The organism is Streptomyces sp. HNM0645 (genome assembly GCF_030056615.1).
GTDB lineage: Bacteria > Actinomycetota > Actinomycetes > Streptomycetales > Streptomycetaceae > Streptomyces > Streptomyces marianii.
In genome coordinates this window covers 1-57,671 of sequence record NZ_JASHLT010000039.1, presented here as the reverse complement: position 1 = coordinate 57,671, position 57,671 = coordinate 1, and the positions used below count along the sequence as shown (strand labels likewise).

Annotated in this window: 44 protein-coding genes and 4 pseudogenes (1 of these 48 running past the window's edge); 22 read left to right on the top strand and 26 right to left on the bottom strand. The window is 71.4% G+C overall.

What is annotated here, in order from left to right:
• A pseudogene (locus QMZ92_RS36485) lies at window positions 1-371 on the top strand (transposase); it begins 228 nt to the left of the window's first position.
• Here QMZ92_RS36485 and QMZ92_RS24865 read toward each other — a convergent pair.
• The 4 genes from QMZ92_RS24865 to QMZ92_RS24850 form a co-directional block, all read right to left on the bottom strand.
• The gene (locus tag QMZ92_RS24865) at window positions 300-464 is read right to left on the bottom strand and encodes a hypothetical protein (RefSeq protein ID WP_283299691.1); all 165 of its coding nucleotides are present in this window, start codon (window positions 462-464) and stop codon (window positions 300-302) included. The pseudogene QMZ92_RS36485 and the gene QMZ92_RS24865 overlap by 72 nt on opposite strands.
• A gap of 16 nt (window positions 465-480) precedes the next feature.
• A complete protein-coding gene (locus QMZ92_RS24860; protein ID WP_283299690.1) occupies window positions 481-1,227 on the bottom strand; it encodes an SDR family oxidoreductase in 747 nt (248 codons plus the stop codon).
• Window positions 1,228-1,295: 68 nt separating this feature from the next.
• Window positions 1,296-2,366 (bottom strand): aldo/keto reductase, encoded by a 1,071-nt coding sequence (locus QMZ92_RS24855; RefSeq protein ID WP_283299689.1) that lies wholly within the window; start codon window positions 2,364-2,366, stop codon window positions 1,296-1,298.
• Window positions 2,367-2,445: 79 nt separating this feature from the next.
• Window positions 2,446-3,000 carry an SDR family oxidoreductase gene (locus QMZ92_RS24850; protein ID WP_283299688.1) on the bottom strand — a complete coding sequence of 185 codons (555 nt, stop codon included), beginning with the start codon at window positions 2,998-3,000 and terminating at the stop codon, window positions 2,446-2,448.
• Window positions 3,001-3,129: 129 nt separating this feature from the next.
• Between QMZ92_RS24850 and QMZ92_RS24845 the strand changes: the two genes are divergently transcribed.
• Complete coding sequence (locus QMZ92_RS24845; RefSeq protein WP_283299687.1) at window positions 3,130-3,696, top strand: TetR/AcrR family transcriptional regulator; 567 nt, start codon at window positions 3,130-3,132, stop codon at window positions 3,694-3,696.
• A pseudogene (locus tag QMZ92_RS36100) lies at window positions 3,696-4,034 on the top strand (integrase core domain-containing protein); the annotation flags it as partial. The gene QMZ92_RS24845 and the pseudogene QMZ92_RS36100, both read left to right, overlap by 1 nt.
• Here the strand turns inward: QMZ92_RS36100 and QMZ92_RS36480 are convergent.
• The 3 genes and pseudogenes from QMZ92_RS36480 to QMZ92_RS24825 form a co-directional block, all read right to left on the bottom strand.
• The gene (locus tag QMZ92_RS36480; protein ID WP_502962129.1) at window positions 3,989-5,200 is read right to left on the bottom strand and encodes a muconolactone Delta-isomerase family protein; all 1,212 of its coding nucleotides are present in this window, start codon (window positions 5,198-5,200) and stop codon (window positions 3,989-3,991) included. The pseudogene QMZ92_RS36100 and the gene QMZ92_RS36480 sit on opposite strands and share 46 nt — an antisense overlap.
• Window positions 5,186-5,532, bottom strand: a pseudogene (locus QMZ92_RS24830) (helix-turn-helix domain-containing protein); the annotation flags it as partial. The pseudogene QMZ92_RS24830 and the gene QMZ92_RS36480, both read right to left, overlap by 15 nt.
• 150 nt (window positions 5,533-5,682) lie before the next feature.
• Complete coding sequence (locus QMZ92_RS24825) at window positions 5,683-9,513, bottom strand: GH92 family glycosyl hydrolase (RefSeq protein WP_283299684.1); 3,831 nt, start codon at window positions 9,511-9,513, stop codon at window positions 5,683-5,685.
• A 472-nt stretch (window positions 9,514-9,985) separates the two neighbouring features.
• Between QMZ92_RS24825 and ngcE the strand changes: the two genes are divergently transcribed.
• From ngcE to QMZ92_RS24780, 9 genes are all read left to right on the top strand, one after another.
• On the top strand, window positions 9,986-11,437 hold the full coding sequence (gene ngcE / locus QMZ92_RS24820) for an N-acetylglucosamine/diacetylchitobiose ABC transporter substrate-binding protein (protein ID WP_283299683.1): 1,452 nt from the start codon (window positions 9,986-9,988) through the stop codon (window positions 11,435-11,437).
• A gap of 85 nt (window positions 11,438-11,522) precedes the next feature.
• Window positions 11,523-12,446 (top strand): carbohydrate ABC transporter permease, encoded by a 924-nt coding sequence (locus QMZ92_RS24815; RefSeq protein ID WP_283299682.1) that lies wholly within the window; start codon window positions 11,523-11,525, stop codon window positions 12,444-12,446.
• 1 nt (window position 12,447) lies between these two features.
• Window positions 12,448-13,377 (top strand): carbohydrate ABC transporter permease, encoded by a 930-nt coding sequence (locus QMZ92_RS24810; protein ID WP_283299681.1) that lies wholly within the window; start codon window positions 12,448-12,450, stop codon window positions 13,375-13,377.
• A gap of 293 nt (window positions 13,378-13,670) precedes the next feature.
• On the top strand, window positions 13,671-14,870 hold the full coding sequence (locus QMZ92_RS24805) for an ROK family transcriptional regulator (protein WP_283299680.1): 1,200 nt from the start codon (window positions 13,671-13,673) through the stop codon (window positions 14,868-14,870).
• A 120-nt stretch (window positions 14,871-14,990) separates the two neighbouring features.
• Window positions 14,991-16,103: a substrate-binding domain-containing protein gene (locus QMZ92_RS24800; RefSeq protein WP_283299679.1), complete on the top strand. Its 1,113-nt coding sequence runs from the start codon at window positions 14,991-14,993 to the stop codon at window positions 16,101-16,103.
• 168 nt (window positions 16,104-16,271) lie between these two features.
• Window positions 16,272-17,060 carry an ATP-binding cassette domain-containing protein gene (locus tag QMZ92_RS24795; protein WP_283299678.1) on the top strand — a complete coding sequence of 263 codons (789 nt, stop codon included), beginning with the start codon at window positions 16,272-16,274 and terminating at the stop codon, window positions 17,058-17,060.
• Window positions 17,057-18,352, top strand: a complete 1,296-nt coding sequence (locus QMZ92_RS24790; RefSeq protein WP_283299677.1) for a sugar ABC transporter permease — start codon at window positions 17,057-17,059, stop codon at window positions 18,350-18,352. The genes QMZ92_RS24795 and QMZ92_RS24790 overlap by 4 nt, the downstream gene beginning before the upstream one ends.
• A 243-nt stretch (window positions 18,353-18,595) precedes the next feature.
• The gene (dxs, locus tag QMZ92_RS24785; RefSeq protein WP_283299710.1) at window positions 18,596-20,563 is read left to right on the top strand and encodes a 1-deoxy-D-xylulose-5-phosphate synthase; all 1,968 of its coding nucleotides are present in this window, start codon (window positions 18,596-18,598) and stop codon (window positions 20,561-20,563) included.
• Between the two features lie 170 nt (window positions 20,564-20,733).
• Window positions 20,734-22,245: an amino acid permease gene (locus tag QMZ92_RS24780; RefSeq protein WP_283299676.1), complete on the top strand. Its 1,512-nt coding sequence runs from the start codon at window positions 20,734-20,736 to the stop codon at window positions 22,243-22,245.
• Window positions 22,246-23,105: 860 nt separating this feature from the next.
• On the opposite strand, the gene QMZ92_RS24775 is transcribed toward QMZ92_RS24780, so the two are convergent.
• Entirely contained in the window at window positions 23,106-23,477 is a 372-nt protein-coding gene (locus QMZ92_RS24775; protein ID WP_283299675.1) for a PIN domain-containing protein, read from the bottom strand.
• Window positions 23,478-23,649: 172 nt separating this feature from the next.
• On the opposite strand from QMZ92_RS24775, the gene QMZ92_RS24770 reads away from it, so the two are divergent.
• Window positions 23,650-24,759: a DUF8189 domain-containing protein gene (locus QMZ92_RS24770; RefSeq protein ID WP_283299709.1), complete on the top strand. Its 1,110-nt coding sequence runs from the start codon at window positions 23,650-23,652 to the stop codon at window positions 24,757-24,759.
• 138 nt (window positions 24,760-24,897) lie between these two features.
• On the opposite strand, the gene QMZ92_RS24765 is transcribed toward QMZ92_RS24770, so the two are convergent.
• The 5 genes from QMZ92_RS24765 to QMZ92_RS24745 form a co-directional block, all read right to left on the bottom strand.
• Window positions 24,898-27,027, bottom strand: coding sequence for a 3-hydroxyacyl-CoA dehydrogenase NAD-binding domain-containing protein (locus QMZ92_RS24765; protein WP_283299674.1), 2,130 nt, complete (start codon window positions 27,025-27,027; stop codon window positions 24,898-24,900).
• A 73-nt stretch (window positions 27,028-27,100) separates the two neighbouring features.
• A complete protein-coding gene (locus QMZ92_RS24760) occupies window positions 27,101-28,351 on the bottom strand; it encodes a thiolase family protein (protein WP_283299673.1) in 1,251 nt (416 codons plus the stop codon).
• Between the two features lie 601 nt (window positions 28,352-28,952).
• Window positions 28,953-30,236 carry an HRDC domain-containing protein gene (locus QMZ92_RS24755; protein ID WP_283299672.1) on the bottom strand — a complete coding sequence of 428 codons (1,284 nt, stop codon included), beginning with the start codon at window positions 30,234-30,236 and terminating at the stop codon, window positions 28,953-28,955.
• Between the two features lie 80 nt (window positions 30,237-30,316).
• Window positions 30,317-30,979 (bottom strand): helix-turn-helix transcriptional regulator, encoded by a 663-nt coding sequence (locus QMZ92_RS24750; RefSeq protein WP_093651875.1) that lies wholly within the window; start codon window positions 30,977-30,979, stop codon window positions 30,317-30,319.
• Window positions 30,980-31,431: 452 nt separating this feature from the next.
• On the bottom strand, window positions 31,432-32,100 hold the full coding sequence (locus QMZ92_RS24745; RefSeq protein ID WP_283299671.1) for a DUF3000 domain-containing protein: 669 nt from the start codon (window positions 32,098-32,100) through the stop codon (window positions 31,432-31,434).
• Window positions 32,101-32,190: 90 nt separating this feature from the next.
• Between QMZ92_RS24745 and hemE the strand changes: the two genes are divergently transcribed.
• Complete coding sequence (hemE, locus tag QMZ92_RS24740) at window positions 32,191-33,303, top strand: uroporphyrinogen decarboxylase (protein ID WP_502962126.1); 1,113 nt, start codon at window positions 32,191-32,193, stop codon at window positions 33,301-33,303.
• 73 nt (window positions 33,304-33,376) lie between these two features.
• Here hemE and QMZ92_RS24735 read toward each other — a convergent pair whose 3' ends face one another.
• Window positions 33,377-34,747, bottom strand: a complete 1,371-nt coding sequence (locus QMZ92_RS24735; RefSeq protein ID WP_283299669.1) for an FAD-dependent oxidoreductase — start codon at window positions 34,745-34,747, stop codon at window positions 33,377-33,379.
• 28 nt (window positions 34,748-34,775) lie between these two features.
• Window positions 34,776-35,711, bottom strand: coding sequence for a DUF4349 domain-containing protein (locus QMZ92_RS24730; RefSeq protein ID WP_283299667.1), 936 nt, complete (start codon window positions 35,709-35,711; stop codon window positions 34,776-34,778).
• Between the two features lie 269 nt (window positions 35,712-35,980).
• Between QMZ92_RS24730 and hemG the strand changes: the two genes are divergently transcribed.
• Both hemG and hemQ read left to right on the top strand, forming a co-directional pair.
• On the top strand, window positions 35,981-37,426 hold the full coding sequence (gene hemG, locus QMZ92_RS24725; protein WP_283299666.1) for a protoporphyrinogen oxidase: 1,446 nt from the start codon (window positions 35,981-35,983) through the stop codon (window positions 37,424-37,426).
• A gap of 4 nt (window positions 37,427-37,430) precedes the next feature.
• Window positions 37,431-38,150: a hydrogen peroxide-dependent heme synthase gene (gene hemQ / locus QMZ92_RS24720; protein WP_138052550.1), complete on the top strand. Its 720-nt coding sequence runs from the start codon at window positions 37,431-37,433 to the stop codon at window positions 38,148-38,150.
• 64 nt (window positions 38,151-38,214) lie between these two features.
• Here hemQ and QMZ92_RS24715 read toward each other — a convergent pair whose 3' ends face one another.
• The 5 genes from QMZ92_RS24715 to QMZ92_RS24695 all read right to left on the bottom strand — a co-directional run bounded on the left by QMZ92_RS24715 (window position 38,215) and on the right by QMZ92_RS24695 (window position 44,525).
• Window positions 38,215-39,810: an alpha/beta hydrolase gene (locus QMZ92_RS24715; protein WP_283299665.1), complete on the bottom strand. Its 1,596-nt coding sequence runs from the start codon at window positions 39,808-39,810 to the stop codon at window positions 38,215-38,217.
• A 393-nt stretch (window positions 39,811-40,203) separates the two neighbouring features.
• A complete protein-coding gene (locus QMZ92_RS24710) occupies window positions 40,204-41,256 on the bottom strand; it encodes a TIGR04222 domain-containing membrane protein (protein ID WP_283299664.1) in 1,053 nt (350 codons plus the stop codon).
• 6 nt (window positions 41,257-41,262) lie between these two features.
• Entirely contained in the window at window positions 41,263-42,753 is a 1,491-nt protein-coding gene (locus tag QMZ92_RS24705; RefSeq protein WP_283299663.1) for an MbnB/TglH/ChrH family RiPP precursor modification enzyme, read from the bottom strand.
• Window positions 42,754-42,900: 147 nt separating this feature from the next.
• On the bottom strand, window positions 42,901-43,680 hold the full coding sequence (locus tag QMZ92_RS24700; RefSeq protein WP_283299707.1) for a DUF4142 domain-containing protein: 780 nt from the start codon (window positions 43,678-43,680) through the stop codon (window positions 42,901-42,903).
• A 110-nt stretch (window positions 43,681-43,790) separates the two neighbouring features.
• Window positions 43,791-44,525 carry a peptidyl-tRNA hydrolase gene (locus QMZ92_RS24695; protein WP_349307760.1) on the bottom strand — a complete coding sequence of 245 codons (735 nt, stop codon included), beginning with the start codon at window positions 44,523-44,525 and terminating at the stop codon, window positions 43,791-43,793.
• A gap of 283 nt (window positions 44,526-44,808) precedes the next feature.
• On the opposite strand from QMZ92_RS24695, the gene QMZ92_RS24690 reads away from it, so the two are divergent.
• Complete coding sequence (locus tag QMZ92_RS24690) at window positions 44,809-45,921, top strand: S1 family peptidase (protein WP_502962125.1); 1,113 nt, start codon at window positions 44,809-44,811, stop codon at window positions 45,919-45,921.
• A 193-nt stretch (window positions 45,922-46,114) separates the two neighbouring features.
• On the opposite strand, the gene QMZ92_RS24685 is transcribed toward QMZ92_RS24690, so the two are convergent.
• The 4 genes from QMZ92_RS24685 to zapE all read right to left on the bottom strand — a co-directional run bounded on the left by QMZ92_RS24685 (window position 46,115) and on the right by zapE (window position 50,655).
• Window positions 46,115-47,062, bottom strand: coding sequence for a PPK2 family polyphosphate kinase (locus QMZ92_RS24685; protein ID WP_283299661.1), 948 nt, complete (start codon window positions 47,060-47,062; stop codon window positions 46,115-46,117).
• 401 nt (window positions 47,063-47,463) lie between these two features.
• Window positions 47,464-48,900: an alkaline phosphatase PhoX gene (locus tag QMZ92_RS24680; protein ID WP_283299660.1), complete on the bottom strand. Its 1,437-nt coding sequence runs from the start codon at window positions 48,898-48,900 to the stop codon at window positions 47,464-47,466.
• A gap of 212 nt (window positions 48,901-49,112) precedes the next feature.
• Window positions 49,113-49,538: an OsmC family protein gene (locus QMZ92_RS24675; protein WP_093651891.1), complete on the bottom strand. Its 426-nt coding sequence runs from the start codon at window positions 49,536-49,538 to the stop codon at window positions 49,113-49,115.
• 61 nt (window positions 49,539-49,599) lie between these two features.
• Complete coding sequence (zapE, locus tag QMZ92_RS24670; RefSeq protein ID WP_283299705.1) at window positions 49,600-50,655, bottom strand: cell division protein ZapE; 1,056 nt, start codon at window positions 50,653-50,655, stop codon at window positions 49,600-49,602.
• A 490-nt stretch (window positions 50,656-51,145) separates the two neighbouring features.
• On the opposite strand from zapE, the gene QMZ92_RS24665 reads away from it, so the two are divergent.
• From QMZ92_RS24665 to msrB, 4 genes are all read left to right on the top strand, one after another.
• Window positions 51,146-51,925 (top strand): pyrimidine reductase family protein, encoded by a 780-nt coding sequence (locus tag QMZ92_RS24665; RefSeq protein ID WP_283299659.1) that lies wholly within the window; start codon window positions 51,146-51,148, stop codon window positions 51,923-51,925.
• 102 nt (window positions 51,926-52,027) lie between these two features.
• Window positions 52,028-52,498 (top strand): indole-3-glycerol phosphate synthase, encoded by a 471-nt coding sequence (locus QMZ92_RS24660; protein ID WP_283299658.1) that lies wholly within the window; start codon window positions 52,028-52,030, stop codon window positions 52,496-52,498.
• A gap of 42 nt (window positions 52,499-52,540) precedes the next feature.
• Window positions 52,541-53,935 (top strand): UDP-N-acetylmuramate--L-alanine ligase, encoded by a 1,395-nt coding sequence (gene murC, locus QMZ92_RS24655; RefSeq protein ID WP_283299657.1) that lies wholly within the window; start codon window positions 52,541-52,543, stop codon window positions 53,933-53,935.
• A gap of 36 nt (window positions 53,936-53,971) precedes the next feature.
• Window positions 53,972-54,379 (top strand): peptide-methionine (R)-S-oxide reductase MsrB, encoded by a 408-nt coding sequence (msrB, locus tag QMZ92_RS24650; protein ID WP_283299656.1) that lies wholly within the window; start codon window positions 53,972-53,974, stop codon window positions 54,377-54,379.
• Window positions 54,380-54,439: 60 nt separating this feature from the next.
• Here the strand turns inward: msrB and QMZ92_RS24645 are convergent, their stop codons facing one another.
• Window positions 54,440-54,760, bottom strand: a complete 321-nt coding sequence (locus QMZ92_RS24645) for an outer membrane protein assembly factor BamB family protein (RefSeq protein WP_283299655.1) — start codon at window positions 54,758-54,760, stop codon at window positions 54,440-54,442.
• Window positions 54,761-55,143: 383 nt separating this feature from the next.
• Between QMZ92_RS24645 and QMZ92_RS24640 the strand changes: the two are divergent.
• A pseudogene (locus tag QMZ92_RS24640) lies at window positions 55,144-57,381 on the top strand (RHS repeat domain-containing protein); the annotation flags it as partial.
• 31 nt (window positions 57,382-57,412) lie between these two features.
• Here QMZ92_RS24640 and QMZ92_RS24635 read toward each other — a convergent pair.
• Window positions 57,413-57,671 (bottom strand): integrase core domain-containing protein (locus QMZ92_RS24635; protein ID WP_283299654.1); only part of this gene is annotated, 259 nt, incomplete at its 5' end.

Below are 57,671 nucleotides of genomic sequence, written 5' to 3'. Positions count from 1 at the left end.
GGCAACGTCATGTCGGCCGTCGCCTCTCGAGGGGTGCTGTGGTTCACCGTCTTCCGCGGCGAGTTCACCTCACAGGTGTTCTGCGCGTTCCTCGACCGCCTCGCCCGGCACGCCGGCCATAAGGTTCACGTGATCGCCGACCGGCACCGGTCCACCGCAGCAAAGCCGTCCCGGCCTGGCTTGCCGAAAGCGCCGAGCGCGTCGAACTGCACCCGATGCCCGGATACAGCCCCGAACCGAATCCCGACGAGCTGTTGAACGCTGATCTAAAGCACCACGCCCACGCAGCCCGAGCCACCTCACCCGACGGTCTCGCGCACGACACCCGCCGCTTCCTGCGCCGACGCCAGAAACAGCCCCACATCGTCTGAAGCTACTTCGCCGCCCGCCACGTTCGCTGCACGATCCAGTAGGAAACCCGACAGTTCCGGCTCAATAAGAACGCAGCGATCGGTCCGCTCCATCAAATCCTCCTCATTCTCAGAGCTGGGTTTCGCCGCCGTCCACGGCCAGCTCGATGCCCGTGGTGTAGGTGGCATCGAAAGCGAGGAATGCGGCAGCCTTGGCGAACTCCTCGACGGTGCCGTAACGCCCCATGGGATTGCTTGCGATCCGCTCCTCCCTGAACTCGGATATGGCCTCTTTGGGTAAATTCATCGTTTCCAGAATTCCCGAGTCGATGGGGCCCGGGCTGATCGCGTTGACGCGAATCCCTCGTGGGAGCAGCTCGCGGGAGAAAGTGCGGGCCATCGAGCGCAGTGCCGCCTTGCCGGCCGCGTAGACGCTCATGTCCACCTTGCCGATGACGTTCGCGATCGAGGTGGTGAGGACGACGCCGGCGTTCGTGCTCAGCAACGGGGCAAGCCTCTGCAGAGTGAAGAAGGCGCCCTTGACGTTGATCGCGAAGAGCTCATCATACATTTCCTCGGTCGTCGACCTGAGTGGTGTGAGGGGTGAAATGCCGGCGTTGACGAACAGGGCTTCGACCGAACCGAGCTCGGTCTTCACGCGGTCGGCAAGCGTGTCCAGGTCGGACAGTGAGGCCACATCGCCTCGGAAAGTGACGGCATTTGCACCGAGCCGCTTGCCCGCTGCGTCGAGCTTGTCCTGAGAGCGGCCGGTAATTACTACGCGGGCTCCGCCGTGTACTAGAAGTTCCGCGAGCGCGAGTCCCATGCCGCTACTGCCACCCGTGATCACCACATTCTTGTCGCGGTACTGAGTCATGCCGAGTTGCTCCGTTTGATTGTCGAAAGGGTGGTGGTAAAGCCGGATTCTGCTTTTCCTGAGGTGAATCAGCGGCGGATTTCGATCTTCATGTCGCCTGTGGTGATCGTGCGAATGTGGTCACTGGCGAGCAGGCCGTGCGGGTTGCCGAGGTCGATGGCGCTGACCTCATTGAGGCGGGCCAGCTGGGAAGAAGCGAGGTCGACCTGCAGAGCGCCCAGATTGTCCTCCAGCTGCGTGACGGTGCGGGCGCCGATGATCGGCGCCGTCACATTCGGGGAGTGCAGAGCCCAGGCCAGTGCGACCTGGGCGGGTGTGCAGCCTAGGTCCGAGGCCACCTCCCGTACCACATCGGCGATGGCTAGGTTACGGTCGGTTACCCATCCCAGGGCGGCGTTGAGGCTCCTGCGATTGCTGGTGCTTTCCCCGGTGACCGGACCTGCCGGGTTCTGGTCCTCCCGGCTGTATTTACCGGTGAGCACCCCACCTCCCAGCGGTGAGAAGGAGACCACGGCCAGTCCCATCTCGCGTGCCATCGGGATCAGGTCACGCTCCGCGGTACGCTCGATCAGGCTGTACTCGATCTCCAGCGCGACCAGCGGCGACCAGCCGCGCAGATCGGCGATAGCCTGCATGCGCGACACCTGCCAGGCCGGGGCGCTGGAGATCGCCACGTACAGCACCTTGCCCTGCCTCACCAGGTCGTCGAGGCCGCGCAGGATCTCCTCCACCGGCGTCCTGAAGTCCCAGACGTTCAGATAGAGCAGATCGATGTAGTCCGTGTCCAACTGTCGCAGACTGGCTTCTACAGACGTCAACATGCTCTTGCGGTGCGTACCCCCGGAATTGGGGTCGCCGGGCTGGCGCAGCGTCGAGTACTTCGTCGCCAGCACCAGACTCTCGCGGTTACCGCGGGCGAACTCGCCCAGCAACTGCTCGGAGCTGCCGTTGGTGTAAGTACTGGCGGTGTCGAAGAAGTTGCCGCCGAGCTCTGTGTAGCGGTCGAAGAGCTTGCGCGCCTCCTCGCGGTCGGCGCCCCAACCCCATTCCGTGCCGAAAGTTGCCGCACCCAGCGCCAGCGGCGAGACTCGCAGCCCGGAACGGCCCAGCAGCCGGTAGGTGTCGAGAGTAAGTGACATCAGACTTCTCCTAATAGTCGTGGTGCGTGGCGTCGGGGACCGGTGGCAGACATGCGTCCGTGTTTCAGACGCCGAGCCCCTACCCGCCGGCCACGGAGGCGCCCTGACCGCTGACGTAGCCGGCGACGTCCGACGCGTGGAAGGCGACGACCTCCGCGACATCCTGGCTTGATCCGAAGCGCTCGAACGCGACCTTCGTGCGCATGACCTCCCGACCGCTCCGAGGCAATCCCACCTTGTCGAGGAGAGGGGGCTCGGTCGCTCCGGGGCTCACGGCATTGACGCGGATCCTGCGCGGGGCCAGTTCCGGGGCAAGTGAGGGCAGCATCGCCAACAGGACGCCGCGCGTCGCCACCCCCAGCGTGGCGCCGGGGCTACCACGTCGGGCTCCGACCGACAGAGCCGAAACGTTCGGCCACCGTTGCCACGAGATCGTCGGTGCCGGCCAGGACGCGCGCGTCGGATTCGATGCGAGTACGTCGCCGGGAAGCTCGGCCCGTGCTCGCGCGAGGGAGTCGGGGTTCTGCCCGGCGACGGCGACGGCGACGGCGACGCGGTAGCCACGGGCGTGCAGTAGTTCAGCAGTCGCTCTGCCGATTCCGGTCGTACCGCCCGTGATGAGCGCTGCGGGCACGGCGAGCCTTTCGTTTGGCGGACAGGTCGCGACAATCGGGGAGCTCCCCGTTTTCGCTCACTGTACAGTAACGGAGACGTCCCCGATTCGTCCGAGGCATCTCACCCACCACTCTGGATCGCGAAGTTCATGACACCTCCACGAAGCCCCCTGCGCATCGATGCCCAACGCAACCGCCAGCACCTGATCGCCACCGCCACTGAGGCTTTCGCCTCCGGACAGGCGATCTCGCTGGACGCAATCGCCAAACGCGCAGGCGTGGGGAACGCGACCCTGTACCGACATTTCCCCACCCGCGAGGATCTGATCGAAGAGGTCTACCGCGACCAGATCCGCCCGCTGCGCGATGACGCGCTCTTCCTCCTGGAAACCGAGCGGCCCGCACAGGCTCTGCACGCCTGGATGCGACGCTTCGCCGAATGGGCGGGCGAGCGGCGAAGTGTCTGCGATGCTCTAGTCGCCATGAGCGCTTCCGGACGCTTCGGCACCGGACCGGTCTGCGACCAGATTCAGCAAGTCCTGGGGATGATGCTCAAAGCCGGCGCCGAAGCGGGGGAACTGCGCAGCGACATCGATCCGGTCGACGTCGGCAGCATCCTCGCCGGTGTACTTTCCGTGGCTGGCGCTCCCGAGCAGCGCACTCAACTGGACCGCATGCTGAAAGTCGTCATTGACGGGCTCACGTATCGGTCCTGATGGCAGGGCGATTGCAAAGTTCGTTGATCGTGCCTTGGTGCAGGCCGGTTGAGTCCGAGGACGGCCAGTGGTCGCTCGTAGGGGCGGAGGGCTGTCATGCGGAGCCGGACGTTCCAGCGGACCTGCCGCAAGTTGGGCATCCCCCCCCGCCCATGGGCAGAGTTGGATCTTGTTTCGACAATGCCGTGAGCGAGGCGTTCAACAGCGTGCTCAAGGTCGAGTGCGTCCACCGGCACACCTTCCCCACCCGCACCGAGGCCCGGACCAGGATCGCCACCTGGATCACCGACTTCTACGGCACCAGGCGGCTGCACGGCGTATGCGGGTTCAAGAGCCCGATCGACCACGAACGGGACTGCCGAGCCACCCTCACCGAGGGACTGGCCGCATGGATCGTCTCCACGCTGCGAGGGGATTGACACTCCGCGGAGGGGAAGTCTCTGCGTGAAGCGGCTTCGTCAGCTTGGAGGGCTCGCGCCGCGAGTCCAACAAATCGTTCATGCTCGATAGGGAGAGGGCTTTCTCGGCACAGTGCGAACGCCTGCTCGACGGGGCCGCTCGGGTGTGGATCCAGGTGAGTGACTGGCGTCATGAGCCACGGAGCCATGGGGAGATCCTCGAGCGCCCGGTCGAGCGTCTCCCGGTCGGTCGCCTGCCACACCCCGAGGGCTGGGAGCCCGTCCGGGCGGAGCCAGAGACGGCGCAGCAGGCCCGCCGACGCAGCGTTGCCGGCAGCCACTGCCTCCTGCTGCCACTTGTCTGCGAGCTGATCCGGAGCCAGGCCGCTGGTGTCGCCCAGGACGAACTCGACGAAGTGCTCGCGCCAGCCGTCGCGGCGCGGCACTGACCGCAGCGGCGACGCTCGCCGACATCGCGAGGCCGGGGGTGACGCCGAGGTGCTGGCCGGAGGTGAGCAGCGCCGAGGCGATCTCCGGTTGTCGTGGTCCACTCCATAGACCGCGGCCTGGTCCGGGCGATGACGCCGGTCCCGAAGCCGAGGGCGATCACCAGCATCGCCGGTGCCATCCCGGTCCAGTAGTCCGTCCCGGTCGCGATCAGGGAGGACCAGACCGGCGGGCTCGCGCTGTGGCACTGGGTGAGCGTGAACGCGAGAGGAGCGTGACCGCACCCCGTGCCGCCTCTGCCGAGTACCGCTCCCACGGCCCCCGGCCGTCCGGTGTGGCGCTCCGCGTCCACGCCGTGCACTGGCCCGAGAGCCTGTCCGGCGCAGGATGGCGACGAGCCGGTCGACTTGCGCCCGTGACAGAGGAGGCGCGCCCTGGGCCTTGGCGGCTCCCGCCTTCCGGAGGTCCTCGAGTACGACCGGAGAGGCCGGGTGGCGCGGCCATCGTGTTCGCGAGGCGCTCTGATTGTCGGCGGGCTCTACGCTCACGGTCGTGCGTGCCAAGCGTCGAACTGACCGTGGTACATCGCTGCTGTTCTCGGCTGCGTCGGCGGCTGCAGCTGATGAACCCAACAGTTGCCTCCTTCCGACGAGGTCCATCTGCCACAGGTACATCGGCGCCTCACGCTGCCACCGGCGGTACTTGCGCGGATGCTGCTGTTCCTGGGCGCGGACCAGGCCATTGCGGGACAGCACCCGGTGGACCGTGGCCCGCGACGGCGCCGACTCCAACCCGCGGCCGACAGCTCGTGGGAGATCCGGCGGGCACCCCACCGGGGATACCGACGGCGCAGCTCGCAGATCTAGGCCTCAACCTCGGCGGACAGGCGCGTGGGACTGTTCCGCGGCCGGCGGGAGCGATCCAGCAGACCGGGCATGCCCTCCTGCTCGAACCGCCGCCGCCAGCTGTGCAGGGTCTGGCCGGCAGGGCCGCCGACTGCCGGATCGGCTAGGCCGGTACGGCAGCGGCACGAACGGCAGCTCCGATGCGCGGGCAGGGCTCCGCTCTGCCACGGCGACGAGGAGCGCCGAGGCCACAGCCCCCTGGGGGACCGCGGCCTCGGACGGGGGCGGAGAACCGGTCAGGAGATCAGTTCGACCTCCGCGAGCACCGGCTGCGCCGCACCCGCGGCGGGGACCAGCCGGTACTGCCGGTACGTGCCGGGTCGCGCGACCGTGAAGACCCGGGTCTGCCGGTCCCACGCGAACGACTCACCGGACCGCCTGTCCAGATCGGTCCAGGCCGTCCCGTCCCGGGAACCCTGCAGCACCCAGCCGGCCGGGGCCCTGCCGCGGGCCGCTGAGGTGAGCGTGTACTGCACGGCCCGCGTGCCCTCCGCGACCGGCAGGTCCACGGCCGCCTCCAGCGCCGCCTCCGTACCGGAGGTGTCGTCGAAGAGCGCGCCCGTGCCGCTGGTCGCGTCGCGGCGGGGCGAGGGCACCTCGTCGTCCCCGGTGACCGAGACGGGCGCGGCGCCCCTGCCCGTGCCCCAGCGCGACGGCTTCGGCCCCATGGCGAACTCCAGCGTGCCGCCCCGCGCCAGCAGCGCGTGCGGGAGAGCGGTGGAGCGCCAGCGCTTCCCGTTCACCTTCAGGCCCTGGACGTAGATGTTGCGGGCGCTGTTCCGGGGCGCCTTCACCACGAGCTCGCGGCCGTTCTCCAGGTGGACCGTCGCCTTGGTGAAGAGCGGCGAGCCGACCGCGTACTCCCCGCTGCCCATCACCAGCGGATAGAAGCCGAGCGCGGAGAACAGGAACCAGGCCGACTGCTCGCCGTTGTCCTCGTCGCCGTGGTAGCCCTGCCCGATCTCGCTCCCGGTGTAGAGGCGCGACAGGACCTCGCGCACCTTCTCCTGCGTCTTCCACGGCTGCGAGGCCGCGTTGTACATGTAGGTGACGTGGTGGGCGACCTGGTTGGAGTGCCCGTACATGCCCATCCGCACGTCACGGGCCTCGGTCATCTCGTGGATGACGCTGCCGTACGAGCCGACGAACTCCGGTGACGCCGTCTCCGGGGTGGCGAAGTAGGTGTCCAGCTTCTTCCCGAGGGCCGGCCGGCCGCCGTAGAGATTCGCCAGACCGCGGCTGTCCTGCGGCGCGGTGAACGCATAACCCCAGCCGTTGGTCTCGGTGTAGTCGTGGCCCCAGACCCGGGGGTCGTACTCCTCCGACGGAACCCGCCAGTCACCCTTGAGATCGCGCCCCTGGAAGAATCCCGCCTTCTTGTCGAACAGCGTCACGTAGTTCCGGGCCCGGTTCAGGAAGTACGCGGACTCGTCCCTGTAGCGCGCCTTCTTCGTCTTCGCCCAGAGGGCGTCGGCCATCTTCGACAGGCCGTAGTCGTTGAGGTAGCCCTCCAGCGACCACGACAGGCCCTCGTGCGTCTCGGTGGAGGCGTAGCCGAGGAACGGCGAGGTCTCCATGCCCTTGCGTCCCACGCCCCGGTGCGGCGGGGTGACCGTCGCGTTCTTCAGCGCCGCCTCGTAGGCCTTCTCCGCGTCGAAGCCGCGGACCCCCTTCACATAGGCGTCGGCGAAGGCGACGTCGGAGGAGGTGCCGGTCATCAGATCGGCGTAGCCGGGCGAGGACCAGCGGGAGATCCAGCCGCCGTCCCGGTACTGCTGGACGAATCCGTCGACCAGTTCGCCCGCCTTCTCCGGGGTGAGGAAGGAGTAGGCCGGCCAGGTCGTCCGGTAGGTGTCCCAGAAGCCGTTGTTGACGTACACCCGGCCGTCGACGATCTTCGCGCCCGTGTGGGTCGGGGTGTCCGGGCCGGTCTGCGGCGAGAAGGGGCTGGCGTACCTGTCCTTGCCGTCGACCTTCTCGAACCCGGAGTTCGGGTAGAGGTACAGCCGGTAGAGCGAGGAGTAGAGGGTCACGAGCTGGTCGTGGGTGGCGCCCTCGACCTCGACCCGGCCGAGCAGGTCGTCCCAGGCGTCCTGCGCACGGTCCTTGACGCGGCCGAAGGACGCGGACGCGGGGATCTCCTGCGCGAGGTTCCTCCTGGCCTGGTCGACGCTGATCAGCGAGGTGGCGATCCGCAGGGTGACCGTGCGGTCCTCGCCGGCGTCGAACCGGAGGTGGCCCTTGACGCCCTGGGACCCGGACGAGGTGACGGGCGCGTCGAAGACGCCGTACACGAACAGCCGGGTGGCGCCCGTGGACAGTCCGCTCTTCACGTCGGAGTAGCCGGTGAAGGAGCGGGTCTGCGGATCGAGCGTCAGCCCGGCCTGCTCCGTGACGTTGTCGAAGACGACCGACGCGTGGTCGCCGGGGTAGGTGAACCGCATCATCGCCGCGTGGTCCGTGGGGGTGATCTCCGCCTTCAGCCCGTTCTCGAACGTCACGCCGTAGTAGTGCGGGCGGGCGGTCTCCTTCTCGTGGCGGAAGGGCAGGGCGCGGGCGGCACGGCCCGTGTCCGGAGTGCCCTCGGCGACGGACGGCATCAGCTGGAAGGTCTGCCGGTCGCCCATCCACGGGCTCGGCTCATGGCTGGCGCTGAACGCCTGCACCGTGGGCAGGTTGTCGGCGTTGTTGGCGCGCGCGTACTCGTACAGCCAGCTCAGCGAGCCGGCGTTGGTCACCGGCGTCCAGAAGTTGAAGCCGTGCGGGACGGCCGTCGCCGGGAAGGTGTTGCCGCGCGAGAACGAGCCGCTGGAGTTGGTGCCGCGCACGGTCGACGCATAGTCGGACAGGTGGGCGAGCCGCTTCTCCGGCGGCTTCGGGGCGATGCGTACGTCGTCGATCCACCCCTGGAACTTCGCGGGGCCCTTGGGCGCGTCGTACGCCACGAGGATCCGGTCCACGGTCTTGCCCGCGGCCACCGAGCCGATCCGGGACGCGACCTGGTTCCACTGGTTGACGTAGAGCCGCTTCGCCGCGCCCTGGCCCTGCGGCGTCAACAGGCCGCCGTGCGAGTCCACCGCCCGGAGGTCGCTCAGATAGGTGCCGTCGGTGAACGCCAGGTCGACCGCCACGCTGGTGGCCGGGTAGTTGAGGTCGGTCTCGGCCATCGAGGGGAAGATCCGGTACGACAGTTCGGTGTCGCGCCGCACGGCCGTGTCGACGTCGAAGACCCTGTTGTACGAGTAGGCGCGGCCGTCCGGCTTGTGCGTGCCCGCGTACCGCAGGGCGCGCTTGCCGGTGAAGCCGGCGTTGGCCTTCGCCGTCGGGGAACCGGCGGGACCGCGGTCGACGTGGCTGCGCATGTCCTCCGGCACCGGGCTGCCGGTGTCGCCGTCGGAGAACTGCACGTCGGCGAGCTGGACGATGCCCGAGGCCCCGTTGTTGCGGGTGATCTCCAGGCGGTAGTGCGCGTAGGAGCCGGCCTTCCCCGGGTCGATGCCGTACGTCTTCGTCTGGAAGCGCTTCTCGAACGTCTGGCCCTCGCGGGTGTCCAGGACAGTCCAGTCCTCGCCGTTCTCCGAGCCCTTGAGCGTCCAGTCCTTGGGGTCGCGCTCGTCGAAGTCGTTGGCCGAGGTCAGCGCATAGGTGACGACCTTGACGGGGCTGTCCGTGTCGAACTCGACCCAGCCGGTCGGTTCGAACGTGAGCCATTTGGTGGACGGCTGGAGGTCGACCAGGTTCTCCTTGGTCTCACCGGCGCCGGCGTTCTCGCCGCTGGCGCGCAGTTCGACGACCTTGTCGGTGACATTGCCCGGTATGCCCGAGGCGAAGCCGCCGTCGACCCCGTCGGACCGCTTCGCGCCGTCCGGTCTCGTGTCCACGGTGTTGCGCCAGTCGGGCTGGGCCTCGTCCGCCTCGAACGAGCTGGAGAACTCCGACGCGGGGGCCGGGGGACGGGCGGGCAGGGCGACGGCCGCCGACTGCGCCGTCACCACCAGCAGGGAAGCGGCCGCCACCAGGGCGGCCGAGCGGGCGTGGGGGTGCCTGGGGCTGGATCTTGGCCGCATGTCGAAGCCGTTCCTCCCGCCGAAGCGATGGACAACGTTGTCAGGAGCGATGCGCAGGCACTAGTAGGGGGTAAGTGCCGCATGGTGTCAAGGGTGTTGACGGTGCGACGGGTTGGGTTTCGGCCGGTTCGGCGAGTTTCCCGCGGCGGATTCCCCGCGCCCGCCGCTACCGTGTGCGGGAGGTCTCAACTCGGGAAAGACTGCCGCGCAAACTTGCTTTCGATCTTGATCCGTCGGCGGGAAGTGGACTATACCTGTCGGCGTCCGCCTCGCCGGAAGACACGGCGAAGGGCCGGGGGGAACGGGCAGGCGAAGTATCGTCTGCGGCCCGGGCAGAAGTCCGTTCCCACTGCCACGGTATTACCCCTGCACGACCAGCTTCAGCAATTGACCGCGGTGGCGGGGCCCTTCATCCCAGGAAGGCGGGCGACCGGTTCACCGCCTGAGTCCTGGAGAAGGCGAGGACTTGAGCATGGGATCCACCTCCGGCCACTCGAACGGCGGTCTCGGCCGCCGTGACCTGATCAAGCGGTCCGCGGCGCTCGGCCTGGTCACCATTCCCACGATGAGCTTCCTTTCCGCCTGTGCGAGCGGCGACGGCGGAGCCGGCGGCTCCAAGGTCGAGAAGGGGAAGGTCACCAAGGCCAACCCGCTCGGCGTCAACGAGACCGCGGCCCTCGAAGTCGTCATCTTCGACGGGGGTTTCGGACAGCAGTACGCGATCGACGCGGAGAAGAAGTACAACGCGGCCTTCCCCGAGGCCCCCAAGGTCAAGCACAAGGCCACCCAGAAGATCCAGTCCGAGCTCCAGCCCCGCTTCAACGGCGGCACCCCGCCGGACCTCATCGACAACTCCGGCGCCGAGCAGATGGACATGGGCGTCCTCGTCGGCAAGAAGCAGCTCGCCGACCTCACCCCGCTGCTGGACGCGCCCTCCGTCGACGACCCGAACAAGAAGGTCCGGGACACCCTGCGCCCCGGCATCGTCGAGATGGGTCAGTTCGACGGCGCACCCGTGTGGATCCTCTACTACGCCTACACGGTCTACGGCGTCTGGTACTCGCAGACCGCGCTCGACCGGCTCGACGCGCAGTACCCCGAGACCTGGGACGAGATGCTCGCCCTGTGCGAGAAGGCGAAGAAGCAGGGCATCGCGGGCTGGACGTACGCCGGCAAGCACCCCTACTACCTCCCCTTCTCGCTCTACCCGTTCATCGCCAAGATCGGCGGCCGGGAGGTCCTGGACTCCATCGACAACCTGGAGCCGAACGCCTGGAAGCACCCGGCCGTCAAGGCCGCGTTCGAGGCGTACTACGAGCTCTACAAGAAGGGCTACATCCTCAAGGGCACCCCGGGCCTGGACCACATCCAGTCGCAGACCGCCTGGACCAAGGGCAAGGCGCTGTTCATCCCCAACGGTTCCTGGGTGGAGAACGAGGCGGCCAGCACCATGCCGAAGGACTTCGACCTGGCCGTCTCCGCTCCGTCCGGCCTGGACGCCTCGGACAAGATGCCCTTCGGCACCCTCTGGGCCTCCGGCGGCGAGCCGTTCATCGTCCCGGCGAAGGCGAAGAACGTCGAGGGAGGCATGGAGCAGCTGCGCATCATGCTCGGCGAGGAGTCCTCGAAGAACTTCACCAAGCAGGTCAAGTCGCTGACCGCGTTCAACGGCGGAACCGACGGCATCGAGCTGACGCCGGGTCTGAAGTCGGGCGTCGCCGCGCTGGAGAAGGCCGGCGAGAACGTCGTCAACCCGCGTCTGCAGGACTGGTACGTCAAGCTCCAGAAGGAGCAGATCGGCGTGGCCGGTCTGGGCGAGATGATGGCCGGACGGCTCACCCCGGCCGAGGCCATCAGCAGGATCCAGGGCTTCGCCGACAAGGCCGCCCAGGACTCGTCCGTCAAGAAGTACAAGCACCAGTGAGCGGCCTGTGCTCCCGAGGGCGGTGCGCCCCCGGGAGCACACAGCACCAGCGGCGGCACACTCCGGAAGATCGGGGTCGGTAACCATGCAGCACGGCAAGTACCGGTTCATCGTGGGGTTCCTGGCGGCGCCCCTGGCGCTGTACACGCTCTTCGTGCTCTGGCCGTTCGTCCAGTCCATCTACTACTCGTTCACGGACTGGACCGGTCTGAGCCCGGACTTTTCCATGGTCGGCTTCGACAACTACGCACGGCTGTGGGACGACGACGTCTTCTGGAAGTCGCTCCGGCACAGCCTGCTGTTCGCGCTGCTGCTGCCGGTGGTGACGATCGGCCTCGCCCTGTTCTTCGCCTTCATGATCAACGTCGGCGGACGGCACCGGAGGGGCGCTGCGGTCTCCGGGGTGCGGGGGTCGTCGTTCTACAAGATCGCCTACTTCTTCCCGCAGGTGCTGTCGATCGCGATCGTCGCCCTGCTCTTCCAGTTCGCGTACAACCCGGAGAGCGGAGCGATCAATTCCGCGCTCAAGGCGATCGGGCTCGGCGACGTCCAGCCGCTCTGGCTCGGTGACCCGGACCTCGCCCTGTGGTGTGTGATGGCGGTCCTCGTCTGGTCCACGGTCGGTTTCTTCGTCGTCCTCTTCTCCGCGGGCATGGCGTCGATCCCGAAGGACTTCTACGAGGCGGCGCTGCTGGACGGTGCGAGCAGGATCACCACCTTCTTCCGGATCACGCTGCCGCTGCTGTGGGACACCATCCAGTCGGGCTGGGTCTACATGGGCATCCTCGCGCTCGGCGCCGAGTCCTTCGCGGTGGTGCAGATCATGACGACGGGGCCCGGCGGTCCCGACTACTCGACCACGGTGATGGTGCTGTACGTGTACCAGTCGGCGTTCCGCGACGGTGCGGCGGCCTACGCGACCACGATCGGCGTCGCCCTGCTGGTCGTCACGCTGGCCTTCGCGGCCGTCGTGATGAAGCTGGGCCGGCGCGAGCGCCTGGAGTACTGAGATGAAGACGACCGAGACCTCTCCCGCCGGCACCGCGGAGCACCTGCCGCACGTGGTGAAGACCGATCTGCCCGGCGCGAAAAGACCGAGGACGGGGAAGCGCGGCGACGGCAGGGTCCTCAACGTCTTCTCGCACGGCATGCTGGTCCTCTGGGCCTTCATGGTCGTCATGCCGCTGCTGTGGGCGGTGATGACGTCCTTCAAGGACGACAACGCGATCTTCAGCTCGCCGTGGTCGCTGCCGGATCGGCTCCACTTCGAGAACTGGTCCCGCGCCTGGGGCCAGGCGCACATGAGCGACTACTTCCTGAACACCGTCCTGGTGGTCGCCGGCTCCCTCGCGGGCACGCTTCTGCTGGGCTCGATGGCGGCGTACGTCCTCGCCCGGTTCGACTTCCCGGGCAACCGCTTCATCTACTTCCTGTTCATCGGGGGAATGAGCTTCCCGATCATGCTCGCGCTGGTCCCGCTGTTCTACGTCATGAACAACATTCAGCTCCTGAACACGATCCACGGCCTGATCCTGGTCTACATCGCCTACTCGCTGCCGTTCACCGTGTTCTTCCTGACCGCTTTCTTCCGTACGCTGCCGACCTCGGTGGCGGAGGCGGCGCTGATCGACGGGGCCTCGCACACCCGGACGTTCTTCCAGGTCATGCTGCCGATGGCCAAGCCCGGTCTGATCAGCGTCGGGATCTTCAACTTCCTGGGCCAGTGGAACCAGTACATGCTGCCGACGGTGCTGAACACCGAGCAGGAGAACAAGGTGCTGTCCCAGGGCCTGGTGCAGCTGGCCGTCAGCCAGGGGTACAAGGGGGACTGGTCGGGCCTGTTCGCGGGCCTGGTGATGGCGATGCTGCCGGTGCTGGCCGCGTACGTCGTCTTCCAGCGCCAGGTCGTCGCGGGCCTCACGGCGGGTGCCCTGAAGTAGCGCCCGCCCCGCCGCCGCGTCCCCCGCTCGGCGCCCGCCCCGCTCCCGTACCGCCCCGCCCCGCTCCGCTCCCGTACCGCCCCGCCCCGCCCCGCTCCCGTACCGCCCCGCCCCGCCCCGCTCCCGTACCGCTCCGCCACCGCCCCCGTACCGCCCGCCGGCAGCCACCGGCGGGCGGTACTCGTGCGTTGCGGGTGTGGACCGGGCTTTCGCTCAGGTCTTGACGGGGAGCGGCTCGAAAGGCTCCCCTTAGAGTTCACATGTTGGAGTGAAGAGCAGGAGTGTGTGAGTCGATGGAGACTCCGGGGTCGCAGACATCTCTGCATCGGGCCAATCTCGAGCGGGTCGTACGTGCCGTGCGGCTGGCCGGGTCGCTCACCCAGGCCGAGATCGCCAGGAGCACGGGCCTGTCCGCCGCGACCGTCTCCAACATCGTCCGCGAGCTGAAGGACGGCGGGACCGTCGAGGTCACCCCCACCTCCGCGGGCGGCCGCCGGGCCCGCAGCGTCTCGCTCAGCGGGGACGCCGGCATAGTCGTCGGCGTCGACTTCGGCCATACGCACCTGCGCGTCGCCATCGGCAACCTGGCCCACCAGGTCCTCGCCGAGGAGTCCGAGCCGCTCGACGTGGACGCCTCCTCCGCCGAGGGTTTCGACCGTGCGGAACAGCTGGTCAAACGGCTTGTCGCGGCCACCGGGATCGGCCAGGACAAGATCGTCGGTGTGGGTCTGGGCGTGCCCGGGCCGATCGACGTGGAGACCGGCACGCTGGGCTCCACCGCGATCCTGCCGGGCTGGAGCGGCATCAATCCCAGCGAGGAGCTCTCCGGCCGGCTGGGCGTGCCCGTGTACGTCGACAACGACGCCAACCTCGGCGCCCTGGGCGAACTGGTCTGGGGCAGCGGCCGCGGGGTCAGGGACCTGGCCTACATCAAGGTCGCCAGCGGTGTCGGCGCCGGACTCGTCATAGAGGGCCAGATCTACCGGGGCCCCGGCGGTACCGCGGGGGAGATCGGGCACATCACACTGGACGAGTCGGGACCCGTCTGCCGCTGCGGCAACCGGGGCTGCCTCGAGACCTTCGCGGCGGCCCGCTACGTGCTGCCGCTGCTCCGGCCGAGCCACGGCCCGGACCTGACCATGGAACGGGTCGTGCAGCTGGCGCGGGAGGGCGATCCGGGCTGCCGCCGGGTCGTCGCCGACGTCGGCCGGCACATCGGAAGCGGCGTGGCCAACCTGTGCAACCTGCTGAACCCCAGCAGGGTGGTCCTCGGAGGCGGTCTGGCGGAGGCCGGGGAGCTGGTCCTCGCGCCGATCCGCGAGTCCGTCTCCCGGTACGCCATCCCCAGCGCCGCCCGCCGGCTCTCCGTCCTTCCCGGGGCACTGGGAAGCCGCGCCGAGGTGCTGGGGGCGCTGGCCCTCGTACTCAGCGAAATGGGTGATTCGACACTTCTGGACAGCTCGGTACCGGCCGGGACGCCTGCCTTCACTTAGATAACGAATGGCACCGTTGTCATCTCGTTAAGGATTTACTCCTTGACGCTGGCGTTGCGGCCGAGTTGACTTCCAGCCACCTCGGCCGCAAGGACGCGGCCTCGTCAGGGAGGTTTCTGAATGAACACGCAGATGCGTCGCGTCGCCGTGGCAGTGAGCGCCGCCGCGATGGCCGTGTCCCTCGCCGCCTGCGGCAGCGCCAAGGAGTCCGGCGAGAACGGCGCCAAGACCGGTGCCGCCAAGGGTGACGCCCTCACCATCGGTCTCCTGCTCCCGGAGAACCAGACCGCGCGCTACGAGAAGTTCGACAAGCCGCTCATCGAGAAGAAGATCAGCGAGCTGACGAACGGCAAGGCGAAGGTCGTCTACGCCAACGCCAAGCAGGACGCGACGCTGCAGACGCAGCAGGTCGACACGATGATCACCAACAAGGTCGACGCGCTGATCGTGGACGCGGTGGACTCCAAGGCCATCGCGGGCGGCGTGAAGAAGGCGAAGGAGGCCGGTATCCCGGTCGTCGCCTTCGACCGCCTCGCCGAGGGCCCCATCGACGCCTACACCTCCTTCGACAACGAGGAGGTCGGCAAGGTCCAGGGTGAGGCCCTCCTCAAGGCGCTGGGCGACAAGGCCAAGAGCGGCCAGATCGTCATGATGAACGGCTCCATCACCGACCCGAACGCCGCCCTCTTCAAGAAGGGCGCCCACAGCGTCCTCGACGGCAAGGTGAACGTCGGCAAGGAGTACGACACCAAGGAGTGGAAGCCGGAGAACGCCAACGCCAACATGGAGGCGGCGATCTCGGCCCTCGGCAAGGACAAGATCGTCGGCGTCTACTCCGCGAACGACGGCATGGCGGGCGGCATCATCACCGCCCTGAAGGCCGGCGGCTTCGACGAGCTCCCGCCGGTCACCGGCCAGGACGCCGAGCTCGCCGGTGTGCAGCGCATCGTCTCGGGCGAGCAGTTCATGAGCGTCTACAAGCCGTACGCCCCGGAGGCCGCTGCGGCTGCCGAGATGGCCGTCGCGCTCGCCAAGGGCCAGAGCCTGGACGCGATCGCCACGTCCAAGGTCGACAGCCCGACCGCCAAGGGCGTCCCGTCGGTGCTCGTCCCGGTCATCTCGCTGACCAAGGACAACATCAAGGAATCGGTCATCGCGGACGGCGTCTACACCGCCGCCGAGATCTGCACCCCGAAGTTCAAGGCCGCCTGCGACGCGATCGGCCTGAAGTAGGCACCACGTCCCCCGAGGGACGCTCCCTGAAGCCTGGCCGGTGCCCCGCCCCCTTCCAGCCCCCGCTATCGGGTCGGGGCACCGGACAGAAACGCTTCTCCCCGCTTCTGCTCAACCTCCGCGCCATCCCTCCCGGCGCGGCATCCCGCCGGTCAGGCGGCGAAGGAGATGGTTCACGTGTCCGCTACGCCCGTGCTGGCGTTGCGCGGGGTCTCCAAGCGGTTCGGTGCCGTTCAGGCGCTCACCGACGTAGAGCTTGAGGTCCACGCCGGTGAGGTCGTCGCCCTGGTGGGCGACAACGGCGCCGGAAAGTCCACGCTGGTCAAGACGATCGCCGGCGTGCACCCCATCGATGAGGGCGTCATCGAGTGGGAAGGCAGGGCCGTGTCGATCGGCAAGCCGCACGACGCCCAGAACCTGGGCATCGCGACCGTCTATCAGGACCTCGCGCTGTGCGACAACATCGACGTCGTCGGCAACCTGTACCTCGGCCGGGAACTCCGCAAGCGCGGCGTCCTCGACGAGGTCGAGATGGAGCGCCGCTCGCGCGAGCTGCTGAGCACGCTCTCCATCCGCATCCCCAGCGTCCGCATCCCGATCGCCTCGCTCTCGGGCGGTCAGCGGCAGACCGTGGCCATCGCCCGTTCGATGCTCGGCGCGCCCAAGCTCGTCATCCTCGACGAGCCCACCGCGGCGCTCGGCGTCGAGCAGACCGCGCAGGTGCTCGACCTGGTGGAGCGGCTGCGGGAACGCGGCCACGCGGTCATCCTCATCAGCCACAACATGGCCGATGTGAAGGCCGTCGCCGACAGGGTGGCGGTGCTCCGGCTCGGCCGGAACAACGGCGTCTTCGACGTCAAGTCCACCTCGCAGGAAGAGATCATCTCCGCCATCACCGGCGCCACGGACAACGCCGTGACCCGTCGTGCGGCGCGCACCTCGGAGGCGCAGAAGTGAGCATCGACAAGACTCCGGCCCCCGCGGGCGGCCGCCACCGGGTGGTCAACCCGGATGCCGCGCACGACGCGGTGACCGCGGTCGACCCCCGCCTCCTCGTGCGCGAGCAGGGCTTCGGCGGCTACATCGCGGAGTTCAAGCGCAAGCTGCACGCCGGCGACCTGGGCTCCATCCCGGTCGTCATCGGCCTGATCCTGATCTGCGCGATCTTCCAGAGCCTGAACTCGCAGTTCCTCTCCGCGCAGAACCTCAGCAACATCGCGGTCACGATGGTCGCCACCGGCATGATGGCCGTGGGCATCATCTTCGTGCTGCTGCTCGGGGAGATCGACCTGTCCGTCGGCGCGGTCAGCGGCGTTTCGGGCGCGATCGTGGCCGTCCTCAGCGTCACGAACGGGATGAACGAGTGGCTGGCCCTGGTGGTCGCGATCGCCGGTGGAGCGGTCATCGGAGCCCTCCACGGCTTCTTCTTCGCCCGGATCGGCGCGCCCGCCTTCGCCGTCACCCTGGCGGGCCTGCTGTTCTGGCAGGGCTTCATGCTCCAGCTCCTCGGCTCCCAGGGCACGATCAACCTGGACGGCGACGGCGTCGTCGCCAAGCTGACCACGTACTACTTCTCCGACGTGGCGGCGGCCTACGGTCTCGCCGGGCTGGCCGTGGCTCTGTTCTTCCTCTCCGCGTTCCTCGACAGCCGCCGCCGTGACGCGGCCGGCATCCCGTCCCGGCCGCTCGGCGACATCGTGTTCCGTACGGTCCTGCTCGCCGTCGTGTCCTTCGGCGCCGCGTACATGCTCAACCAGTACAAGGGCCTGCCCCTGGCGCTGGTGCTGTTCCTCGTGGTCCTGGTGATCACCGACTTCGTCCTGCGGCGCACCGCCTACGGCCGGAAGATCTTCGCGCTCGGCGGCAGCGTCGAGGCGTCCCGCCGCGCGGGCATCAACGTCACCGCGGTCCGGATCTCGGTCTTCGCCATCGCCGGCACCTTCGCGGCCGTCGGCGGCCTGTTCTGGGCCTCCAAGATCGCCGCCGCCAACCAGAGCGCCGGCGCCGGTGAGCTGCTGATGAACGTCATCGCGGCGGCCGTCATCGGTGGCACCAGCCTCTTCGGCGGCCGCGGCCGCACCTGGAACGCGCTGCTCGGCGTCATGGTGATCGTCTCCATCCAGTACGGTCTCGCGCTGGAGGGCATCGCCACCCCGATCCAGTTCATGATCACCGGTGGTGTGCTCCTCGCCACCGTCGTGATCGACTCGGTCACGCGCAAGACGCAGAAGACCGCCGGCCGCGCGTAGCGGCCACCGCCAGCAGTGCCCGGCGCCGGAACCGGCGCCGGGCACTGCTGCGTGTTCTCCCGGGGAGCCCGCGGGCGTCCCCCGGGGCCTCCGTGTCCTCCGATGGCGTGACGCGGAACGCACCGCCCGATGACAGCGGCCGGGAGCGGAAGATTAGACTCGGCAGATCGGCAAGCTCGACCAGCTCGAACGCAAGGAGGCACGGTGACGCAGCCGCGCGTAGCGCGTCGTTCAAGGGTGGCGGTGGGCGACGGGTGGGAGCTGCTTACCCGTATCAGAGGACCGCGCGACCTGGACCGGCTCAGCCCGGAGCAGCTCGACCTGCTGGCCGCAGAGATCCGCACCTTTCTCGTGGACGCCGTCTCCAAGACCGGCGGCCATCTCGGTCCCAACCTCGGCGTGGTCGAGCTGACCATCGCCCTGCACCGCGTCTTCGACTCACCGAACGACAAGGTCCTCTTCGACACCGGGCACCAGAGCTATGTCCACAAGCTGCTGACCGGGCGCCAGGACTTCTCCCGGCTCCGCGCCAAGGGGGGCCTGTCCGGCTACCCTTCGCGCGCCGAGTCCGAGCACGACGTGATCGAGAACTCGCACGCCTCGACGGTCCTCGGCTGGGCGGACGGCCTCGCCAAGGCCAACGAGGTGCTGAAGAAGGACGACCACGTCGTCGCGGTCATCGGTGACGGGGCCCTCACCGGCGGGATGGCCTGGGAGGCGCTGAACAACATCGCGGACGCCAAGGACCGCCCGCTCGTCATCGTCGTCAACGACAACGAGCGCTCCTACGCCCCGACGATCGGCGGCCTCGCCAACCACCTGGCCACCCTGCGCACCACCGACGGCTACGAGCGTTTCCTCGCACGCGGCAAGGACATCCTGGAGCGCACGCCCGTCGTCGGCAGGCCGCTCTACGAGACCCTGCACGGCGCCAAGAAGGGCCTGAAGGACTTCATCGCCCCGCAGGGCATGTTCGAGGACCTCGGCCTGAAGTACGTCGGCCCCATCGACGGCCACGACATCGAGGCCCTGGAGTCCGCGCTGACCCGCGCCAAGCGGTTCGGCGGCCCGGTCATCGTGCACTGCCTCACCGAGAAGGGCCGCGGCTACCAGCACGCGGAGCAGGACGAGGCCGACCGCTTCCACGGCATCGGCCCGATCCACCCCGACACCGGCCTGCCGGTGAAGGCCTCGGCGGCCAGCTGGACGTCCGTCTTCGGCGACGAGATGGTCAAGCTCGGCCGGGAGCGCGAGGACGTCGTCGCCATCACCGCGGCGATGCTCCAGCCCGTCGGCCTGAAGAAGTTCGCCGAGACCTTCCCGGAGCGCGTGTTCGACGTCGGTATCGCCGAGCAGCACGCGGCGACCTCCGCCGCCGGTCTGGCCACCGGCGGGCTCCACCCGGTCTTCGCCGTCTACGCCACCTTCCTCAACCGCGCCTTCGACCAGGTGCTGATGGACGTGGCCCTGCACGGGTGCGGGGTCACGTTCGTCCTGGACCGGGCCGGCGTCACCGGCGACGACGGCGCCTCCCACAACGGCATGTGGGACATGTCGATCCTCCAGGTCGTCCCGACCCTGCGGATGGCCGCCCCGCGGGACGCCGAGCAGCTGCGCGCCCAGCTCCGCGAGGCCGTCGAGGTCGAGGACGCGCCGACCGTGGTCCGTTACTCCAAGGGCGTGGTCGGCCCCGCAGTCCCGGCCGTCGGCCGCGTCGGCGGCATGGACGTCCTGCGCGAGCCGGGTACCGTCCCCGATGGCCCTTCGGGCATGGGAGGTACCCCCAGGCCCGACGTCCTCCTCGTCTCCGTCGGCGCCCTGGCGCCGATGTGCCTGGAGATCGCCGACCTCCTCGACAAGCAGGGCATCTCCACCACCGTCGTCGACCCCCGCTGGGTCAAGCCGGTCGACGAGGCCCTCGCCCCGCTCGCCGAGCGGCACCGGGTCGTCGTCACCGTCGAGGACAACGGCCGTGTCGGCGGTGTCGGCGCCGCCGTGTCCCAGGCACTGCGCGACGCCGGAGTGGACCTGCCGCTGCGCGACTTCGGCATCCCGCCGCGCTTCCTGGACCACGCCTCCCGCAAGGAGGTCATGGCGGAGATCGGGCTGACCGCTCCGGACATCGCCCGCCAGGTCACCGGTCTCGTCGCCAGGCTGGACGGCCGACTCGACGACGAGCCCAGCAGGACCGCCGAGCCGGCGCGGGACTGAGCGGGCGCGCCGCCCGGCGCGCACCCGGTGGACGGAGACGGATTGGGCCGGTCGGAGTACCGTGAGCGGTTTCCGGCCGGTCCTTTCGTGTGAAACGGACTCCGTGGGCGGGCGAGGTCCCGCACTCCTCTCGATCATGGCCATACGGCCATGGGTACGGAGGTACGCCGGTGAGCACACAGCAGCAGCCCCCGAGGAGCACCGGGGCGTTCCGGACCAAGACGGTCGAGCAGTCGATCCGGGACACGGAGGAGCCGGAGCACGCGCTCAAGAAGTCGCTCTCCGCCTGGGACCTCACCGTCTTCGGCGTCGGTGTCATCATCGGCACGGGCATCTTCGTCCTGACGGGTATCGCCGCCAGGGAGAACGCCGGGCCCGCGACCGCTCTGTCCTTCGTCGCCGCGGGCGTCGTCTGCGCCCTCGCCGCGCTCTGCTACGCCGAGTTCGCGTCCACCGTTCCGGTGGCAGGCTCGGCCTACACCTTCTCGTACGCCTCGATCGGCGAACTGCCCGCCTGGATCATCGGCTGGGACCTGGTCCTGGAGTTCGCCCTCGGTACGGCGGTGGTGGCGGTCGGCTGGTCCGGGTACGCGCGCGCCCTCCTGGAGACCAACCTCGGCTGGCAGATGCCCGCCGCGCTCTCCGGGCCCGACGCGGGAGGCCACTTCGACCTGCTGGCCTTCCTGCTGATCCTGGTGCTGACCGCGGTCCTCGTCATCGGCATGAAGCTGTCCGCCCGGATCACCGCGATCGTCGTCGCGATCAAGGTCACCGTGGTGCTCCTGGTCATCGTCGCCGGCGCCTTCTTCATCAAGGCGGACAACTACGTGCCGTTCATCCCCCCGGCCCAGCCACAGGAGACGGGCGGCGGCCTCGCGGCGCCGCTGGTGCAGGCGCTGTTCGGATACGAGCCCACCAACTTCGGCGTCATGGGCATCTTCACCGCGGCCGCCATCGTCTTCTTCGCCTTCATCGGCTTCGACGTCGTCGCCACCGCCGCCGAGGAGACCAGGAACCCCCAGCGGGACATGCCGCGCGGAATCCTGGGCTCCCTCCTCATCTGCACCCTGCTGTACGTGGCCGTGACCATCGTCGTCACCGGTATGCAGCACTACACGGAGATGTCGGCGACGGCCCCGCTCGCCGACGCCTTCAAGGCGGTCGACCAGCCCTTCTTCGCCGGCGCCATCAGCCTCGGCGCGGTCGTGGGGCTCATCACCGTCTGCATGATCCTGCTGCTGGGCCAGACCCGGGTGTTCTTCGCGATGAGCCGCGACGGACTGCTGCCGCGCTTCTTCTCCGTCACCCACCCGAAGTTCCGCACGCCCCACCGGGCGACCATCGTGCTCGGCGTGGTGATCGCGATCATCGCGGGTTTCACCAGCCTCGAGGCGCTCGCCGCCCTGGTGAACATCGGCACGCTCTTCGCCTTCGTCATCGTGGCCCTCGGCGTCATCATCCTCCGCAACACCCGGCCGGACCTGCACCGCGCGTTCCGGACCCCCTGGGTCCCGGTCCTGCCCGTCGTGTCGATCGCGGCGTCGCTCTGGCTGATGCTGAACCTCCCGGCGGAGACCTGGCTCCGGTTCGCCGTGTGGATGGCGATCGGCGTGGTCGTCTACTACCTGTACGGCCGCTCCCACAGCCGCCTCGGCAAGGTGGGCAAGAACGCCGAGTACTAGCCATGGCCAGTGGCGCGTCAGGCGACGTTCGCCCCGGCACGGCGACTCGCGGCGTTGCCGAACCAACCGGGCAGGCCCACCACGAGGGCGGTCCGGCGCCTTGCGGTTCTTCCCCCCGGCCCGGAGGACCGGGGGAGACCCCATGCACCGGGCGCCGCTCCTTGACGCGCAGACCTTGCCCGACGCGGCACCAGCCGACGTGGCACCAGTCGGCGCGCACCGGTCGGAGCACCCGCCGGTACCGGACGGCGTGCGCACCCGGTGCCGGGCCACCACCACACGCACATGGCACTCCTTGTCTCCCGTCATAGCCGGGGATGAGGGGCCAACAGTGCGTGCGCGTGCTCGTCGAGCGACCGCCGTCACCGCGTTACGCCCCCGGCGGGCGCGGTCCGTCCCGCGCCCGCGGACCCGCCCGCCCCGGCCCTCCCCGGGGCGCCGCCGGACGGCTACTGGCGGCGGCTGCTCCCGGCCCTCGCCGTCCTGGCATCGGTGACCCGGCTGCCCTCGTTCCGGCACCCCCGGTGGAACCCGGACGAGGGCTGCCTCGCCGTCCAGGCACGGATACCGGCCGACGGCGGCGCGCTGTACGACACCGTGGTCGACCGCAAACCGCCCCTGCTCCCGTGGCTGTACGAGGCCTGCCTCGCCGTCTTCGGCGACGAGTCGCTCCGTCCCCTCGAGGTCCTCGCCGTCGTTGCCCAGCCGGTCACCGCCGCCCTCCTGGCCGCCGCCGCGCGCGAGCGCTGGGGCGACCGGGCGGGTCGCACGGCCGGCGTGCTGTACCTCCTGGTCCCGGTCGGCCTCAACTCCGAGGACGCCCAGACGGCCACGTGGCGACGAGGGGCGAGCGGGCGGGGTCAGCCGCGGCGGACCGTGCGCGGCCCCACGACCCGTGCGCCCAGTGCCTCGACCCGGTCCCGCAGTCCCCGGTCGGCCGTGACCACGACGGCGGGACGGCCGGCGTTCTCCCGGACCAGTTCCACGACGCGGTCGTCCCCGCTGCCGGGCGCGGCCTCGACCCGTACGCCGGGGACGGGCCCGACGCCCCTCGCACGGCCCTCGACGACCAGGACCACCTCGACCGGACCGGGGTGCCCGGGGATGCCCTCCTCGGCGAGCGGGACCAGTCCGTCGCGCAGCCGCTCGGCCGCGCCCCGGCGGTCGCGCCACCAGCCGTCCGGTACCGAACCGACCACGTTCGCGCCATCGACGATCAGGAGAGGGACCATGGCGGAAGCGTGTCACAGGACCGGTCCGCGGGCGGGCGAACCGGTGTGCCGCCGGGTGTTATCGTCACGTGAATCAAGAGCTTGCACGGCGCTCGGGGAAGGTGGGCAACGGGCCATGTCATTGCGGTCTGCGCGGCGGTCGAAGCGTCGGACGGGCACCCCGCCCGACAGCGTGGGCGCCGAAGGCCGGCAGCGCCGGGCGGCCCGGGCGACGGCCTCGCTGCCCGCCGACCCCGCGCTCCCGTCGACCGCCGGCTGGCTGCTGCGCGGCAAGGACGGACGGCTCTCCGCGTACACGCCGGCCGCCGACGGCGTCCTGCGCTGGACGGAGAAGCGGCCCGGCGGGCCCGAGTGGACCGGCCCCGAGCTGTTCCCTGCCCCCGGCATCCTGCCGTACCTGGCGATCGCCCAGGGCTCGGACGGCTATGTGCAGTTGGTCGCGCTGCGGCGCACCCCGCTCCCCGGCGGCGAGTTCGCCACGGACGTCGTGCAGGCCATCCAGTACCAGTCCGGGCGCCCCCTGCGGGACTGGTACGCGCTCGGCACCCCGTACGCCCAGGACCGCGCCCTCGCGGCCACCACAGGGCTCCCCGCGGCCGTCGTGGACTCGGAGGGCTCCCTCCACGTCTTCGTGCGCAACGCGGGCGGCGGTGTCTGCGGCCGGGCGCAGGTGCCGAACGGCAAGTGGAACAAGTGGGCCGACCTCAAGGGCAGCGGCACGCTCGGCCTGCCCGCCGCGACGGTCACCGACCACGGGCTGATGGAGGTCCTCGCTCCGACGGAGGACGCCGTGCTGCGGTGGAACCAGGAGACCCAGGGCGTGAAGTTCCAGCGCGCCGACGACATCGCGTTCTCCGCCGCCAACGGCTCCGTCAGCTCCGAGCGCACCGGCCGCGAGCGGCTGACGCACTTCTGGCGCGACGCGGCCACGGGCGCCGTCCACGCCTGGCGCGAGGGCATGGCCGCGCCCGCGGCCCTCGGCGGCGAGGGCGGCACCGGACCGGTCGCCGTGCTCCGTACCCCCGTCGACGGGCAGGACTGCACGATCCTCGCCCAGCGCGGCGCCGACGGCCGCCCGGCTCTCGCCGCGTACCCGACGGAGGAGGAGTCCTCCGGCCTCAACTGGACGCCCACGGGCGACCCTTGTGCCGGCGCCCCGGCCCTCGCCATCGACGGCACCGGCCGTGTCGTCCTCGCCGCCCTCGGCGCCGACGGCTCCCTGCGCGTGACCCGGCAGAAGTCGGAGTCAGGTCTGGCGATGGAGGCGTGGACGCGGGCGTGAGGCCCGCGCCCCGGCCGGGGCGCACCGGGGACGGACGCACGAGAACGGGCCGTACGGGATCCCTCCCGTACGGCCCGTTCCTGTCGGCCCGCATGACCGCCGCACCGTCACCGGTGCGGCGGCCACCCGGTCACCCGGTCACGCGGGGACGCTCGCCACGCCCTGCGCCAGGAACCGCTTGCCGTTGACGCGCTCGCTGACGCCCTCGCGGTCCAGGTACGGCGTGATGCCGCCCAGGTGGAAGGGCCAGCCGGCGCCCGTGATCAGGCACAGGTCGATGTCCTGCGCCTCGGCGACGACACCCTCCTCCAGCATCAGCCCGATCTCCTGCGCCACCGCGTCGAGGACACGGGCGCGGACCTGCTCCTCCGTCAGGACGCTGTCGCCCTGCTTCAGCAGCGCGGCGACCTCCGGGTCCAACTCCGGCTTGCCGCTGTCGTACACGTAGAAGCCGCGCTTGCCGGCCTCGACGACCGCCTTCAGGTTCGGGGAGACGGTGAAGCGCTCCGGGAAGGCGCGGTTCAGCGTCTCGGACACGTGCAGACCGATCGCCGGGCCGACCAGCTCCAGCAGCACCAGCGGGGACATCGGCAGACCGAGCGGCTCGATCGCCTTCTCGGCGGTCGCGACCGGGGTGCCCTCGTCGATGACGTTCTGGATCTCGCCCATGAAGCGGGTCAGGATGCGGTTCACGACGAACGCCGGGGCGTCCTTGGTGAGCACCGCGGTCTTCTTCAGCTTCTTGGCGACGGCGAAGGCCGTGGCCAGGGAGGCGTCGTCGGTCCGCTCACCGCGGACGATCTCCAGCAGCGGCAGGATCGCGACCGGGTTGAAGAAGTGGAAGCCGACCACGCGCTCCGGGTTCCGGAGCTTCGAGGCCATCTCCGACACCGACAGCGAGGAGGTGTTGGTGGCGAGGATCGCGTGCGCCGGGGCGACGGCCTCGACCTCCGCGAACACCTTCTGCTTGACCGTCATCTCCTCGAACACGGCCTCGATGACGAAGTCCGCGTCCGCGAAGCCCTCGGCCTTGTCCAGGACGCCGGTCACCAGCGCCTTGAGGCGGTTGGCCTTGTCCTGGTTGATGCGGCCCTTGCCCAGCAGCTTCTCGATCTCGGCGTGGACATAGCCCACACCCTTGTCGACGCGCTCCTGGTCGATGTCGGTGAGGACCACCGGCACCTCCAGGCGGCGCAGGAACAGGAGCGCCAGCTGGGAGGCCATCAGACCGGCGCCGACGACACCGACCTTGGTGACCGGGCGGGCCAGCGACTTGTCCGGGGCGCCAGCGGGGCGCTTGCCGCGCTTCTGCACCAGGTTGAAGGCGTAGATGCCGGAACGCAGTTCGCCGCCCATGATGAGGTCCGCCAGTGCGGTGTCCTCGGCGTCGAAGCCCTTCTGCAGGTCGCCGTCCTTGGCGGCCTCGATGATGTCGAGGGCACGGTAGGCGGCCGGGGCGGCGCCGTGCACCTTGGAGTCGGCGATGAACCGGCCCTTGGCGACGGCCTGGTCCCAGGCCTCGCCGCGGTCGATCTCGGGGCGCTCCACCACGATCTCGCCCTTGAGGACGGACGCGGTCCAGATCAGCGACTGCTCCAGGAAGTCCGCGCCCTCGAAGATCGCGTCGGCGATGCCGAGCTCGTGCACCTGGACGCCCTTGAGCTGCTTGTTCTGGTTGAGCGAGTTCTCGATGATCACCGAGACGGCGCGGTCCGCCCCGATCAGGTTCGGCAGGATCGTGCAGCCGCCCCAGCCGGGAACCAGACCGAGGAAGACCTCGGGCAGCGAGAAGGCCGGCAGGGCCTTGGACACCGTGCGGTAGGAGCAGTGCAGACCCACCTCGACGCCGCCGCCCATCGCCGCGCCGTTGTAGTAGGCGAAGGTCGGGACGGCGAGCGAGGACAGCCGCTTGAAGACGTCGTGGCCGCCCTTGCCGATGGCGAGCGCGTCCGAGTGCTGCTTCAGCAGCTCGACGCCCTTGAGGTCGGCGCCGACGGCGAAGATGAACGGCTTGCCGGTGATACCGGCGCCGACGATCGCGCCCTCGGACGCCTCCTTCTCCACCTGGTCGATCGCGGTGCTGAGGTTCGCCAGCGACTGCGGGCCGAAGGTCGTCGGCTTGGTGTGGTCCAGGCCGTTGTCCAGCGTGATGAGGGCGAACCGGCCCGCGCCGCCGGGAAGGTCGAGGTGGCGTACGTGCGCCTGGGTGACGACCTCGTCCGGGAACAGCTCGGCCGCGCCCTTCAGGAGCTCTGCGGTGGTGCTCATGCCGCAACCTCGCTTCGCTCGGTGGGGCGTTCGCACATGCTGCACCTCTCCATGGTTCGCTCGCTGCGCTCGGTCACTTGTTGCCTCCGGCGTCCTTGTGGTGCGGGTTCTCCCAGATCACGGTGGCGCCCATGCCGAAGCCGACGCACATCGTGGTGAGGCCGTAGCGGACCTCCGGCTGCTCCTCGAACTGCCGCGCCAGCTGCGTCATCAGACGCACACCGGAGGAGGCCAGCGGGTGGCCGAAGGCGATGGCGCCGCCGTACTGGTTCACCCGGGCGTCGTCGTCGGCGATGCCGTAGTGCTCGAGGAAGGCGAGCACCTGGACGGCGAACGCCTCGTTGATCTCGAACAGGCCGATGTCGTCGATGGACAGCCCCGCCTGGGCGAGGGCCTTCTCCGTCGCGGGGATCGGACCGTAGCCCATGACCTCGGGCTCGACGCCGGCGAAGGAGTACGAGACCAGGCGCATCTTGACGGGGAGGTTGTTCTCCCGGGCGAAGTCCTCGGAGGCGATCAGCGAGGCGGTGGCGCCGTCGTTGAGGCCCGCGGCGTTGCCGGCGGTGACGCGGCCGTGGACGCGGAAGGGCGTCTTGAGGCCCTTGAGGTTGTCCAGCGTGGTGCCCGGGCGCATCGGCTCGTCGGCGGTGACCAGGCCCCAGCCGGTCTCGCCGGCCTCGCCCGCGGCGGAGCCGCCCTCGGGTACAGCGGTGCGGCGCACCGACACCGGCACCAGGTCCTGCTGGATCTTGCCGTCGGCGTACGCCTTGGCGGCCTTCTCCTGCGAGCGCACGGCGTACTCGTCGGCGCGCTGCTTGGTGATCGTGGGGTAGCGGTCGTGCAGGTTCTCGGCGGTCATGCCCATGAAGAGGGCGGACTGGTCGACGAGCTTCTCCGACACGAAGCGCGGGTTCGGGTCCACGCCCTCGCCCATCGGGTGGCGGCCCATGTGCTCCACGCCGCCGGCGATGGCGACGTCGTACGCGCCGAAGGCGACGGACCCGGCGACCGAGGTCACGGCGGTCAGGGCGCCCGCGCACATGCGGTCGATGGAGTAGCCCGGGACGGACTGCGGCAGACCCGCGAGGATGCCGGCGGTGCGGCCGATGGTCAGGCCCTGGTCGCCGATCTGCGTGGTCGCGGCGATGGCGACCTCGTCGATCTTCTTGGGGTCGAGGTCCGGGTTGCGGCGCAGCAGCTCCCGGATGGCCTTCACGACGAGATCGTCGGCACGGGTCTCGTGGTAGATGCCCTTCGGGCCCGCCTTGCCGAACGGGGTGCGGACGCCGTCGACGAAGACGACGTCCCTGACGGTACGAGGCACGATGGCTCTCCTCCAGGGTGCGGGGTGGCACTGCTGCGTGGCGCGCGGCTAAGCGTGCGCTTGCTGCCCTCATGCTACTTGCGGGTAACTGGGTTGCCCACCCCTCGCGGCGGGAGCGGTGAACGTCACACGCGAGAACTCCGCGCCACCGGCGTCGGCGCCCCGCAGGCGCACCGGGCGGGTCGCGCGCAGCGTGCGACACGCCCGCGCGGCGTCTCCCGTGCGGGGCCGCGGCGGTTGGGGACGGGCGGGGGTGTCCGCGGGGCCCGCGGGCCCGTTCCCGGCGCAGGGGCCGCACGGCTTCCACGGCGCCCGCGCACCGGGCGGACGGCCGTACGTGGCGGCGGCGCCTTTCCCACCGGGTGCCCACGGGCCGCGGAAGGGGTCCGGGCGCGGCGGGGGGTGCTCGGGACGTTCCGTCATCTGCCGCGCCCCGACGGGACCGCAGCCGGTGCACGGTCCGGGGCCGGGCCCATGCCGTCCCGCAGGCGGGCCGGAGGCCCGCCGGGCGCCGCACCTGCCGCGGACCACGACGGACGCCGCGCGTGCGTGCGGCGCCGTGCACGGACGTGCGACCGCCCGGGGCCCGCGCGGCACGGCGTCAGGGAGTCGCCTGGAGCGCCCTCGTCAGGAGCGGCGTCACCAGCTCGACCTGCCACGGCCGCGCACCCAGCGCGGCCAGTGCCGAGGCGACCGCCTCCGGGCCCGGGTCCGCCGGCGGCTCCCAGCACAGGCGCCGCACCGTGTCCGGCGTGATCAGGTTCTCCTGGGGCAGGTTCAGCTGCTCCGCCAGCGCGGACACCGCCGCCCGCGCCGCGGACAGCCGCGCCGCCGCCACCGGGTCCTTGTCCGCCCAGGAGCGCGGCGGGGGCGGTCCGGCCACGGGCTGCCCCGGCTGCGGCAGCTCCGCCTCCGACAGCGCGCGTGCCCGGTCCACCGCCGACTGCCACTGCTCCAGCTGCCGCCGGCCCATGCGGTGCCCGAACCCGGGCAGGGCCGTGAGTGCGTGCACGTTCAGCGGGAGCGCCAGCGCCGCCTCGATGATCGCCGCGTCGCCGAGCACCTTGCCGGGGGACACGTCGCGACGCTGCGCCACCTTGTCCCTGGCCGTCCACAGTTCCCGTACGACGGCCATCTGACGGCGGCGGCGGACCTTGTGCATGCCCGACGTACGCCGCCACGGGTCCTTGCGCGGGGGTGCGGGCGGGGCCGAGGCGATGGCGTCGAACTCCTGCCGCGCCCACTCCAGCTTCCCCTGCCGGTCCAGTTCCTTCTCCAGTGCGTCCCGCAGGTCCACGAGCAGCTCGACGTCGAGCGCCGCGTACCGCAGCCAGGGCTCGGGGAGGGGGCGGGTGGACCAGTCCACCGCCGAGTGGCCCTTCTCCAGGGCGTAGCCGAGCACCGACTCGACCATGGCCCCGAGGCCCACCCGGGGGAAGCCCGCGAGCCGCCCGGCGAGTTCGGTGTCGAAGAGCCTCGTCGGCAGCATGCCTATTTCGCGCAGGCACGGGAGGTCCTGGGTGGCCGCGTGGAGGATCCACTCGGTGCCGGTGAGCGCGTCGCCGAGCGGGGAGAGGTCGGGGCAGCCGACCGGGTCGACGAGCGCCGTGCCGGCGCCCTGGCGGCGCAGCTGCACGAGGTACGCGCGCTGCCCGTAGCGGTAGCCGGACGCGCGTTCGGCGTCGACGGCGACGGGACCGGTGCCGGAGGTGAACGCGGCGACGACGGACTCCAGTGCCTCGGGCGTGGAGACCACCGGAGGGATGCCCTCCCGCGGCTCCAGCAGGGGGATCGGCGCCCCTTCGTCAGAGACGCCGTCGTCCGGGGGGCCGCCCCCGGTGGTGCGCAGGTCCGGCTCTGCTGCGGTCTCTTGGGCGTCGGTCACCTGTCAAGGGTATCCGTCAACGGCAAGCGCCCGTCGACGGAACGTTCCGTCGACGGGCACCGGACCGGTGTGGAGGAGGCTCAGTGGATGATGCCGGTGCGCAGCGCAACGGCCACCATGCCGGCGCGGTCACCGGTGCCCAGCTTGCGCGCGATGCGGGCCAGGTGGCTCTTCACCGTCAGCGCGGACAGGCCCATCGAGACGCCGATCGCCTTGTTCGACTGCCCCTCGGCGACCAGCCGGAGCACCTCCACCTCGCGGCCGGACAGTTCGCGGTAGCCGCCCGGGTGGCTCGGGGCGCCGGGGGGACGGCGGTGCAGCCGGGCGGCCGCGGCGCCGATCGGGGCGGCTCCGGGGCGGGTGGGGTGGCCGAGGTTGGTGCGCGTGCCGGTCACGACGTAGCCCTTGACCCCACCGGCCAGCGCGTTGCGGACCGCGCCGATGTCGTCCGCGGCGGAGAGGGCGAGGCCGTTGGGCCAGCCCGCGGCGCGTGTCTCGGACAGCAGGGTCAGCCCGCTGCCGTCGGGCAGGTGGACGTCGGCCACGCAGATGTCGCGCGGGTTGCCGACGCGGGGACGGGCCTCCGCGATGGACGACGCCTCGATGACGTCGCGCACCCCGAGCGCCCACAGGTGGCGGGTGACGGTGGAGCGGACGCGCGGGTCGGCCACGACGACCATGGCCGTCGGCTTGTTCGGGCGGTAGGCGACCAGGCTTGCGGGCTGCTCGAGGAGAACGGACACCAGGCCTCCTGGGAAGGTGGGGGAGAGCCGGCTCGGGGATGAAGCCGGGGCGAACCGTGCTTGATGGGTCACCACCTCTTCGGCAGCAAACCTGGTCGCCTTTAGAGAAAGATCACGATTTGGTGAGTAACAATTCCGGCAATTAGGACGCGTGATCGATCATGCTGTGACCTTGTCCGGACATCCCCGGTGTCCTTCCGCGTGCCGCACCTGCGGCCGGCACCGCCGTCCGGGACCCCGGGCGGCCGGCCGCCGGAGGCACCCGGCGCCCGCCGCCCCGGCGGATCCGCCGACGGCCTGCGCACCCGCGTCGCGACCGCACCGATCTCCGTCCGGCGGCCCGGCTCGCCTTCGGGTGCCTGCACTCGCCCCCACCGCGCCGTGCGCCGCCGCTCCGCCTTGTCGCGCCCGAACTCCGGCCCCGGCGCGCCGTGTGCCCGCCGCCCCCGGAGCTACGGCGCGTGCGGGCCCCGGCGCTGCGGCAGAGTGACGACGCCCGCCGTCGTGCCGTCGGGGACGCCCGCGGGCGGCAGGCCGGCGATCTGGCAGAGCAGGTCGCACCAGGCCGCGAGGTGCGCCGCGGTGTCCGGCGCCCCGTCGCGGCCCTCGCGAGGGGTCCAGGACGCCCGGATCTCGATCTGCGTCGCCGGGCGGCGGTCCGCGAGTCCACCGAAGTAGTGAGACCCCGCCCGGGTGACGGTGCCGCTCGGCTCCCCGTACGAGAGGTTCCTCGCCTCCAGCGCTCCGGTCAGCCACGACCAGCACACCTCCGGCAGCAGCGGGTCCGCCGCCATCTCCGGCTCCAACTCGGCGCGCACCAGCGTCACCAGCCGGAACGTGCCCTGCCACGCGTCGTGCCCGGCCGGGTCGTGCAGCAGGACCAGCCGGCCGTCCGCGAGGTCCTCGCCGTCGTCGACGACCGCCGCCTCCAGGGCGTACGCGTGCGGGGCGAGGCGCTGAGGCGGCCGGGCCGGGTCCACCTCGATCCCGGGCCGCGGTCGTGCCGCGCGCAGCGCGTCGACCGCGAGGCGGAACGCCCGCGGCACGGAGTTCCGCTCGGCGCCTTCCGTGTCCTCGGCGCCGTCGGATGGATCGGAGAACTGTCCCTGAGCCGCAGCCATGCGGGGAAGAGTAGGCGGAACGCGGGCCCGGCGCAGGGAGGGACACCCACCCGCGCATGCTCCGTGCCCGCACATGCGAAGATTCTGGGCGTGAGCGCCAACGACCTTCCCCCGGCTCGGAGCACCGCCCCCGCCGGGGACGCCCCGTCCGAGGGCCAGCAGACGACGACCGACGCCCTGCGGGACTCCGCCTTCCTGAAGGCGTGCCGACGCGAACCCGTGCCGCACACGCCGGTGTGGTTCATGCGGCAGGCGGGACGGTCGCTGCCCGAGTACCTGAAGGTGCGCGAGGGCATCCCGATGCTGGAGTCGTGCATGCGGCCCGAGCTCGTCACCGAGATCACGCTGCAGCCGGTGCGCCGCCACAAGGTGGACGCCGCGATCTACTTCAGCGACATCGTCGTGCCGCTCAAGGCCATCGGCATCGACCTCGACATCAAGCCCGGCGTCGGCCCGGTCGTCGCCGAGCCGATCCGTCGCCGCGAGGACCTCGCCCGGCTGCGCGACCTGACCCCCGAGGACGTCGCGTACGTCACCGAGGCGATCGGGATGCTCACCGGTGAGCTCGGCGCCACCCCGCTCATCGGCTTCGCCGGTGCCCCGTTCACCCTTGCCAGCTACCTCGTCGAGGGCGGCCCGTCCCGCAACCACGAGCACACCAAGGCGCTCATGTACGGCGACCCGCAGCTGTGGGCCGACCTGCTCGACCGGCTCGCCGGGATCACCTCGGCCTTCCTGAAGGTGCAGATCGAGGCCGGCGCCTCCGCGGTGCAGCTCTTCGACTCCTGGGTCGGCGCGCTGGCCCCCGCGGACTACCACCGCTTCGTCATGCCCGCGTCCGCGAAGGTCTTCGCCGCGGTCGAGGGGTACGGTGTGCCGCGCATCCACTTCGGCGTCGGGACCGGCGAACTGCTCGGCCCGATGGGCGAGGCCGGCGCGGACGTCGTCGGCGTCGACTGGCGCGTGCCGCTCGACGAGGCGGCCCGCCGCGTGGGGCCCGGCAAGGCGCTCCAGGGCAACCTGGACCCGGCGGTGCTGTTCTCCACCCGGGAGGCCGTCGAAGCCAGGACCCGCGAGGTCCTGGACGCGGCACGCGGCCTGGAGGGCCACGTTTTCAACCTCGGCCACGGCGTGCTGCCGACGACCGACCCCGACGCCCTGACCCGGCTCGTGGAGTACGTCCACACGCAGACGGCACGCTGACAGCCCGCGGCGGGCCACGTCCCCCGCACCCGGCACGCCCGGGGCGGGCCCGCCGGCGGAGCCGCCCCGGGCGTCAGCCCGCCTTCGCCACCGCAGCCGTCGCCTTGCGCGCCGCCACCAGCACCGGGTCCCACACCGGGGAGAACGGCGGTGCGTAGCCGAGGTCCAGGGCGGTCATCTGCTCCACCGTCATCCCGGCGGTCAGCGCGACCGCCGCGACGTCCACCCGCTTCGCCGCGCCCTCACGCCCCACGATCTGCACGCCCAGCAGGCGCCCCGTGCGGAGCTCGGCGAGCATCTTGACGGTCATCGGGGCGGCGTCCGGGTAGTAGCCCGCCCGGCTCGTCGACTCGACGGTCACCGTCACGAAGCGCAGCCCCACCTCGCGGGCGTCCTTCTCGCGCAGACCCGTGCGGGCGATCTCCAGGTCGCACACCTTGCTCACGGCCGTGCCGACGACGCCGGGGAAGGTCGCGTAGCCGCCGCCCACGTTGGCGCCGATGACCTGGCCGTGCTTGTTCGCGTGCGTACCGAGAGCGACGTGGCGCTCCCGGCCCGACACCAGGTCGTGCACCTCTACGCAGTCGCCGCCGGCCCAGACGTTCTCGTGACCGCGCACCCGCATGGCACGGTCGGTGAGCAGCCCCCCGTACACCCCGAGGGGCAGGCCGGCCGCCCCCGCGAGGGTCGTCTCCGGCTCCACGCCGATCCCCAGCACCACCACGTCGGCCGGGTACTCCCCCTCCGCCGTCGACACCGCGCGCACCCGGCCGTCCTCGCCGGTCGGGATGCCCGTCACATCGGCGTCGTCGACGGTGGTGATGCCCAGGGCGTCCATCGCCTCGTGCACCAGCAGGCCCATGTCGGGGTCCAACGTCGCCATCGGCTGCTCCCCGCGGTTGACGACCGTGACGTCGAAGCCGCGTTTCAGCAGCGCTTCCGCCATTTCCACACCGATGTAGCCGGCGCCGACGACCACCGCGCGGCGGCCCGCCGTCCTGCCGAGCGCGTCCAGCAGGGCCTGGCCGTCGTCGAGGGTCTGCACACCGTGCACCCCCGGGGCGTCGATACCCGGCAGCCGAGGCCGCACCGGCCGGGCACCGGTCGCGATGACGAGCTTGTCGAAGCCCGTCCACGTCTCGGTGCCCGCCACCAGGTCCCGGGACCTGACCCGCTGGGCCGCGACGTCGATCTCCGTGACCTCGTGGCGCATCCGGAGGTCGATACCGCGCTCCCGGTGTTCCTCGGGCGTCCGTGCGATGAGCGAGTCCCGCTCCGCCACGTCGCCGCCGACCCAGTACGGGATGCCGCACGCCGAGTACGAGGCGAAGGGGGAGCGCTCGAACGCGACGATCTCCAGTTCCCCGGGACCCCTGAGCCTGCGCGCCTGCGACGCGGCGGACATCCCCGCCGCGTCGCCGCCGACGACCACCATGCGTTCCATGCGGAACACGCTACGGGGGAGCGGCCGTTCAGTCCTGCCCGGGGCCCTGTGCCGACGAGGCGCCGGAACCCCGGGCGGTCCGCCGCGCCCGCATCGGCCGGACCAGCCACCGCCAGACCGCGTACGGCAGCGCGAGCGCGGCGCCGAACGGGAACACCGCGGCCGCAACAGCGGCCGCCCACCGGGCGGTCGACGCCAGCGCGTCCCAGCCCCCCGCCAGCGCGTCCAGGAACCCCGGAGCGCCCTCCTCACCCGGACGCTCCCGCTTCTCGGGTTCGGACAGCCGCAGCGTGATCGTCGCCATCGTCGTCCGGTCCTCCAGCGACGCCCGGCGGGCCAGCAGGGACTCCAGCTCGGCCTGACGCCTGCTCAGCTCGCCCTCCAGCGTGACCACGTCCGACAGCTTCGTCGCCCGGTCCATCAGCGCCCGCACCCGTGCCACGCTCGCCCGCTGCGTCGCGACCCGGCTCTCCACGTCGACGACCTGGTCGGTGACGTCCTTGGCGTCAGCCTTGCGGGACAGCAGCTTCCCGGAACCCGAGAGCCGGGCGAGGACCGACGCGTACCGGTCCTGCGGCACCCGCAGCACCACCGTCGACTCGACCCGGTCCCCGTCGACCCGCTCCGTGGACTCGTCGGCGACATGCCCGCCGGCCCCCTCGACCGCGGTACGGATCCCCGCGAGCGCGCGGGCGGCGTCCCCGACCTCAACGGCCAGCTCGGCGGTCCTGATGACGTGCGTCGCGGGCAGCCGCTGCCCGCCGCCGTCACCGGGCCCGCCGGCCTTCGGCCCCGCGGCCCCGGCCGCGGCGTCGGCGGCCGCGCCGGGGGCATCGGCCTTCGAGGCCTCGCCCGCGACGGACCGGTCGGCGGTGGAGGCGGACTCGTCGTCGGAGGCGCCGCAGCCGGCGAGTGCGAGTGAGGCGACGAGAAGTGCCGCCGCCGGCCTGTGCCGTGCACGCATGATGGTCCCCCCAAGGGATGCGGTGGGTTCGGTGCCGGTTCGACGTGCGGCCGCCGAACGGGGTTGCCCCATCCCGGTTCCGAAGCGGTCACGGTAGGGACTCGTTACGGCACGCCGGGCCACCGTGCGGTGCGACGCGACCGCGGACCGCGTCGCACGGGACGCACGGCCCGTGCGACGGCGCGCACCGTGCCCCCGGAGGGACGGGACGCCGGCCGGGCGTCCGAGCCGATGCCGTCCGGCCCGGAGCGGTTTGAGAGAGTGGAGGCATGTTGCCCTCGTCCGAGCACCCCCCGTCCGGCGCCGGCCGCGTCGTCGTCATCGGCGGCGGGATCGCCGGCCTCGCAGCGGCCCACCGGCTGGCCACGTCCGGCGTGCGGGTGACCCTGCTGGAGGCCACCGACCAGCTCGGCGGCAAGCTCCTGACCGGAGAGATCGCCGGAGCCCCCGTCGACCTCGGCGCCGAGTCGGTGCTCGCCCGCCGGCCCGAGGCGGTCGCCCTCGCACGCGCCGTCGGGCTCGGCGACCGGCTGCAGGCCCCCGCCACCACCGCCGCCTCCGTGTGGACCCGCGACGCCCTGCGGCCCATGCCCCGAGGCCATGTGATGGGCGTCCCCGGTAGCCCCGAGGCACTCTCCGGGCTGCTGTCCGCCGAGGGCATCGCCAGGATCGGGCGGGAGCGCGAACTGCCCCCCGCCGAACTCGGGGACGACGTCGCCGTCGGCGGATTCGTCGCCGAACGCCTCGGCCGCGAGGTCGTCGACCGGCTCGTCGAGCCGTTGCTCGGCGGCGTGTACGCGGGCGACGCCTACCGCATCTCCATGCGGGCCGCCGTCCCCGCCCTCTTCGACGCGGCCAGGGCGGCCGGGGGCAGCCTGCTGGAGGGCGTCCGCGAGGTGCAGCGCCGGGCCGCCGAGCGGCAGGAGACCGGCCCCGTCTTCATGGGCCTCGACGGCGGCATCGGTACCCTCCCGCCCGCGGTCGCCGACGCCGTCCGGGCCGCCGGCGGGGAGATCCTCACCGGGACGCCCGTACGGGGCCTGGCCCGCGGCACCGACGGCTGGCGGATCCGCACCGACGAGCGCGAGCTCACCGCCGACGCCGTCGTCCTCGCCACCCCTGCCTGGTCGGCCTGCGCGCTCCTCGCCGACGCCGCCCCGGCCGCCTCCGCCGAACTCGCCGGCGTCGAGTACGCGTCGATGGCGCTCGTCACCTTCGCGTTCCGCAGCGGTGACACGGAAGCGCTGCCCGCCGGATCCGGTTTCCTCGTACCGCCGGTCGACGGACGCACGATCAAGGCGTCCACGTTCTCCGCCCGGAAGTGGGGCTGGGTCGCCGAGCGCGCCCCCGGACTGTTCCTGCTGCGCACCTCCGTCGGCCGCCACGGCGAGGAGGAACAACTCGACCGGGAGGACGAGGACCTCGTCGCCGCCTCCCTCAAGGACCTCGCCGAGGCCACCGGACTCACCGCGCGCCCCGTCGCCACCGAGGTCACCCGCTGGATCGGCGGACTGCCGCAGTACCCGGTCGGGCATCTCGGCCGGGTCGCCCGCATCCGGGACGCCGTGGCCGCGCTGCCCGGGCTGCGGATCTGCGGGGCGGCGTACGACGGCGTGGGCATCCCCGCCTGCGTCGGCAGCGGACAGCGCGCGGCGGACGAGATCATCGCCACGGCCCCCCTGGTTCAGGGCACTGTCCGTGACGGGCGAGAATAGCCCTATGAGTGCGCCCGAAAAGATCCCGAACGCCGGTAAGAAGGCGAAGGACCTCAACGAGGTCATCCGCTACACCCTGTGGTCCGTTTTCAGGCTGCGGGACGTGCTGCCGCAGGACGCGGACCGCGCCGGGTACGCGGACGAGGTCCAGGAGCTGTTCGACCAGCTCGCGGCGAAGGACGTCACCGTCCGCGGCACGTACGACCTGTCCGGTCTGCGCGCCGACGCCGACCTGATGATCTGGTGGCACGCCGAGACCGCGGACCAGCTCCAGGAGGCGTACAACCTGTTCCGCCGCACGCGCCTCGGCCGTGCACTGGAGCCGGTCTGGTCGAACATGGCGCTGCACCGTCCCGCCGAGTTCAACAAGTCGCACATCCCGGCCTTCCTCGCCGACGAGACGCCGCGCGACTACGTCTCGGTGTACCCGTTCGTGCGCTCCTACGACTGGTACCTGCTGCCCGACGAGGACCGCCGCCGCATGCTCGCCGACCACGGCAAGATGGCCCGCGGCTACCCGGACGTGCGCGCCAACACGGTCGCCTCCTTCTCCCTCGGCGACTACGAGTGGCTGCTGGCCTTCGAGGCCGACGAGCTGTACCGGATCGTCGACCTCATGCGCCACCTCCGTGCCTCCGAGGCCCGGATGCACGTCCGCGAGGAGGTCCCCTTCTTCACCGGGCGCCGCAAGAGCGTCGCGGATCTGGTGGCCGGTCTGGCCTGACGGCCCCGAACGACCCGGAGGCGGGCTCCCGCAAGGGCGGCCCGCCTCCCTTTGACCCGGAAGATCAGACAGCGGGCGGCAGCACGCGCTCGACCGCCCGCTGGTCCAGCGACACCGGGTCCGGCTGCGGGTGCGGCGCGCACGAAGCGCGCCGCACCGGCGTCCTGCCGGTCAGCAGGTACGCCTCCATGTGGCGGTTGACGCAGGCGTTGTCGCCGCCCGAGATGCCGTGCGTTCCCGCACCCCGCTCCGTGACCAGCACGGAACCCGCGAGGCGCTCCTGCAGCCTCAGGGCACCCGCGTACGGGGTGGCAGCGTCCCGCTCGGCCGCCAGGATCAGCAGCGGCGGCACGTCCCCCGGCCCCGTGCGCACGTCGACCGGACGCTGCCGCGGCGGCTGCCAGTACGCGCACGGCAGATTCATCCAGACATTGGCCCAGGTCTCGAACGGCGCCCGCCGCGCCAGCGCGGTGTTGTCCCGGTCCCACACCGCCCAGTCCCCGGGCCAGGGAGCGTCGTTGCACTGCACGGCGGTGTAGACGGCGTTGCCGTTCTCCTCCTCGGCCGCCGCCGAGGCTCGGGGCTTCGCCTGCTTGACGAGTTGCCGTGGATCGCCCTTCAGATACGCCGACAGCGCGAGGGCGCGGCGCGGCCAGTACAGGTCGTTGTAGACGGTCCGGGTGAACGCCGAGTGCAACTGGCCCGGCCCGACGGTGCCGTCCGCCGGTCTCCTCGCCAGCTGGGCGCGGGCTCGGTCGTAACTGTCCTGCACCTGCTGCGGAGTTGCGCCGAGGCCGTACGTGGCGTGGTGCCGGGCGACCCAGGCGCGGAAGTCCGCCCAGCGGCCCTCGAACGCGAGTGACTGCTCCAGGTTGCTGCGGTACCAGACCTTCGCCGGGTCCGGGTCGACGGGCGAGTCGAGCACCATGCGCCGCACCCGCTCGGGGAACATCACCGCGTACAGGGCACCCAGGTAGGTGCCGTAGGAGGCGCCCAGGAAGGTGAGCCGCCGCTCGCCGAGGGCCGCCCTCAGCACCTCCAGATCACGGACGTTGTTCAGCGAGTGGTAGTGCCGGAGCGCCGGACCGGCGTTGTGCGCGCAGCCGCGTGCGTACGCGCGCGCACGCGCGATGCCCTTCCGCTTCTCGGCGGCGGAGGGATGGACGGGAGCGGCGGTGGGGCCCTTGGTGAACTCCACCGGGTGCTCGCAGGAGATCGGCGCGGAACGGCCCACGCCGCGCGGCGCGTAGCCCACCATGTCGTACGCCTCCGCGATGCGCTTCCACGCGGGCTCCTTGGCGAGCGCGGGGAAGTACATGCCGGAACCGCCGGGGCCGCCGGGGTTGTACAGGAGCGCACCCTGACGTACCGACGGCCCACCCGTCGCCTTCACCCGGCTGACGGCGAGACCGATCTGCCGGCCCCACGGTTCGGCGTAGTCGAGCGGGACCCGGACGACGGCGCACTCGACGATGGGCGGCAGGTCCTCCTCCGCGGGGCACGCCCCGAACGTGACGCCGGCGGCCACGGCACGGGCGGCGGCGACGAGGGTGCCGCGGTCCTCCCGGGCGGCGTGCGGTGGTGCACCGGCGGCCGGGGCCGCCGTGAGGGCGGAGAGGATCAGGGAGCCGGCGGCTCCGTACAGGGCTGCTGCTCTCATCTCGTTCCCTTCGTGCCACCGGTCGTGGCTCGAAGGTCACCAGAACAACGGACTTTGTAAAGGATCTTGTTCGGGTGTCGCGGTCGATGACCCTTTTGCGGCACGCGTGATGTCTCACACGTCAGACGTGACGCGTCCGCTCCGGGGTGCCGGGCGTCGGGTGTCCGCGGCCAGGCGTCACGCCTCGGGTGCCGGGCCGGGTCCGGTGCGCGGCATCGGCCCCGGGCACCACGGGAGTTCCGCGACGCGGACCGCCGCGGCCCGGGGCGGGTGGGGTGCGTACCCGCTCGTACCGAATCCCGGCCCCGGGCCGACGCGCGCCCCCGTACCGGGTGCCCTTGGCCCGGAAGGCCCGCCGGCGTGACGCCGCTGTCGTCCCGCAGGGACTGGCCGTCAGGTCGAACCGCCCCCGCCGCAGCTGGACCCGCCCCCGCAGCCGGATCCACCGCCCGAACCGCCCCCGCAACTCGAGCCGCCGCCGGACGATCCGCCGCAACCGCCGCCCGAGCCGCAGGAACCGCCGCCCGCCCCGCCGCAGCCTCCGCCGCCGGACCCGCCCGAGCAGCCGCCGGAGGCCGCGCACCACACGGCGACGGGGAGGTAGGCCGCGGTGTCGGACGTACCGCTGTGGCCGCTGCCTCCGGCGCGGGCACCGGCCCGGGTACCTGCCGGGGAGGGCCGCCCGCCGCCGGTGCGCACCAGCCTGGCCGCCGCGATCAACTGCGCCTGGAGCACGGGGTCGGGCACGGCGCGCAGTCCGCCGAACACCACCAGATGGCCGGCGTCGGTGCGGTGGGCGTGCGCCGCCCGGAATTCCGCGGCCGCGCGGTGCCCCGCGGCGCTGACGCGGCGGCGGGCCCGGGAGGTGCAGACCGCCGCGACGACCACCCCCGCGAAGCACGCGGGAAAGACCTTGACGACGAACGGGAACGGCATGTCGGCGAAGCCCTCGTGGAACTCGTACTGCACGAACGTCGCGACGAGCGAGACCGGCAGCAGTACCAGGGACAGTACGAGCTGCCAGGTGGACCAGGTCCTCCAGCGCCGGACGTCGCCGGGCGCGATCATCAGTCCGCGCGCCGCGAGCCCGTCGCCGATCTCCTGCACGGCGGGGTTGCGCATCACCGCGAGCCGCAGGTCGTGCAGCGCTCCGCTCGGGGCCCGTGCCAGCTCGTCCAGGACGGCGCGTTCGACGTGGTCGCGGGCGACGGGCCGACGGACGGCGACGACGCCCGGCCCTCCGACCACCAGCCGCCCGTCCGTGACCATGGCGGTCAGTGCGGTGTCGACGGCCCTGGCGGGCCCGCCGTTGAGGAACGCTGCCTCCATGAGGTCGTGCACCGGGCCGCCGGGGCCCCTGCGGGCCTGCGCCAGGCCCTTCACGACCAGGGCCGAGGAGACACCCACGGCGAGATACACGACGACGGCGAGTACGTTCAGCGACATGCGGGTTCACCTCCTGACGAGAGCGGCACGGGCCGCGCGGACGAAGCGGACGGCGCGGCGCGGCGGGCGCGGCGCCGCCCGGTCCTGCCACCAGTGGGTGAGCCGCCGGCGTGCGACCGGATCCTCCGGCCGGGCCGCGACCAGCAGATGCTCGACGAAGTCCAGCGCGTCCCGGCGGTAACCGTCGCGCATCGGGCGGGACTTGGCGTAGTCGAGGTACGCGGGCCGGTAGCCGGCGCCGAGGATCTCCGGCAGTTCGGGCGCCACCTTGGCGACGACGTCGGCCCGCTTGGCCGCGAGCGCCCGGATCTGCACCCTCAGCCGCCGGGCGTCGAACCCCTCCGGCGCGGGCGTCCCGGCGACCAACGCGGACAGCAGAGCGGCCTGCGCGAGCCCGAGCCGTTCCCGCGCGGCCGGGTCCGCACCCGTGAACGGATCCGCACCCGCGTCCGTACCCGGGCTCGGCCTCGCACCCGCGTCCCGGCTCGTCCCGGTGGGCGGATCCGTACCCGCGTCCGTACCGGTGCCCGGTCCCGTGCCTGGAACCGGGGTCGGCCCCGGAGCCGTCGTCGCCGCGGTACGGGACGCCGGCTCGCGCGCCGCGTCCGCATCACCGGTACGCGTGGCCGGAGTGCCCTGCACCTGGGTGCGAGGCGCCCGGGGCGGGGACGCGGCGAGGGTCGCGCGGATCGTCTCCAGTTCCGCCGCCAGCTCCTCCTCGGGTGGGAAGTCGTCGTCCCGCTCCAGCAGCACACCGGCCGGGTCGATGCGCGAGCGCAGCTCGGCGAGGATGTCGAGGACCGGGCGCGGCACGGGGTGGGCGTGGGTGTCGTGCCAGACGCCGTCCCGCTCCAGACCGCCCGCGACATGGACGTACGCGATCGCCTCGACGGGCAGCTCGTCCAGGGCGCGGACCGGGTCCTCGCCCCGGTTGACGTGGTTGGTGTGCAGATTGGCGACGTCGATCAGCAGCCGTACCCCGGTGCGCTCGACGAGCTCCGCGAGGAACCGACCCTCCGTCATCTCCTCGCCGGGCCACGAGATCAGGGCGGCGATGTTCTCCAGGGCGAGCGGCACGGGCAGGCTGTCCTGGGCGATCCGGACGTTCTCGCAGAGGACGTCCAGCGCGTCGCGGGTGCGCGGGACGGGGAGCAGGTGCCCCGCCTCCAGCCGGGGTGAGGCGGTGAGCGCACCGCCCGCGCGGACGAAGGCGATGTGCTCGGTGACGAGCGGCGCCCCCAACGCCTCGGCGCGTGCGGCCAGATCGGCCAGCCGGCGCGCGTCCGGCCGTTCCGCCCCGCCGAGTCCCAGCGAGACGCCGTGCGGGACGACGGTGACGCCCCGCTCCCTCAGCCGCCCGAGCGAGTCGGGGAGATGGCCGGGGCAGACGTTCTCCGCGACGACCTCGACCCAGTCGAGACCGGGGAGCCGCTCCACGGCAGCGGCGATCTCCGGGCGCCAGCCGATACCGGTTCCGAGCCTGTCGGGCTGCTTCATGGGTCCCCCTCCTCCGCGTCTGCAGGGGTCATGGCCCCGTGGGACCTTGCCCAATCCAGAGGAGGGGACGTTCAGAGCTTCATTTGAGGTTCCGGCCCCCTGGCCGGGGATTCCCACGCCCGGGAGCCGGGAGCCGGGAGCCCGTCGTCAGTTGCTCGCCCCCGGAGCCGGGCGGTTGGTGTTGACCGCCGTCGGCGGTCCCGGCTGGGTCGAGGGACGCGAGGTGGTCTCGATCTGACCCGGCGGCACGGCCGGGGTCGGCGCCGGCGGCAGGTTCCCGTCCGGCGGCGGCGGGCCCGTGGGGCTGGCCGTGGCACCGCCGGCGGCCTCGTTGGCGATCGAGTCGAAGTCGACCATGCCGGTGTTCTCCAGCATCGTGATGTGGTCGAGCACCGTCTGGTTCGCGTCGGACGCCAGCTGGCGTATCAGGGTGTTGCGGGTGGTGTGGCGGACCTGGGCGATGAGGGAGAAGACCTTGCCGTGCGCGTTGCGCAGCAGGTTCGCGAACTTGTACTCGTACTCGCGGCCGCTCGCCGCCGACAGCTCTCTCAGCCAGCCCTGCTGCTGCTCGTTGGGCACGTTCGGCAGCTCCACGCCGAGCTTCGCCGCCACGTCGCGGGCACGCTGGTCGAGGTCGCTGTGCCCGACGATGAGGTGGTCGCCCGCGTCCTTGATCGCCTGGGTCGGGGCGCGCTCGAGCGCCTGCTGCCCGGCGGGCAGCTCCCACAGGCCGGCGAGCCGCACCTTGACCAGGAAGTCGCGGTCGGTCGCCGTCAGCGGCCCCCACTGGGTGGCCACGGACGAGGCGTTGAGATTGGCCTGGCCAGTCCCGGACCGGTCGGCGTAGGACCATACGGGGAAAGCGAGCGCGCCCACTGTGGCGACCAGTGCCGCAATGATGAGAGCTGTCCCGTTGACGCGACGCAGCAAGTGTGCCTCCCGATCCGAATGTGCGTACCGCGGAACCGCCGGTCACGGAACCGGCGACTCAGACTGCTTGGCAGTACCGGAAGGTACGTTCGGGAGGCCTGATCCGTTCAGGCGCGCTCGGGGAAGATTCGTTTCCGTACGGGATGGTCGGCGACGACCGTCACGGAGCCGGGGGCGATCTCCGTGAAACCGGCGTCCCGGACCGTCGGCAGGCCGCTCGCGGCGAGCTCGGCCCAGCGGCCGGCGGCGGCGGTCCGGACGGCCAGGGGGAACCCGGCGTCGCGCCACGCCGTACGTTCGGCCTCGTCCATGTCCCACCACAGCAGTTGCGCCCCGTGGCCGACCTGGGCCATCTCCTTGCCCGTCGACATGCGCAGTTCCGGGTTGAGCCAGATCAGGGCACGGTCGGGGCCGACGTCACCGGCCGGTTCCTCGGGGTCCTCGAGCTCCGTGCCCGACACCTGGAGCTTCGACAGTTCCCTGGGCCAGCCGTCCAGTGGCACCGGCGGGAAGACCCGGACCTCGGCGCCGGCCCCGGTCACGGTGATGCCCGGCAGTTCCGACGCCTTGCGCCACTCGGCCCCGCGCGCCCTGCGCACCACCTTCCGGATCCGGCCGTCCTGCCAGTCCCGTACGCGCCCGGCCCACTCGCCGTCCCCGGAGGACCGCCCGTCGGCGAGCATCACCACGACCGCGCGGGCGGCGGTCTCCAGCGCGTCGGTACGGGACGGCGGCGCGGTCTTCTCGATCCGGACGACGAGCGGCAGGACGAACTGGGGGGCCTTGTCGCGCGGCGTCGGCTCCTGGCGGAAGGGGCTGCCGGGGCTGTCGGTGCTGTTCACCCGCACAGTCTGCCAGCCGGCGGCGAGCGGCCGGGGGCCCCGGGGTCCCCGGCCCGGTGGCTCCGCCGGACCGGAGGGAACGCGCTGCTCGCTCCCCTCCTCCCGGGGATCCGGCCCGCCCCGGTGACACGGTCCACTCCCTGTCTGACGAACCGTCAAGCAAGTTTCTTTGCGGGGGCGATGAACGAACACGGGTGCCGCGTCCGTATGAAGGGCAGGACGCGTCCCCCCCTCCCGGTCCCCTTCGGCGACCGGAGTCCGTACCCCCGCAGGAGGCGAAGAGTTGAGTCACAGGCGTATACCCAAGCGGAAGGCGATACTCGCCGGAGCCGGAGCGGTGGGCATAGCCGCAGCCGCCGTACTGCTGCCGAATGCCAACGCTTCGCAGTCCGGATCCGAGGACGACAAGATCGCTCCCAGAAAGATGAGCGCCGCCTCGGCAGCGGATCTTCTCCAGCAGCTGGGCAAGCAGCTCGGCGAATCCTACGGCGGCGCCTACTACGACGCGTCGAAGCAGCAGCTCATCGTGAACGTCGTCGGCAACGACAACGATGTGAACATCGAGATCAAGCGGGCCGGTGCCGTGGCCCGCAGCGTGCAGAACAGCTTCTCCACGCTGAAGTCCGCGACCCGCTCGCTCTCCAGCGATGCGGCTGTCCCGGGCACGGCCTGGGCCATCGACCCGAGGAACAACCAGATCCTGGTGACCGCCGACCGCACCGTCACCGGCGACCGGTGGAACACCGTCGAGTCGGCCGTCGAGTCGCTCGGCGACGGGGTGGCCCGGCTCCAGAAGTCCAAGGGCGAGTTCAAGCCCCTCCTGGAAGGCGGGGACGCCATCTTCGGCGGCGGTTCGCGCTGCTCACTCGGCTTCAACGTCACGACCCAGGACGGACAGCCCGGATTCCTCACGGCCGGCCACTGCACCGCCGCCTCCGAACAGTGGTCCGAGCAACAGGGCGGACAGCCCGTCGGCACCGCCCAGGAGTCCGTCTTCCCCGGTGAGGGCGACTTCGCGCTCGTGACGTACGACGACCCGAACACGGAGGCGCCGAGCGCCGTCGACCTGGGCAACGGGCAGCTCCTGGAGATCGGGCAGGCCGCCGACGCCGCCGTCGGCCAGGAGGTCTTCCGCATGGGAAGCACCACCGGCCTCAACGGCGGCCAGGTGACCGGCCTGAACGCCACCGTGAACTACCCCGAGGGCACCGTCAGCGGACTGATACAGACCAACGTCTGCGCCGAGCCGGGCGACAGCGGCGGCGCGCTGTTCACCCGGGACGGCAGTGCGATCGGCCTGACGTCCGGCGGCAGCGGCGACTGCACCTCGGGCGGCGAGACCTTCTTCCAGCCGGTGACGACCGCGCTCGAGGCGGTCGGCGCACAGATCGGCTGACGCCGCCACCCGCCGGGGCGGTCGGTGGCCCGCCCCGCCGAGGGCCTGCCCAGGTGGAGAGACGGCACCCGGCCACGACGGCGAACGAGGGAACGAGGAAGGGGCAGCGTCAGCGGCCCCGGGCATCCGCCGATGCCCGGGGCCGCTGACGCTGCTGCCGTCGCGGTCACCACCGCGGGCCGGGCTCCGGTGCTCAGCCGTTCCCCAGCAGCAGCCTCCTGCTCGCCTCGATGTCGAAGTCCCCCTTCGGGTACTGCGGGTCGAGCTCCTCCAGGTGCTCCAGCAGCAGCCTGCTCACCGCCCAGTTGCGGTACCACTTGCGGTCGGCGGGCACGACGTACCAGGGCGCCTCGGGGAGCGAGCAGCGCTCCAGGGCCCGTTCGTACGCCTTCTGGTAGGCCGGCCACAGGGCCCGCTCCTCGATGTCCCCCTGGTTGAACTTCCAGTGCTTGTCCGGGTTGTCGAGGCGTGCCAGCAGCCGGCGCCGCTGCTCCTCGGGGGAGATGTGGAGGAAGACCTTCACGATGGTGAAGCCGTCCTCCGCGAGGGCCCGCTCGAAGGCGTTGATCTCGTCGTAGCGGCGGCGGATCCGCTCGCGCGGCACCAGGCCGCGAACCCTGGCGATCAGGACGTCCTCGTAGTGCGAGCGGTCGAAGATCCCGATGTCGCCGGAGCGCGGCAACTCCCGGGCGATCCGCCAGAGGAAGTGGTGGTCCCGCTCCTCCGTCGTGGGGGCCTTGAACGCCTTGATCCGGCAGCCGGCGGGATTGAAATGACCGATGACGTGCTTGACGGTGCCGCCCTTGCCGCTGGTGTCCATGCCCTGGAGGATCAGCAGCAGCCGGCGCCGGTCGCCCGCGGACGCCGCCGCGTACAGCCGCTCCTGCAGCTCCGCCAGGCGCCTGCCCGCAGCCGCGGCCGCTTCCAGGCCCGCGGCCTTGTCCCGCGGACCGGCCGGGACCCCGCCCGGGTCGTACGAGGAGAGGTCGAGGCGACCGCCCGCCGGGACGCGCAGCACGTCACGGAGCCGGCCCGGGTACCGGTCCGCGACCTCGTCCGGGGCCGGGGCCGGGGCCGGGGCCGGGTCGGGATCGGGAAGCGGGTCGGGGAGCCGCCCGCTGCGGCCGCTCTTCGTGGTCATCCTGGTCACCTCGGGCTCTCTCCGGGCCGTCTCCGGCCACGGTCCTGTCCGGCCATCGGTCTTCTCCGGTCACGGTCCCGTCAGGCCGCCGGTCTCCTCCGGCCGCCGGTCCCGCCCGGGGCGGGGTGCTCGCCGGCCACCGGTGCTCCCCGAGGTCTTCCCCGGGCCCGTCCGGCCCTCCGATCCTCCACCGGAACGGTCGCCGGCGCGAGCGACGCCCGGTCCGCCCGCGAGGCGGCACCCGGGCGTCGGCGTCACGGCGGGCCCGGGGCGCGGGCGGCGGCGACCGGTGTGCGACGACGGGCGCCCGGAAGCGATCCGTGCGCCCGTCGGCGGTGGCACCCCGGGCCCGGCCCCGGCCCGGGGCCGGGCCCGCCGGTCTCAGTGCCGGGCCGCGGCGATCAGCGCCAGGGACCGGTCACCGCGAACGTCGTACCCGGCTTGTAGCAGTTCACGTACATCGTGCCGCCGTCCGGCGAGAACGTGACGCCCGCGAACTCGCCCCACTCGGGCTCCTCCGGGGTGCCGATGTCCTGGCGGTTGCGCGCCATCGCGTACACCTCGCCGCGCTTGGTGACCCCGTACACGTGCTGGGCGCCGTTCCCGTCCTCCGCCACCATCAGCCCGCCGCCCGGGGCGAGGCAGATGTTGTCCGGGGATTCGCCGGGCAGTTGCACGTCGGTCGCGGGCCCGAAGACGACGACCAGGGTCAGCCGGCGCCGCCGCGGTTCGTACCGCCACACCTGCCCGAAGTGGTCGGCCGCCGAGCCCTCGGCGCTGCGGGCGAAACTGGAGACGAAGTAGACGGACGAGCCGCCCCAGTAGCAGCCCTCCAGCTTCTGGGCGTGGGTGATTCCCTTCGGGCCGAAGTCCTGCAGCCGGACGGGCGTCCGACGCGCCTGCGGATCGGGCACGCGGACCCACTCGACGCCGTCGAACCCGGCGCCCGTCTCCTGGATCGCGGACAGGTCGGGCAGTCCCGGGACCCGCATCGCCTCCAGCCGTCCCCCGGCCCGCAGCGAGCCCCTGCCGCCGAGTGGTTTCTCCGGCAGGAAGCGGTAGAACAGCCCGAACGGCCTCTCGAAGGCGTCCTCCGTCTCGTAGACGATCCCGCTGCGCGGATCGACCGCGACCGCCTCGTGCTGGAAGCGGCCCATCGCGGTCAGCGGTACGGCGCCGGTCCGGCGCGGATCGGCGCCGTCCACCTCGAACACGAAACCGTGGTCCTTGGTGCAGCCGTTGGTGCCGGCCTTGTCCTCGGTCTCCTCGCAGGTGAGCCAGGTTCCCCAGGGCGTGGGCCCGCCCGCGCAGTTGACGGCGGTGCCCGCGATGGCGACGCGCTCGTCGAGGACGTTGTTGCGGCCGTCGAGGGTGAGCGCCGTACAGCCGCCCTTGGCCGCCGGGTCGTAGGTGAGTCCGTCGACGACGGGAACGCCGATGCGGGCGTTGTGCCGGTTCTCGTGGTTGCGCAGGAGATGGACCCGGCCCCGGCGTCCGGGCAGGGCGGCCATGCCGTCGTGGTTGCCGGGCACCGGGCCCTCGCCGGAGCGCAGCGGCTCGCCCTCGCGGGAGAGCACCCGATAGCGGAAACCTTTCGGCAGGTCGAGGAGGCCGTGCGGGTCCGGGACGAGCGGGCCGTAGCCGGAGTGGCCGCGGGCGGCGGCCGTACCCGCGAAGAGTTCCGAGAAGGCTCCGGTGAAGGCGATTCCGGCGACAGCGGCACCCGTACCGGCGAGGACCCGGCGCCGCGTCGCGGAGGAGGCGGCGGGGGCACCCGGGGGTTCGAGGGCCCCGCTCCCGGCAACCCCCTGTGATTCCTGCGTGTGTTCTGCGGTCATGAGGCAACTCCCTGTTGGCGGACAGAGATGTGACCCGCATGTGTGTACCAGGCGTGTGGCCACGCGTGAAGCATGCGGGTCACCGTGCCCCGTGGGACGCGCGGTGCCGCGTGGGTGACGGCCGCGCGGTGTCTCCCGAGTGGCGAGGGCCCCGGGCGAGTGCCGAGGGCCCCGGGCGAGTGGCGAGGCGTCGCTGCGCGAACTGCGCCGTGCTACGCGAGCTTCGCCGTCAGCGTGATCGTCGTCCCCGAAAGGGCCTGGCTCACCGGGCAGTTCTTCTTGGCTTCCTCAGCGGCCGCCTGGAAGCCCTCCTGGTCGAGGCCGGGAACCTGGCCCTCGACGGTCAGGTGGATGCCCGTGATGCCCTCGCCCGGCTGGAACGTGACGTCGGCCTTGGTCTCCAGGCGGGTGGGCGGCGTGCCGGCACCCGCGAGACCGTGCGAGAGGGCCATGGAGAAGCAGCTGGAGTGGGCGCCGGCGATCAGCTCCTCAGGACTGGTCTTGCCGTTCGCCTGCTCGGCGCGCGACGGCCAGGAGACGGGGAAGTCGCCGATACCGGAGGAGTCGAACGTGACGACGCCGGAGCCGGAGAGCAGGTCGCCGTCCCAGACGGTGTGGGCCTGGCGCGTGGTGGCCATGATGGATCCCTTCTCAAAGCATTCAATGAATCGGTTCCAACCGGGCCCAACCTACTGGAACCTACTGTTCGACGAGGCCCTTGGCGTCCCGCGCGAGTGCCGTCAGCCGGGAGATCGCCCGGAAGTACTTCTTCCGGTACCCGCCCTTCAGCATCTCGTCGCTGAACAGCCGGTCGAAGGGGAGTCCGGAGGCCAGCACCGGCACCTCCCGGTCGTAGAGCCGGTCCGCGAGCACGACGAGCCGCAGAGCCGTCGACTGGTCCGGCACCGGCCGCACGTCGGTGAGGCAGACCGCGCGCACGCCGTCCGTCAGCGCGCCGTAGCGGCTGGGGTGCACCCGTGCGAGATGCTCCAGCAGCTGCGGGAAGTCGTCGAGCGAAGCGTCCCCGGTGACGTGCGCGGCCCGGGTGACCTGCTCGTCAGAGAAGGGTGCGGGCGCCTCGGGCAGGCCGCGGTGGCGGTAGTCCTCGCCGTCGATCCGCAGCGGCCGGAAGTGCGCGGACAGCCCCTGGATCTCGCGGAGGAAGTCGGCGGCGGCGAAGCGGCCCTCCCCGAGCTTGCCGGGCAGGGTGTTGGAGGTCGCCGCGAGGGCGACGCCCGCCTCGACGAGCTTGCCGAGCAGGGTCGACACGAGAACGGTGTCGCCCGGGTCGTCCAGTTCGAACTCGTCGATGCACAGGAGCCGGTGGCCGCTCAGGGTCTTCACGGTCTGCTGGAAGCCCAGCGCGCCGACCAGGTTCGTCAGCTCCACGAAGGTGCCGAACGCCTTGAGGGACGGCTCGGCGGGTGTGGCGTGCCAGAGGGAGGCGAGGAGGTGGGTCTTGCCGACGCCGTAGCCGCCGTCCAGATAGACCCCCCTGGGTGCCGCCGGCGCCGCGGGCTTCCTCGCGAACCAGCGGCGCCTGCCGCTGCCGGTGGCGTGCGCACCGCCCAGACCCGCCGCGAACGAGCTCAGCACCGTGACCGCCTCGGCCTGGCTGGGCTGGTTCCGATCGGGGACGTACGTCTCGAAGCGCACCGAGTCGAAGCGCGGCGGCGGCACCATCTCCGCGACCAGGCGGTCGGCGGGGACACGGGGCTCGCGGGCGCACAGCGAGAGCGGGACGGCTTCGGTCATGGGGGTGGTCGACACAACCCCCCACTGTACTGAGTCCGGAAGGACGGCCGCCGCGCGCGTCCGGCGCCCCGGGACGGCAGGCGTCCTCGCATGTCAGGGCGTCCTCGGGCAGTCGTACGCCCCCGCGTCCCACGCGCCCCGGAACGGAGTGCGCCCGGGAGCGGCCGTCGGACGGGCCTCGGACGGATCTCGGGCGGATCTGGTGGGGCCACCGGAAGAGCCCTTGGAAGGGCAGGGAACGGCCGTCCGATCCGCGTGCCCTCTCGGCCGCGGGGGAGGGGCGCTCCCGGGGGCTCCCCGTCGCCCCCCTGCCCGCACGTGACCCGTCGGCGGGCGGAGCACGCCTGCCCGCGGCCCGCCGTACGCGACCGGGACGTACGCGGGCGGGGCGCATGCGACCGTGAAGCCCCGACGCGAGGTCGCCGCGGCCGGCATGCGTGCTCCGGTGGCCGCGTCCTGGGGACGCGCGGCCCGTGCCAGACTGCTCGGTATGCGACGTCTGTTCCCCCTGCCCGACCCGAACGACCCCGCCGGTGCCCGCGCCGCGACCGACCGCGAGTGGGGGCTGGACGAGCTGGCCGACGCCTACGCCTATCCGGCCGCGGAGGGCCCCTGGCTGCGGGCGAACATGGTCTCGTCCCTCGACGGGGCCGCCCAGCACGACGGGAAGTCGCAGCCGCTGTCGTCCGACTCGGACATGCGGATCTTCGGCACCCTGCGGGGGCTGGCCGACGCCGTGGTCGTCGGTGCGGAGACGGTACGGCAGGAGGGCTACCGCCCCGCCCGTGCCCGGGACGCCTTCGCGGGCCGCCGTGCGGCCGCCGGACAGGCCCCGGCCCCCGCGATCGCCGTGGTGAGCGCGAGCCTCGACCTCGACTTCTCCCTGCCGCTCTTCACCTCCCCCCTGGTGCCGACGCTGGTCCTCACCGGGGCCTCCGCGCCGCCGGAGCGGGTCGCCGCCGCGGCGGAGGCCGGGGCGGAGGTCCTCGTCGCGGGCGACGGGACGGGCGTCGACCCGGCCCGGGCCGTCGAGGCGCTGGCCGGACGCGGCCTGCGGCGGCTGCTCACGGAAGGGGGGCCGAGGCTCCTGGGTCAGTTCGTCGGATCCGGGGTACTCGACGAGCTGTGCCTGACGGTGTCGCCGACGCTCACCTCCGGCACCGCCCAGCGGATCGCGTACGGAACCGACCGGGCGGTGCCGGAGCGTTTCGCGCTGGCGTCCCTGCTGGAGGAGGCCGGGTTCCTCTTTGCCCGATACCGTCGAACCTGACGTTCCCGACAGGTTATGTACTGGTTTGCTCCGGCCGGGCACACTACTCGCAGACCCCGTACGGACACGGGGAAGGACGGTTCCGGCAGAAGGGCTCCTGACGTGTTCACAAGCGTATTGATGATCGAGAAGCCCCTCACGGCGACCGACGTGGAGTTCGTCACGACGCTGCACGGAGACGAGCCCGTGTCGTTCATCGTGCTCATGCAGCCGCGCGGCGACCAGGCCGACCTGCTGCTGCGCGCCATCGACGACGTGGCCATGGGCGAGCTCAAGGAAGCCGTCCGCGAGGGCGAGGAGCCCGAGGGCGAGAAGGCCCGGCAGCCTGCGGAGCTCGCCCTCGTGCACTCCCTGAACGCCCTGCGGGCCGCGGGGGCCGAGGCGGTCGGCCAGGTCGTCGAGGAGCACCCGCTCGACAAGATGAAGACCGTCGTCGAGGAGGCCGGCGCCGACGAGGTGATCGTCCTGACCGCGCCCCACTACGTCGAGGAGTTCTTCCACCGCGACTGGGCCTCCCGTGCCCGGCACAAGGTCGGCGTACCGGTGCTGAAGCTCTTCGCGCACAGCGAATAGGCTGGGCCCCTCGTACGACGTCGCACCCTGGGAGACACGCGCATGGCATCCGGCATCCCCAACGCCATGGAACGGCCGCACTTCATCGGCATCGGCGGCGCCGGAATGTCCGGGATCGCCAGGATCCTCGCCCAGCGGGGCGCCAAGGTCGCGGGCAGTGACGCCAGGGAGTCCACGACGGCCGAGGCGCTGCGGGCACTGGGCGCGACCGTGCACATCGGGCACGCCGCCGAGCACCTCGCCGACGACGCGTCCTGCGTCGTCGTCTCCAGCGCGATCCGCGCCGACAACCCCGAGCTGGCCCGTGCCGCCGAACTCGGCGTTCCGGTCGTCCACCGGTCCGACGCCCTCGCCGCGCTGATGCGCACCTCCCGGACCATCGCGGTGGCCGGTACCCACGGCAAGACCACCACCACGTCGATGCTGGCCGTGGCCCTGACGGAGCTGGGACTCGACCCGTCGTACGCCATCGGCGGCGATCTCGCCGGCCCCGGCACGAACGCCCGGCACGGCGACGGAGACCTGTTCGTCGCCGAGGCCGACGAGAGCGACCGCAGCTTCCAGAAGTACGACCCGGACGTCGCGATCGTCCTCAACGTCGAGCTCGACCACCACGCCAACTACGCCTCCATGGACGAGATCTACGAGTCCTTCGAGGCCTTCGTCGCCAAGATCCCCGCCGGCGGGGCACTGGTCGTCGGCGAGCACGCCGGAGCCCGCGAGCTGGCCGCCCGGGTATCCGGCCGCCCGGACCTCACCGTCGTCACCGTCGGTGAGGACGAGGGTGCCGAAGTCCGGATCCGCTCGATCACACCCCACGGCATGACCAGCGAGGTCACGGTCGCCCTCCCGGACGCCGGGGAGATCACCTTCACCGTCTCCGTCCCCGGACGCCACTACGCCCACAACGCCGCCGCCGCCCTCGCCGCCGGCGCCCGGCTGGGCCTGGACCCGGCCGGGCTGGCCCACGCCCTCACGGCCTACACGGGTGTCGGCCGCCGCCTCCAGCTCAAGGGCGAGGCGAAGGGCGTCCAGGTCATCGACTCCTACGCGCACCACCCCACCGAGATGACCGCGGACCTGGAGGCCATGCGGGCTGCGGCGGGCGACCGGCGGCTGCTCGTCGTCTTCCAGCCGCACCTGTTCTCCCGCACCCAGGAGCTCGGCGCCGAGATGGGCCGGGCCCTCGCGCTCGCCGACGCCTCCGTGGTGCTCGACATCTACCCGGCCCGCGAGGACCCGATCCCCGGCGTCACCAGCGCGATGATCACCGATGCCGCGGAGGCGGCGGCCGCGCGGGTGACGGCCGTCCACGACAAGGAGAGCGTCCCGGACGTGCTCGCGGGAATGGCCGCACCCGGGGATCTGGTTCTCACCATGGGGGCCGGCGATGTGACGGACCTCGGTCCGAAGATCCTGGCCCGTCTGTCGGACTGAGGCCCTTCGGGGCCGTAGTGGTGAGGGAGACCGATCATGGCCTACGACGTCGACAAGCCGGACGAGCAGTGGCGCGCGGAACTGAGCCCCGCGGAGTACGCCGTGCTCCGGCAGGCCGGGACCGAGCCCGCCTTCACCGGTGAGTACACGGACACCAAGACCAAGGGCGTGTACTCCTGCCGGGCGTGCGGTGCCGAGCTCTTCACCTCCGGTGAGAAGTTCGAGTCGCACTGCGGCTGGCCGTCCTTCTACGACCCGAAGGACTCGGGCGCGGTGGAGCTGCTGGAGGACCGGACGTACGGCATGGTCCGTACGGAGGTCCGGTGTGCGCGCTGCGGCTCGCACCTCGGGCACGTCTTCGAGGGAGAGGGCTATCCCACTCCGACCGATCAGCGGTACTGCATCAACAGCATCTCGCTGCGGCTGGAGCCGGTGGAGGACTGAGCCGTTCTCGTTCCGCCCGGGCCTCGGCCGTACGTCGGCCGGGGCCCGGCACGTCGCAGGTCAGTCCGCAGCGATCGAGCAGTCGAGGATCCGCCCGTCCACCGTGCCGATCAGGAGCTCTGCCGACCCGGTCCGCACGAGCGACAGCGCCACCACGGGCCGGCCGTGGACTTCCAGCGACCCGCGCCACCGCACGGTCCCGTCGGATGCGCTCAGGGCCACCAGCTCCCCGGAGTTCAAGGCGACGTACACGGTGTCCTCGTCACTGTCCAAGGCGGTCGCCGGGTGGTCGCAGGTGAACACCCAGCGGACGGCTCCGTCCTCCGCGCCGCGCCGCACAACGAACGCGTTGCCGGGAAGCAGGCCCGCCCCGTCGTGCACCGCACCCGCGTGTACCAGGTCCCGGCCTATCTCGACTCCCGGTCCGCCGAAAAGATGCCTTGCCCGCTCTGAGTCCCACTCGAGCGGTACAGTTGCCGCACCACCGGCTCGCCCATCGGGCCGACCGGCTCGACGGCGACGACCCACTTGTCCTTGTGCGGCTTCTCGGCGTCACCCTGAAGGAAGAGCAGCCGACGGCTGCGGAGAACCGGAACGGGTGGTTGACGAGGTCGAACCCGCTCAACTCCACCCATGCCGCCGGGGTTTCCCCTGCCGGAGGGACCAGTGCGACCAGTCCCGGGCGATTCCAGTCATCCCAGCCGGTGCGACGCAGCGCCAGCCACCCGTCCTCGCGATGGGTGCGGGCGGCGGTGAATCCCAGCGCGAAGGACACCACCCGTTCCAAGACCGTCTCCCTCTACCTGCAGGGCATGCACGGGGACAAGAAGAAGGACGGCACCACCAAGAGCGTCTCCCTGGCACCTCTGTCGGCCCCGAACCTCGGCATGTCGACCATCCAGGACAGCAACCAGTACGCCGGCAGTTTGCGTCAGCAGGTCACCTACGACGGCGCCACCGCCATCAGCGCCGAGGCGTACGAGCCGTGGTCGAAGGAGACCGCACGCCAGACCGGCGTACCCGATGCCGGTGACCACGTCGCCCGGTTCGTCCGCACCAAGGCGACCACCACCTACACCTATCTGACGGTCCCGAAGTCCTGGCGCGCCCGCACGCTCACCACCAGCTATGACGACTACGGCATGCCGGCCACGGTCGAAGACCGCGGCGACGACGCCAAGACCGGCGACGAAACCTGCACGAACACCTGGTACGCCCGCAACGACACCGCAGGGCTGACCACACTCGCCTCCCGGACGCGGGTGGTGGGCAAGGCATGCGGCGTGGCCGACAGCGGGCTGGACCTGCCCGCAGATTCCTCCCGCCGCGGCGACGTACTCTCCGGCACGGCCACCGCCTACGACGGCGCCACCACTTGGTCGCCGACGATGAAGCCAACCAAGGGCCAGCCGACGTGGACCGGCCGTGCCGAGGCATACGGTGCCACGGGGGCGGTGACCTGGCAGAAGACGGGCACCACCGCGTACGACGTGCTGGGACGTCCGTTGAGCGTGGCCAACGCCGACGGCAAACTGACTACCACGGCCTACACACCGGCCGAGGCAGGGCCGCTGACCAAGACGATCGTCACCGACCCCAAGGGCTTCAGGAAGGTCAGCTTCCTGGATCACCGGCGCGGGTTGCCGGAGCGTGTCTATGACGTGAATCTGAAGAAGACCGAGTTGGCCTACGATGCCCTCGGACGGCTGACCGAGGTGTGGCAGCCCAACCGGGTTCGCGGAAGCCAGAGCCCCAACAGCAAGTTCGCCTACCACCTCAGCAACACCGAGCAGTCCTGGGTGTCGACCTCCACGCTGAAGAAGGACGGCACCACCTACAACACCAGCTACGCGATCGCCGACTCCCTGCTGCGGCCGCTGCAGACCCAAACGCCGACCCCGCAGGGCGGCAGGCTGCTCACCGACACCCGCTACGACTCACGCGGCCTGGCGTATGAGACCTACGCCGACATCTTCGACACCACCTCCACCCCGAACGGCACCTACACACGAGCCGAGTACGGCGAGGCACCCACCCAGACTGCGATCGTCTTCGACGGAGCGGGACGGGCCACCACGAGCACGCTGTACGTGTACGGCGTCAAGAAGTGGTCCACCACCACCGGCTACACCGGCGACTCCACCGCTACCACCGCGCTCCAGGGCAGTACTGCCACCCGGACCATCACCGACGTCCGCGGCCAGACCGTCGAGACCCGCGAATACGCGGGCGCCGACCCCGCCGACACCCAGTACGGCTCCGGTCTGGGCGCCTCGTACACGTCCACGAAGTTCGCCCACACGTTGGACGGTAAGCAGACGTCCATCACCGGCCCGGACGGCGCCAAATGGACTTACGGCTACGACCTGTTCGGCCGCCAGACCAGCGCGGACGACCCGGACAGGGGCACGGCGACCACCGTCTTCAATGCGCTTGACCAGGCCGTCAAGTCCACCGACTCGCGCGGCAAATCGGTCCTGACCGACTACGACGAGCTCGGCCGACCGGTCGGTACCTGGTCCGGCACGAAGACCGACGCCAACCAGCTCACCGCCCACACCTACGACACCCTGCTCAAGGGCCTCCCCGTCACCTCCACCCGCTACGTCGGCGGCAAGACCGGCCAGGCATACACCAAGAGCGTCACCGCCTACGACAGCCTGTCCCGGCCCGTGGGATCCACGCTCCAGCTCCCGGCCGGCGACCCGCTGGTGAAGACAGGCGCCCCGGCGACGCTGGAGTACTCCAGCTACTACAACATCGACGGCACCCTGCAGAACAGCAAAGAGCCGGCCATGGGCGGCCTGGAGTCGGAGATCGTCGGATACGGGTACGACAGCCTGGGCAACGTCACCTCCATCGGCGGCTCCACCGGCTACCTCCTCGACGTGGACTACTCCGCCCTCAGCCAGGCCCAGCAGCTCACCCTCGGCACGGCCAGCATCGCGGGACACAAGAAGATCTACGTCACCAACACGTACGAGCAGGGAACCGGCCGCCTGAAGTTTCCCCGTGATGCTGGACACTCGATGCTTACGCTGCGAGGGCGTGTTCTTGTTCGTGTCGCTGCCGGGTCTCCAGCGGGGTGAGGTAGCCCCAGACTGGATGCCTCCGCGGCCGCTTGCGGTTGTAGAAGGTCTCGATGAAGGTGAAGATCTCAGCGCGGGCGGTAATCCGGTCGGGCCAGCGGCGGGGGCCGATCTCCGCTTTCAGCAGCGCGAAGAAGCTCTCGGCGGCGGCATTGCCGTAGCACGAGCCGGTTCGTCCCATGCTCTGCCGCAGCCCCAACCGG

Excerpts from the sequence above, each read along its gene's own strand:
- QMZ92_RS24865 (WP_283299691.1), bottom strand. The coding sequence starts at position 464 with ATGGAGCGGACCGATCGCTGCGTTCTTATTGAGCCGGAACTGTCGGGT.
- QMZ92_RS24860 (WP_283299690.1), bottom strand. The coding sequence starts at position 1,227 with ATGACTCAGTACCGCGACAAGAATGTGGTGATCACGGGTGGCAGTAGC.
- QMZ92_RS24855 (WP_283299689.1), bottom strand. The coding sequence starts at position 2,366 with ATGTCACTTACTCTCGACACCTACCGGCTGCTGGGCCGTTCCGGGCTG.
- QMZ92_RS24845 (WP_283299687.1), top strand. The coding sequence starts at position 3,130 with ATGACACCTCCACGAAGCCCCCTGCGCATCGATGCCCAACGCAACCGC.
- QMZ92_RS36480 (WP_502962129.1), bottom strand. The coding sequence starts at position 5,200 with ATGGACCTCGTCGGAAGGAGGCAACTGTTGGGTTCATCAGCTGCAGCC.
- QMZ92_RS24825 (WP_283299684.1), bottom strand. The coding sequence starts at position 9,513 with ATGCGGCCAAGATCCAGCCCCAGGCACCCCCACGCCCGCTCGGCCGCC.
- ngcE (WP_283299683.1), top strand. The coding sequence starts at position 9,986 with ATGGGATCCACCTCCGGCCACTCGAACGGCGGTCTCGGCCGCCGTGAC.
- QMZ92_RS24815 (WP_283299682.1), top strand. The coding sequence starts at position 11,523 with ATGCAGCACGGCAAGTACCGGTTCATCGTGGGGTTCCTGGCGGCGCCC.
- QMZ92_RS24810 (WP_283299681.1), top strand. The coding sequence starts at position 12,448 with ATGAAGACGACCGAGACCTCTCCCGCCGGCACCGCGGAGCACCTGCCG.
- QMZ92_RS24805 (WP_283299680.1), top strand. The coding sequence starts at position 13,671 with ATGGAGACTCCGGGGTCGCAGACATCTCTGCATCGGGCCAATCTCGAG.
- QMZ92_RS24800 (WP_283299679.1), top strand. The coding sequence starts at position 14,991 with ATGAACACGCAGATGCGTCGCGTCGCCGTGGCAGTGAGCGCCGCCGCG.
- QMZ92_RS24795 (WP_283299678.1), top strand. The coding sequence starts at position 16,272 with ATGGTTCACGTGTCCGCTACGCCCGTGCTGGCGTTGCGCGGGGTCTCC.
- QMZ92_RS24775 (WP_283299675.1), bottom strand. The coding sequence starts at position 23,477 with ATGGTCCCTCTCCTGATCGTCGATGGCGCGAACGTGGTCGGTTCGGTA.
- QMZ92_RS24765 (WP_283299674.1), bottom strand. The coding sequence starts at position 27,027 with ATGAGCACCACCGCAGAGCTCCTGAAGGGCGCGGCCGAGCTGTTCCCG.
- QMZ92_RS24745 (WP_283299671.1), bottom strand. The coding sequence starts at position 32,100 with ATGGCTGCGGCTCAGGGACAGTTCTCCGATCCATCCGACGGCGCCGAG.
- QMZ92_RS24735 (WP_283299669.1), bottom strand. The coding sequence starts at position 34,747 with ATGGAACGCATGGTGGTCGTCGGCGGCGACGCGGCGGGGATGTCCGCC.
- QMZ92_RS24730 (WP_283299667.1), bottom strand. The coding sequence starts at position 35,711 with ATGCGTGCACGGCACAGGCCGGCGGCGGCACTTCTCGTCGCCTCACTC.
- hemG (WP_283299666.1), top strand. The coding sequence starts at position 35,981 with ATGTTGCCCTCGTCCGAGCACCCCCCGTCCGGCGCCGGCCGCGTCGTC.
- hemQ (WP_138052550.1), top strand. The coding sequence starts at position 37,431 with ATGAGTGCGCCCGAAAAGATCCCGAACGCCGGTAAGAAGGCGAAGGAC.
- QMZ92_RS24715 (WP_283299665.1), bottom strand. The coding sequence starts at position 39,810 with ATGAGAGCAGCAGCCCTGTACGGAGCCGCCGGCTCCCTGATCCTCTCC.
- QMZ92_RS24710 (WP_283299664.1), bottom strand. The coding sequence starts at position 41,256 with ATGTCGCTGAACGTACTCGCCGTCGTCGTGTATCTCGCCGTGGGTGTC.
- QMZ92_RS24705 (WP_283299663.1), bottom strand. The coding sequence starts at position 42,753 with ATGAAGCAGCCCGACAGGCTCGGAACCGGTATCGGCTGGCGCCCGGAG.
- QMZ92_RS24685 (WP_283299661.1), bottom strand. The coding sequence starts at position 47,062 with ATGACCACGAAGAGCGGCCGCAGCGGGCGGCTCCCCGACCCGCTTCCC.
- QMZ92_RS24680 (WP_283299660.1), bottom strand. The coding sequence starts at position 48,900 with ATGACCGCAGAACACACGCAGGAATCACAGGGGGTTGCCGGGAGCGGG.
- QMZ92_RS24675 (WP_093651891.1), bottom strand. The coding sequence starts at position 49,538 with ATGGCCACCACGCGCCAGGCCCACACCGTCTGGGACGGCGACCTGCTC.
- zapE (WP_283299705.1), bottom strand. The coding sequence starts at position 50,655 with ATGACCGAAGCCGTCCCGCTCTCGCTGTGCGCCCGCGAGCCCCGTGTC.
- QMZ92_RS24665 (WP_283299659.1), top strand. The coding sequence starts at position 51,146 with ATGCGACGTCTGTTCCCCCTGCCCGACCCGAACGACCCCGCCGGTGCC.
- murC (WP_283299657.1), top strand. The coding sequence starts at position 52,541 with ATGGCATCCGGCATCCCCAACGCCATGGAACGGCCGCACTTCATCGGC.
- msrB (WP_283299656.1), top strand. The coding sequence starts at position 53,972 with ATGGCCTACGACGTCGACAAGCCGGACGAGCAGTGGCGCGCGGAACTG.